The organism is Gordonia sp. ABSL11-1 (genome assembly GCF_030315685.1).
Classification (GTDB): Bacteria; Actinomycetota; Actinomycetes; order Mycobacteriales; family Mycobacteriaceae; genus Gordonia.
This window is the reverse complement of sequence record NZ_JASXSI010000018.1, coordinates 1-55,095: the sequence shown is the minus strand read 5'-3', so window position 1 is coordinate 55,095 and position 55,095 is coordinate 1. Positions and strand designations below refer to the sequence as shown.

62 protein-coding genes, 4 pseudogenes and 1 riboswitch (1 of these 67 only partly in view) are annotated in these 55,095 nt (G+C 67.0%); of the genes and pseudogenes, 34 read left to right on the top strand and 32 right to left on the bottom strand.

All coding sequences use genetic code 11. The annotated features are described in order from the left end of the window. Together QSJ19_RS18960 and ychF are read left to right on the top strand one after the other, a co-directional pair. Positions 1-280: the final stretch of an AI-2E family transporter gene (locus QSJ19_RS18960; protein WP_286322595.1), read on the top strand. 905 nt of this gene lie to the left of the window's left edge; the window shows 280 of its 1,185 coding nt (coding positions 906-1,185); its start codon lies beyond the left edge, outside the window; its stop codon occupies positions 278-280. Positions 281-390: 110 nt separating this feature from the next. Then, positions 391-1,470, top strand: coding sequence for a redox-regulated ATPase YchF (ychF, locus tag QSJ19_RS18955; RefSeq protein WP_286322545.1), 1,080 nt, complete (start codon positions 391-393; stop codon positions 1,468-1,470). Here ychF and QSJ19_RS18950 read toward each other — a convergent pair. Next, complete coding sequence (locus QSJ19_RS18950) at positions 1,460-1,645, bottom strand: GNAT family N-acetyltransferase (protein WP_286322544.1); 186 nt, start codon at positions 1,643-1,645, stop codon at positions 1,460-1,462. The two genes, ychF and QSJ19_RS18950, sit on opposite strands and share 11 nt — an antisense overlap. 44 nt (positions 1,646-1,689) lie before the next feature. Continuing rightward, a pseudogene (locus tag QSJ19_RS26835) lies at positions 1,690-2,166 on the bottom strand (GNAT family N-acetyltransferase); the annotation flags it as partial. Here QSJ19_RS26835 and QSJ19_RS18945 point away from each other — a divergent pair. From QSJ19_RS18945 to QSJ19_RS18900, 10 genes are all read left to right on the top strand, one after another. After that, positions 2,101-2,298, top strand: coding sequence for a type II toxin-antitoxin system VapB family antitoxin (locus QSJ19_RS18945; protein ID WP_286322543.1), 198 nt, complete (start codon positions 2,101-2,103; stop codon positions 2,296-2,298). The pseudogene QSJ19_RS26835 and the gene QSJ19_RS18945 sit on opposite strands and share 66 nt — an antisense overlap. Further along, positions 2,295-2,663 carry a type II toxin-antitoxin system VapC family toxin gene (locus QSJ19_RS18940; protein ID WP_286322542.1) on the top strand — a complete coding sequence of 123 codons (369 nt, stop codon included), beginning with the start codon at positions 2,295-2,297 and terminating at the stop codon, positions 2,661-2,663. Before QSJ19_RS18945 ends, QSJ19_RS18940 begins: the two co-directional genes overlap by 4 nt. 22 nt (positions 2,664-2,685) lie before the next feature. Further along, positions 2,686-3,225, top strand: coding sequence for an acetyltransferase (locus QSJ19_RS18935; RefSeq protein WP_502876249.1), 540 nt, complete (start codon positions 2,686-2,688; stop codon positions 3,223-3,225). Positions 3,226-3,325: 100 nt separating this feature from the next. Beyond that, positions 3,326-3,565 carry an AbrB/MazE/SpoVT family DNA-binding domain-containing protein gene (locus QSJ19_RS18930; protein ID WP_286322541.1) on the top strand — a complete coding sequence of 80 codons (240 nt, stop codon included), beginning with the start codon at positions 3,326-3,328 and terminating at the stop codon, positions 3,563-3,565. Then, entirely contained in the window at positions 3,562-3,984 is a 423-nt protein-coding gene (locus QSJ19_RS18925) for a type II toxin-antitoxin system VapC family toxin (protein WP_286322540.1), read from the top strand. The genes QSJ19_RS18930 and QSJ19_RS18925 overlap by 4 nt, the downstream gene beginning before the upstream one ends. A gap of 384 nt (positions 3,985-4,368) precedes the next feature. Further along, positions 4,369-4,905: a putative immunity protein gene (locus QSJ19_RS18920; RefSeq protein WP_286322539.1), complete on the top strand. Its 537-nt coding sequence runs from the start codon at positions 4,369-4,371 to the stop codon at positions 4,903-4,905. Positions 4,906-4,945: 40 nt separating this feature from the next. Then, a complete protein-coding gene (locus QSJ19_RS18915; protein WP_502876256.1) occupies positions 4,946-5,938 on the top strand; it encodes a glycoside hydrolase family protein in 993 nt (330 codons plus the stop codon). Positions 5,939-6,073: 135 nt separating this feature from the next. Further along, positions 6,074-6,439, top strand: coding sequence for a hypothetical protein (locus tag QSJ19_RS18910; RefSeq protein ID WP_286322537.1), 366 nt, complete (start codon positions 6,074-6,076; stop codon positions 6,437-6,439). Positions 6,440-6,584: 145 nt separating this feature from the next. After that, entirely contained in the window at positions 6,585-7,469 is an 885-nt protein-coding gene (locus QSJ19_RS18905; protein ID WP_286322536.1) for an AraC family transcriptional regulator, read from the top strand. 109 nt (positions 7,470-7,578) lie between these two features. Next, the gene (locus tag QSJ19_RS18900; protein ID WP_286322535.1) at positions 7,579-7,920 is read left to right on the top strand and encodes a DUF1801 domain-containing protein; all 342 of its coding nucleotides are present in this window, start codon (positions 7,579-7,581) and stop codon (positions 7,918-7,920) included. Here QSJ19_RS18900 and QSJ19_RS27040 read toward each other — a convergent pair. From QSJ19_RS27040 to QSJ19_RS18880, 4 genes and pseudogenes are all read right to left on the bottom strand, one after another. Further along, positions 7,907-8,131: pseudogene (locus tag QSJ19_RS27040) on the bottom strand (class I SAM-dependent methyltransferase); the annotation flags it as partial. The gene QSJ19_RS18900 and the pseudogene QSJ19_RS27040 sit on opposite strands and share 14 nt — an antisense overlap. A 61-nt stretch (positions 8,132-8,192) precedes the next feature. Beyond that, positions 8,193-8,375 (bottom strand): hypothetical protein, encoded by a 183-nt coding sequence (locus QSJ19_RS18890; protein ID WP_286322534.1) that lies wholly within the window; start codon positions 8,373-8,375, stop codon positions 8,193-8,195. Continuing rightward, complete coding sequence (locus tag QSJ19_RS18885; protein ID WP_286322533.1) at positions 8,369-8,560, bottom strand: hypothetical protein; 192 nt, start codon at positions 8,558-8,560, stop codon at positions 8,369-8,371. Before QSJ19_RS18885 ends, QSJ19_RS18890 begins: the two co-directional genes overlap by 7 nt. A 25-nt stretch (positions 8,561-8,585) precedes the next feature. After that, positions 8,586-9,053: a PNPOx family protein gene (locus QSJ19_RS18880; protein WP_286322532.1), complete on the bottom strand. Its 468-nt coding sequence runs from the start codon at positions 9,051-9,053 to the stop codon at positions 8,586-8,588. Positions 9,054-9,182: 129 nt separating this feature from the next. On the opposite strand from QSJ19_RS18880, the gene cynS reads away from it, so the two are divergent. Together cynS and QSJ19_RS18870 are read left to right on the top strand one after the other, a co-directional pair. Continuing rightward, positions 9,183-9,635: a cyanase gene (cynS, locus tag QSJ19_RS18875; protein WP_286322531.1), complete on the top strand. Its 453-nt coding sequence runs from the start codon at positions 9,183-9,185 to the stop codon at positions 9,633-9,635. A 172-nt stretch (positions 9,636-9,807) separates the two neighbouring features. Beyond that, positions 9,808-11,235 (top strand): amino acid permease, encoded by a 1,428-nt coding sequence (locus tag QSJ19_RS18870; RefSeq protein ID WP_286322530.1) that lies wholly within the window; start codon positions 9,808-9,810, stop codon positions 11,233-11,235. Positions 11,236-11,240: 5 nt separating this feature from the next. Here the strand turns inward: QSJ19_RS18870 and QSJ19_RS18865 are convergent, their stop codons facing one another. Next, positions 11,241-11,420, bottom strand: a complete 180-nt coding sequence (locus QSJ19_RS18865) for a hypothetical protein (protein ID WP_286322529.1) — start codon at positions 11,418-11,420, stop codon at positions 11,241-11,243. Continuing rightward, positions 11,417-11,935 carry a saccharopine dehydrogenase family protein gene (locus QSJ19_RS18860; protein WP_286322528.1) on the bottom strand — a complete coding sequence of 173 codons (519 nt, stop codon included), beginning with the start codon at positions 11,933-11,935 and terminating at the stop codon, positions 11,417-11,419. Before QSJ19_RS18860 ends, QSJ19_RS18865 begins: the two co-directional genes overlap by 4 nt. Positions 11,936-12,083: 148 nt before the next feature. Between QSJ19_RS18860 and QSJ19_RS18855 the strand changes: the two genes are divergently transcribed. Beyond that, positions 12,084-13,499 (top strand): purine-cytosine permease family protein, encoded by a 1,416-nt coding sequence (locus tag QSJ19_RS18855; protein ID WP_286322527.1) that lies wholly within the window; start codon positions 12,084-12,086, stop codon positions 13,497-13,499. On the opposite strand, the gene QSJ19_RS18850 is transcribed toward QSJ19_RS18855, so the two are convergent. After that, the gene (locus QSJ19_RS18850) at positions 13,445-15,067 is read right to left on the bottom strand and encodes a PucR family transcriptional regulator (protein ID WP_286322526.1); all 1,623 of its coding nucleotides are present in this window, start codon (positions 15,065-15,067) and stop codon (positions 13,445-13,447) included. The genes QSJ19_RS18855 and QSJ19_RS18850 overlap by 55 nt on opposite strands. 88 nt (positions 15,068-15,155) lie before the next feature. Between QSJ19_RS18850 and QSJ19_RS18845 the strand changes: the two genes are divergently transcribed. Together QSJ19_RS18845 and QSJ19_RS18840 are read left to right on the top strand one after the other, a co-directional pair. After that, on the top strand, positions 15,156-15,671 hold the full coding sequence (locus tag QSJ19_RS18845; RefSeq protein WP_286322525.1) for a nucleoside deaminase: 516 nt from the start codon (positions 15,156-15,158) through the stop codon (positions 15,669-15,671). After that, entirely contained in the window at positions 15,668-16,639 is a 972-nt protein-coding gene (locus tag QSJ19_RS18840) for an isopenicillin N synthase family dioxygenase (protein WP_286322524.1), read from the top strand. The genes QSJ19_RS18845 and QSJ19_RS18840 overlap by 4 nt, the downstream gene beginning before the upstream one ends. Before the next feature lie 115 nt (positions 16,640-16,754). Here QSJ19_RS18840 and QSJ19_RS18835 read toward each other — a convergent pair whose 3' ends face one another. Next, complete coding sequence (locus QSJ19_RS18835) at positions 16,755-18,077, bottom strand: S1C family serine protease (protein WP_286322523.1); 1,323 nt, start codon at positions 18,075-18,077, stop codon at positions 16,755-16,757. Between the two features lie 166 nt (positions 18,078-18,243). Next, a complete protein-coding gene (locus tag QSJ19_RS18830) occupies positions 18,244-18,960 on the bottom strand; it encodes a guanylate cyclase (protein ID WP_286322522.1) in 717 nt (238 codons plus the stop codon). 35 nt (positions 18,961-18,995) lie between these two features. Between QSJ19_RS18830 and QSJ19_RS18825 the strand changes: the two genes are divergently transcribed. Further along, a complete protein-coding gene (locus QSJ19_RS18825) occupies positions 18,996-19,181 on the top strand; it encodes a hypothetical protein (protein ID WP_286322521.1) in 186 nt (61 codons plus the stop codon). Beyond that, complete coding sequence (locus QSJ19_RS18820) at positions 19,178-20,233, top strand: PHP domain-containing protein (RefSeq protein WP_286322520.1); 1,056 nt, start codon at positions 19,178-19,180, stop codon at positions 20,231-20,233. Before QSJ19_RS18825 ends, QSJ19_RS18820 begins: the two co-directional genes overlap by 4 nt. A 125-nt stretch (positions 20,234-20,358) precedes the next feature. On the opposite strand, the gene QSJ19_RS18815 is transcribed toward QSJ19_RS18820, so the two are convergent. Together QSJ19_RS18815 and QSJ19_RS18810 are read right to left on the bottom strand one after the other, a co-directional pair. Continuing rightward, positions 20,359-21,195, bottom strand: coding sequence for an ABC transporter permease (locus tag QSJ19_RS18815; RefSeq protein ID WP_286322519.1), 837 nt, complete (start codon positions 21,193-21,195; stop codon positions 20,359-20,361). Continuing rightward, positions 21,192-22,115: an ABC transporter ATP-binding protein gene (locus QSJ19_RS18810; protein ID WP_286322518.1), complete on the bottom strand. Its 924-nt coding sequence runs from the start codon at positions 22,113-22,115 to the stop codon at positions 21,192-21,194. The genes QSJ19_RS18815 and QSJ19_RS18810 overlap by 4 nt, the downstream gene beginning before the upstream one ends. 123 nt (positions 22,116-22,238) lie before the next feature. Here QSJ19_RS18810 and QSJ19_RS18805 point away from each other — a divergent pair, with 123 nt between their 5' ends. The 4 genes from QSJ19_RS18805 (at position 22,239) to QSJ19_RS18790 (ending at position 24,968) form a co-directional block, all read left to right on the top strand. After that, positions 22,239-23,402, top strand: coding sequence for a sensor histidine kinase (locus QSJ19_RS18805; protein WP_286322517.1), 1,164 nt, complete (start codon positions 22,239-22,241; stop codon positions 23,400-23,402). Then, positions 23,399-24,058, top strand: coding sequence for a response regulator (locus QSJ19_RS18800; protein ID WP_286322516.1), 660 nt, complete (start codon positions 23,399-23,401; stop codon positions 24,056-24,058). Before QSJ19_RS18805 ends, QSJ19_RS18800 begins: the two co-directional genes overlap by 4 nt. Before the next feature lie 114 nt (positions 24,059-24,172). After that, on the top strand, positions 24,173-24,553 hold the full coding sequence (locus tag QSJ19_RS18795; RefSeq protein WP_286322515.1) for an Rv0313 family protein: 381 nt from the start codon (positions 24,173-24,175) through the stop codon (positions 24,551-24,553). A 23-nt stretch (positions 24,554-24,576) separates the two neighbouring features. Beyond that, positions 24,577-24,640, top strand: a riboswitch (guanidine-III (ykkC-III) riboswitch). Positions 24,641-24,653: 13 nt separating this feature from the next. Next, positions 24,654-24,968 (top strand): DMT family transporter, encoded by a 315-nt coding sequence (locus tag QSJ19_RS18790; protein WP_286322514.1) that lies wholly within the window; start codon positions 24,654-24,656, stop codon positions 24,966-24,968. 64 nt (positions 24,969-25,032) lie between these two features. Here the strand turns inward: QSJ19_RS18790 and QSJ19_RS18785 are convergent, their stop codons facing one another. After that, positions 25,033-25,458, bottom strand: coding sequence for an acyl-CoA thioesterase (locus QSJ19_RS18785; protein ID WP_286322593.1), 426 nt, complete (start codon positions 25,456-25,458; stop codon positions 25,033-25,035). A gap of 173 nt (positions 25,459-25,631) precedes the next feature. Then, entirely contained in the window at positions 25,632-26,378 is a 747-nt protein-coding gene (locus QSJ19_RS18780) for a hypothetical protein (RefSeq protein WP_286322513.1), read from the bottom strand. Between the two features lie 250 nt (positions 26,379-26,628). On the opposite strand from QSJ19_RS18780, the pseudogene QSJ19_RS18775 reads away from it, so the two are divergent. After that, positions 26,629-26,883: pseudogene (locus QSJ19_RS18775) on the top strand (cation:proton antiporter); the annotation flags it as partial. 89 nt (positions 26,884-26,972) lie between these two features. Here the strand turns inward: QSJ19_RS18775 and QSJ19_RS18770 are convergent. The 4 genes from QSJ19_RS18770 to QSJ19_RS18755 form a co-directional block, all read right to left on the bottom strand. Beyond that, on the bottom strand, positions 26,973-27,296 hold the full coding sequence (locus tag QSJ19_RS18770) for a transglycosylase family protein (RefSeq protein ID WP_286322512.1): 324 nt from the start codon (positions 27,294-27,296) through the stop codon (positions 26,973-26,975). Between the two features lie 275 nt (positions 27,297-27,571). Further along, entirely contained in the window at positions 27,572-28,210 is a 639-nt protein-coding gene (locus QSJ19_RS18765) for an HhH-GDP family DNA glycosylase (RefSeq protein WP_286322511.1), read from the bottom strand. 82 nt (positions 28,211-28,292) lie between these two features. Continuing rightward, entirely contained in the window at positions 28,293-28,487 is a 195-nt protein-coding gene (locus QSJ19_RS18760) for a YbdD/YjiX family protein (protein WP_286322510.1), read from the bottom strand. After that, positions 28,484-30,802, bottom strand: a complete 2,319-nt coding sequence (locus QSJ19_RS18755) for a carbon starvation CstA family protein (RefSeq protein ID WP_286322509.1) — start codon at positions 30,800-30,802, stop codon at positions 28,484-28,486. Before QSJ19_RS18755 ends, QSJ19_RS18760 begins: the two co-directional genes overlap by 4 nt. Before the next feature lie 110 nt (positions 30,803-30,912). On the opposite strand from QSJ19_RS18755, the gene QSJ19_RS18750 reads away from it, so the two are divergent. Further along, positions 30,913-33,216, top strand: coding sequence for a glycoside hydrolase family 3 C-terminal domain-containing protein (locus tag QSJ19_RS18750; protein ID WP_286322508.1), 2,304 nt, complete (start codon positions 30,913-30,915; stop codon positions 33,214-33,216). 12 nt (positions 33,217-33,228) lie between these two features. On the opposite strand, the gene QSJ19_RS18745 is transcribed toward QSJ19_RS18750, so the two are convergent. Beyond that, the gene (locus QSJ19_RS18745; RefSeq protein WP_286322507.1) at positions 33,229-34,596 is read right to left on the bottom strand and encodes a cytochrome P450; all 1,368 of its coding nucleotides are present in this window, start codon (positions 34,594-34,596) and stop codon (positions 33,229-33,231) included. A gap of 107 nt (positions 34,597-34,703) precedes the next feature. Between QSJ19_RS18745 and QSJ19_RS18740 the strand changes: the two genes are divergently transcribed. From QSJ19_RS18740 to QSJ19_RS18725, 4 genes are all read left to right on the top strand, one after another. After that, a complete protein-coding gene (locus tag QSJ19_RS18740; protein ID WP_286322506.1) occupies positions 34,704-35,351 on the top strand; it encodes a TetR/AcrR family transcriptional regulator in 648 nt (215 codons plus the stop codon). 15 nt (positions 35,352-35,366) lie between these two features. Next, the gene (locus tag QSJ19_RS18735) at positions 35,367-36,200 is read left to right on the top strand and encodes an enoyl-CoA hydratase (RefSeq protein WP_286322505.1); all 834 of its coding nucleotides are present in this window, start codon (positions 35,367-35,369) and stop codon (positions 36,198-36,200) included. Between the two features lie 455 nt (positions 36,201-36,655). Further along, a complete protein-coding gene (locus QSJ19_RS18730; RefSeq protein ID WP_286322504.1) occupies positions 36,656-36,892 on the top strand; it encodes a hypothetical protein in 237 nt (78 codons plus the stop codon). A gap of 540 nt (positions 36,893-37,432) precedes the next feature. Beyond that, a complete protein-coding gene (locus tag QSJ19_RS18725) occupies positions 37,433-37,558 on the top strand; it encodes a hypothetical protein (protein WP_286322502.1) in 126 nt (41 codons plus the stop codon). A 487-nt stretch (positions 37,559-38,045) separates the two neighbouring features. Here the strand turns inward: QSJ19_RS18725 and QSJ19_RS18720 are convergent. Further along, positions 38,046-38,261 (bottom strand): annotated as a pseudogene (locus tag QSJ19_RS18720) (BTAD domain-containing putative transcriptional regulator); the annotation flags it as partial. Between the two features lie 420 nt (positions 38,262-38,681). On the opposite strand from QSJ19_RS18720, the gene QSJ19_RS18715 reads away from it, so the two are divergent. Continuing rightward, entirely contained in the window at positions 38,682-39,080 is a 399-nt protein-coding gene (locus tag QSJ19_RS18715) for a hypothetical protein (RefSeq protein ID WP_286322501.1), read from the top strand. On the opposite strand, the gene QSJ19_RS18710 is transcribed toward QSJ19_RS18715, so the two are convergent. The 5 genes from QSJ19_RS18710 to QSJ19_RS18690 form a co-directional block, all read right to left on the bottom strand. Further along, positions 39,056-40,201, bottom strand: coding sequence for an acyl-CoA dehydrogenase family protein (locus QSJ19_RS18710; protein WP_286322500.1), 1,146 nt, complete (start codon positions 40,199-40,201; stop codon positions 39,056-39,058). The genes QSJ19_RS18715 and QSJ19_RS18710 overlap by 25 nt on opposite strands. Before the next feature lie 78 nt (positions 40,202-40,279). Next, positions 40,280-41,515: an acyl-CoA dehydrogenase family protein gene (locus QSJ19_RS18705; RefSeq protein WP_286322499.1), complete on the bottom strand. Its 1,236-nt coding sequence runs from the start codon at positions 41,513-41,515 to the stop codon at positions 40,280-40,282. 202 nt (positions 41,516-41,717) lie between these two features. Beyond that, positions 41,718-42,014 carry a YiaA/YiaB family inner membrane protein gene (locus QSJ19_RS18700; RefSeq protein WP_286322498.1) on the bottom strand — a complete coding sequence of 99 codons (297 nt, stop codon included), beginning with the start codon at positions 42,012-42,014 and terminating at the stop codon, positions 41,718-41,720. Between the two features lie 48 nt (positions 42,015-42,062). Continuing rightward, positions 42,063-43,379: an AI-2E family transporter gene (locus tag QSJ19_RS18695; RefSeq protein WP_502876245.1), complete on the bottom strand. Its 1,317-nt coding sequence runs from the start codon at positions 43,377-43,379 to the stop codon at positions 42,063-42,065. A gap of 147 nt (positions 43,380-43,526) precedes the next feature. Beyond that, positions 43,527-45,914 (bottom strand): acetyl-CoA acetyltransferase, encoded by a 2,388-nt coding sequence (locus QSJ19_RS18690; RefSeq protein ID WP_286322496.1) that lies wholly within the window; start codon positions 45,912-45,914, stop codon positions 43,527-43,529. A 185-nt stretch (positions 45,915-46,099) separates the two neighbouring features. Here QSJ19_RS18690 and abmR point away from each other — a divergent pair, with 185 nt between their 5' ends. Beyond that, positions 46,100-46,615 (top strand): ATP-binding transcription factor AbmR, encoded by a 516-nt coding sequence (abmR, locus tag QSJ19_RS18685; RefSeq protein ID WP_286322495.1) that lies wholly within the window; start codon positions 46,100-46,102, stop codon positions 46,613-46,615. Positions 46,616-46,793: 178 nt separating this feature from the next. On the opposite strand, the gene QSJ19_RS18680 is transcribed toward abmR, so the two are convergent. The 6 genes from QSJ19_RS18680 to QSJ19_RS18660 form a co-directional block, all read right to left on the bottom strand. Beyond that, positions 46,794-48,053: an HNH endonuclease gene (locus tag QSJ19_RS18680; protein WP_353507157.1), complete on the bottom strand. Its 1,260-nt coding sequence runs from the start codon at positions 48,051-48,053 to the stop codon at positions 46,794-46,796. A 192-nt stretch (positions 48,054-48,245) separates the two neighbouring features. Next, the gene (locus QSJ19_RS18675) at positions 48,246-48,620 is read right to left on the bottom strand and encodes a DUF6262 family protein (RefSeq protein WP_286322494.1); all 375 of its coding nucleotides are present in this window, start codon (positions 48,618-48,620) and stop codon (positions 48,246-48,248) included. Between the two features lie 5 nt (positions 48,621-48,625). Continuing rightward, the gene (locus QSJ19_RS18670) at positions 48,626-50,638 is read right to left on the bottom strand and encodes a tyrosine-type recombinase/integrase (protein WP_286322493.1); all 2,013 of its coding nucleotides are present in this window, start codon (positions 50,636-50,638) and stop codon (positions 48,626-48,628) included. Continuing rightward, the gene (locus QSJ19_RS27035) at positions 50,635-50,934 is read right to left on the bottom strand and encodes a tyrosine-type recombinase/integrase (protein WP_502876244.1); all 300 of its coding nucleotides are present in this window, start codon (positions 50,932-50,934) and stop codon (positions 50,635-50,637) included. Before QSJ19_RS27035 ends, QSJ19_RS18670 begins: the two co-directional genes overlap by 4 nt. Continuing rightward, positions 50,856-51,731: a tyrosine-type recombinase/integrase gene (locus tag QSJ19_RS18665; RefSeq protein WP_502876243.1), complete on the bottom strand. Its 876-nt coding sequence runs from the start codon at positions 51,729-51,731 to the stop codon at positions 50,856-50,858. Before QSJ19_RS18665 ends, QSJ19_RS27035 begins: the two co-directional genes overlap by 79 nt. Before the next feature lie 122 nt (positions 51,732-51,853). Further along, a complete protein-coding gene (locus QSJ19_RS18660; protein WP_286322491.1) occupies positions 51,854-52,897 on the bottom strand; it encodes a glycoside hydrolase family 25 domain-containing protein in 1,044 nt (347 codons plus the stop codon). Between the two features lie 112 nt (positions 52,898-53,009). Between QSJ19_RS18660 and QSJ19_RS18655 the strand changes: the two genes are divergently transcribed. The 3 genes from QSJ19_RS18655 to QSJ19_RS18645 all read left to right on the top strand — a co-directional run bounded on the left by QSJ19_RS18655 (position 53,010) and on the right by QSJ19_RS18645 (position 54,912). Then, positions 53,010-53,726, top strand: coding sequence for an LGFP repeat-containing protein (locus tag QSJ19_RS18655; RefSeq protein ID WP_286322490.1), 717 nt, complete (start codon positions 53,010-53,012; stop codon positions 53,724-53,726). Positions 53,727-53,837: 111 nt separating this feature from the next. Next, positions 53,838-54,548 (top strand): hypothetical protein, encoded by a 711-nt coding sequence (locus QSJ19_RS18650; RefSeq protein WP_286322489.1) that lies wholly within the window; start codon positions 53,838-53,840, stop codon positions 54,546-54,548. Positions 54,549-54,555: 7 nt separating this feature from the next. Further along, complete coding sequence (locus QSJ19_RS18645) at positions 54,556-54,912, top strand: hypothetical protein (protein WP_286322488.1); 357 nt, start codon at positions 54,556-54,558, stop codon at positions 54,910-54,912. Positions 54,913-55,095 lie beyond the last annotated feature (183 nt).

Genomic DNA, 55,095 nt, shown 5'->3' with positions numbered 1-55,095 from the left:
GTTGCAGTCGAAGTCGATGGATCTGCATGCGGTGATCGTGCTGCTGGCCGTCACGCTCGGCGGCACCCTGTTCGGCATCACGGGCGCGTTTCTCGCCGTGCCCGCGGCGGCTGCGCTGGCGGTGATACTGCGGTATCTCAACGAACAGATCGCCGAACGCGCCGGTGAGACGCTGCCGCCGACGAACACGCCGGTCAGCGCACACGCTGGTGAGGTGCGGGACGACGATCCGCCCGACGATGCGCCGGCGCAGGACCCGGGCACGTCGACGGCGACGTGATCGCCGGCCCGAGCGTCCGGCCGCGGACCCCCTGGCACTGACGCCCCGTCCACTGCGCCCGACGACTGCGCCCGCCGTCCCCGCGTGCGCGGCCGATAGACTGGGCGCCCGTGAGTCTCACCCTCGGAATCGTCGGACTGCCCAACGTCGGCAAGTCGACCCTGTTCAATGCTCTGACCCGCAACGACGTGCTCGCGGCGAACTACCCGTTCGCCACCATCGAGCCGAACATCGGCGTCGTCGAGCTCCCGGACAAGCGCCTCGATCGGCTGGCGGAAATCTTCTCCAGCGAGCGCATCCTCCCAGCCACCGTGTCCTTCGTCGACATAGCGGGCATCGTCAAGGGCGCTTCCGAGGGGGAGGGGATGGGCAACCAGTTCCTCGCGAACATCCGTGAGGCCGATGCCATCTGCCAGGTGGTCCGTGTCTTCGCCGACGACGACGTCGTGCACGTCGACGGCCGCGTGGACCCGCTATCCGACATCGGCGTGATCGAGACCGAGCTGATCCTCGCCGACCTGCAGACCATCGAGAAATCGCTGCCGCGGTTGGAGAAGGACTCCCGCAAGAACAAGGACCTCGTCGAGACGGTCGCCGCCGCGCAGAAGGCCCAAGAGATCCTCAACTCGGGCAAAACGCTGTTCTCACAAAAGGATTCGTTCGATCTGACCGCGGTTCGCGAGCTGCATCTGATGACCGCGAAGCCGTTCCTCTACGTTTTCAACGCCGACGAGGGCGTGCTGACCGACGACGCCCGTAAGGACGAACTGCGGGCCGCGATCGCGCCGGCCGACGCGGTCTTCCTCGACGCGAAGGTCGAGAGCGAACTGCTCGAACTCGACGAGGCCGACGCGCAGGAACTACTCGACTCGATCGGTCAGGACGAGCCCGGGCTGCGCTCTCTCGCCCGCGCCGGATTCCACACGCTCGGCCTGCAGACCTACCTGACAGCCGGCCCCAAGGAATCGCGGGCCTGGACGATCCACCGCGGCGACACCGCGCCGAAGGCCGCCGGCGTCATCCACACGGACTTCGAGAAGGGCTTCATCAAGGCCGAGATCGTGTCCTTCGACGACCTGGACGCCGCGGGCACGATGGCCGCCGCCAAGGCCGCGGGCAAGGTGCGCATGGAGGGCAAGGACTACGTGATGGCCGACGGTGACGTGGTGGAGTTCCGGTTCAACGTGTAATTGATTCCAATTCAACATCTTCCGCCTTGCGCTGGGCGATTCGAGTGTAGACGAACACGTCACGGCGCTCGGCCCCGATCCGCAGCCAACCGCGCAACAATTCCCCGCGCACGAATCCGCAGGTCTCGGCAGTGCGCCGCGATGCCTCGTTCCGCGGCTCCACGTGCAACTCCATGCGCGCAACTTCAGGAAAGCTGAAGGCCCATCGGCGAGCGTCGTCAGCGCGGCCCGGGCAAACCCATGCCCGCGATTGGCTGTGGTGATCCAGTAGCCCGTTGACACGCGCCCTTCAGAAATATCTCGTGTCCACAGTCCGATCTGTCCGACCGCAATGTCGTCGTTCGTCGTGGCAACTGCGAACGAGTATCCGACTCCGGCGGGAAGCCGATCGTGTTGACGCTGAATGAAAGCTAGTGCGTCGTCGGTCGAGCTGTCACTGCGTACTGAGATCAAAGGGTTCAGGGGTCGTGCGACGCCGCTGCCACAAGCGGGGCGTCGTCGTCGGTGAATGGGCGAAGCCGCACTCCTGTGCCGTGAGTTACGGGAACTGTGAGCGGCATGGGCATGTGGCGAGAATAGCTGCTCGATGGCATCATTGCTGGCATATTCTGATGCGATCGGAGATGCGGTATGCGCACCACAGTGACCCTCGACGACGAGCTCTTGGCGAAAGCGGCCGAGCTGACCGGCGTTCATGAGAGGGCGGCGCTCATTCGTAATGGGCTGGAGGCGTTGATTCGCACCGAGAGTGCGCGTCGGCTGGCTGCCCTCGGTGGCACCGATCCGGCCGCGGCGGCCGCTCCGCGTCGTCGGTCGTCGGTCGGATGATCCTTGTTGACACGTCGGTCTGGATCGACCATCTGCACACCAAGAACGAGCTTCTGACGACGTTGCTTGCCGACGATGAGATCGGCTGTCACCCACTGGTTGTAGAAGAACTCGCAATGGGATCGATCGCGAACCGGGACGTCGTGATCGATCTGCTGGGCAATCTTGCCCGGTTTCCCGTTCTCACCCATGGGGAGTTGCTGCACCTCGTCGAGACTCGACGACTCTGGGGTCGCGGGTTGAGCCCGGTCGATGCTGGGCTACTGGGTTCTGCACTTCTCGTCGACGGCGCCACGCTGTGGACAAGGGACAAGCGGCTGAGAGCGGTATGCGTCGAGGTCGGGGTGAATTCTGTCATCGGGTGACGTTTATCGACGCCGTCACGCGGTGGAGTTCCGGTTCAACGTCCAGCGACCGCCGCGTAGCCTGTCAACGGTGAGTGATGATCTCCTGATCAGAGACTCGTTCGGCGAGGCCGAGTATGCCGATCTCGTCGGCGTATGGCGCAGTGCCGTCGACGCCACGCATGACTTTCTCGCTGAGGCCGACCGTGACGAGATCGAGTCGCGGCTGGCGTCGGACTACTTGCCGCAGGTCGATCTGCACGTTGCCGATCGCGGCGGGCTCCCAGTCGGGTTCGCAGGAGTCTCAGGGGAGAGCCTCGAGATGCTCTTTGTCGACGCGCGCCAGCGCGGCCATGGGATCGGTACCGTCCTTCTGTCGTTCGTCATCGCCGAGCGTGGCGTGACAACCGTAGACGTCAACGAGCAGAATACGCAGGCGGTCGAGTTCTACCGTCGCCGCGGTTTCGTCCGTGTCGGCAGGAGCGAGCTGGACGACCAGGGTCGCCACTACCCGATTCTTCACATGGCATCTCGTGGCGAGGGTACAGATTCCGAAGCGGCCGAGTTCCGCGTCAACGTCTAGCGACGCGACCGGTGGTCGTGCCATGAGCAAAGATGCAGAGGTCGCCGACGGATCCCTATCGACGCTGCCGACGATGGGATTGCGCTGGTAGTCTGGCCCCATGGAAGCCACGATTGATTCGGGCGGGCGTTTGCTCTTGCCGAAGGCCCTTCGGGAACTGTTGGGGATAACGCCGGGCTCGACCGTGGACATCTCGCTGTACGGCGGGGGTCTGCAGGTGACTCCGGGCGGACGAACGGCACGGTTGGTGAAGGGTGCAGACGGGCACCTGGTCACCGAGTCTGACACGACGGTGACCGACGAGGTCATGTTCGCGTTGATCGATTCCACCAGACGGTGACCACGAGTCGGCGATTCGCCGTCGATACCAGTGTCGCGGTGCCCCTACTCGTGGCGTCTCACGCCGCTCACGATGTGGTTCGATCCCACGTTGACGGCCGGTCGCTTGCGCTCAGCGGACATGCCCTGACGGAGACGTATTCAGTGCTGACTCGTCTGCCGGGGGACGCCCGAGTGGCTCCGTCTGACGCCGTACTCCTGATCGACGACAACTTCGTCGAGGCGCTGGTTCTCCCCACTGGTGTTGTGGCCGAGGCTCATCGGCTTCTTGCCCGTATGGGAGTGGCAGGTGGGGCGACGTACGACGGTGTGGTCGCACTCGCCGCCAGAGAGAACGATGCCGTCCTGCTCACAAGAGATGCACGGGCGCGGCCCACATATGACGCGGTGGGCGTTCGGGTAGAAGAAATCGTTGGATGACGTGAATCGTGTGGCGCAGCGCCGTCGACGCCGTGCATGACTTCCTCGAGTCGCAGCACCGGGACGAGGTCGAGCCGACGCTCGCCACGTATTACCGCCGAACATCCGCCCCTTGGTCGCTGGGGGAGCCGCGGTTTCGCGGGACCACAGTCGGGAAGGTCGAATGCACCCACCCGCACGCTGTCGTCGAGCGCCGACGACGACGTTCCGTCGAACGCCACGCGCACAGGAGCACTCACCGCGTTCCGCGGAACGTCCGGGCCGCTACCTCGGCGACACCCTCGCCACCGGAGAACATCGAGTCGTGCAGTGCGACGGTGGCGGCAACAGCCAAGGGGCGCCCACTTCCCGCTCGGCCCTGACCGGCCGTGGCACCATCGGCCCATGACCTCGGATCAGACCCTCAGCGACGCGGAACGACGCATCCTCGCCGGCTGGGCCGCCGACTGCGCAGGCCGGGTCGTGCAGTTGTTCGAGGCGGACCCACCCGCCGACGAGCAGATCCGCGATGCGCTGGACCGCGCCCGAGCGTACGGCGACGGGGGCGGCACGGCTGCGGAGGAGATCCGCAAGAGGATGATCGCCGTGAAGGCGGCGAGTGCCGCGACCACACCGGCGGGTGCCGCAGCTGCACGATCCGTGGGACAGGCTGCGGCAGTGGCGCACATGGGCGCCCACGCACTGGGCGCCGCGGCCTACGCCGTCAAGGCGGTGTCGCTGGCGAACCCACAACGGCCGGATGCAGTCGACGACGAGGTGTCGTGGCAGGTGGCACATCTGAGCGACGATGCACGGGCGGTCCTGCAACTACTGCCTGTCATCGGCGAGGGCTCCGGCGGTCCGCTCGGTCCCGGGCTCCTGTCGCGCGGCGTACTGGGATCGGTCATCCGGGACATCCAGACGCGGATTCGCGTCGACTGAGGCGATGATCTATCGCCAAAGCCGCGCGTCGGCCGAGCGCGTGGTCGATACTGCATCCGTGATCCGTACACAGCAAAGCCTGATCTGCGCCGTGTCGATGGTGGTGCTTGCCGTCGCGGGCCTGGTGGTGGCGGCCCCGGCGAACGCGGCACCGTCCGGATGGCGGTACACCATGGTGGCGTTCAGCAATGCCAGCGACCGCGACATGGACGTGTATCAATCGGGCGACGGCACACGGTTCCAGGTGCTCCGGCAGTCCGCGTATCGGCCACCGGCCGGGCGAGTGCGCGACGCCAGCATCTTCCGCAACTCAGATGGCCTGTACTACATCACCTACACGACGGCGGCCGGCGCGAACATCGGCTTCGCCCGTAGCGCCGATCGCGTGCACTGGACCCCGATCGGGAACTACCCCGTCCCGCTCTGCTGCGCACTCCTGCCCGGCACCGGCGACGGCAAAGGGCTGTTGGGTTCGTCCAGCGGGCCGGGCTCCTCGGGGTCTGCCGGGTCGAGCGACGGTCCGTCGTTGTCGCCCTTCACCACCAAGGCGTGGGCGCCGGAGTGGTTCGTCGAAGGCGGCCGGGTCAATGTCATCCTGTCGATGTCGACCGGCGGTGGTTTCGTGCCCTACCTGATGACCGCCCTCGAACCGGGGTTGCGCCTCTGGACGCCTCCGGTTCCGCTCATCGGGATCGGTGCCGATCACATCGACACCACGGTGGTGAAGGTCGGCGGGACATACCACGCGTTCACCAAGAACGAGACGAGAAAGGTCATCCAGCACGCGGTCTCGTCGTCGCTGATCGGTCCCTACCGATTCGTCGCACCCGGTAACTGGGGCACGTATGTGGAGGGGCCGGCGGTGGTCCAGCTGCCGAGCGGCGCCTGGCGCATGTACCTCGACGCCTACCGTCGCGGACGGCACCTCTACTCCGACAGCCGGGACGGTCTGCGCACCTGGACTCCGGTCAAGGAACTCCCCGGGCTGTCCGGGATCGCGCGGCACGTGGGTGTGATGCGCGAACCCGCATAGCTGCGCCGCCCGGACCCGACGACCCGGTGAGATCGCCGAACCCGGGAGAACAGGGGTTGTAATCACTATGCTCGGCGGAGGATGTCCGGACCGGTGACGTGCTGCGCCCAGCCGTCGTCGTAATGCTTGACGACCATGGGCATCGCGACTGCCGGCGTCGCTGACTCCGCGCCGGCACAGGCACGTCTCGACGCGCTGCGCGGCAAGAAGCTGTACCTCTACCTCTACTCGGGGGCGGGGCAGCTCGGACCCGCCGACATGAACCGGGACGTCACACCTGAGGAAGGCCTGTACCGGGTCGTTCTTGCCGCGTCGGGTGCGTTCGAAATCGCCACGAGTCAGTGTTCACACCGGTTCTCCGGCCAGTTGCGCGCGGCCGGCCTGCCGTACACCGACGCCCTGCAACCCGTCGGAACCCATCATTGGTACTACTGGGCTCATTGGTACTACTGGGCGAAGGAACTGCCCCGCATGTGGCAGGCGATATCGCCGGCTCTGTGATCGGCCCCCGTTGACGTGACCGGCCCCGTTGACCGGCCTGAGCGCACTGACACGGACTGATGGATTCAGGCTGACCGATTCGGACCCGGATTGTCGGGCCGGCGGCGCGTTTCGTAAGCAGCATCGTAGGGGAAAGGAGGGCCCCATGATCGCCACGCTCAACGGTCTCGTCGACCTCGTCGACGCACACATCGGCACCGACATCGACGTCGCGGGTTTCGCTCGTGCGCATGCGACCACCGAGTATCACCTGCGCCGGATGTTCGCCGCGCTGGCATCGATGCCGCTGTCGGAATATGTGCGTCGCCGTCGGATGACGCTTGCCGCAACCGAATTGATCGCAACCGACGACACTCTGCTCGATGTCGCCGTGCGTCACGGATACGGTTCGGTCGAGGCATTCGGCCGCGCGTTCCGAGCCGTGCACCGCGTGAGTCCGTCGGATGTGCGCACGCATGGAGGCCCGCTCAGGACACAACCGGTGCTCAGGTTTCGCCTGAGTGTCGAAGGGAGCACACCGATGCACGTCACGATCACCGACCACCCCGCCATCGTGCTCGTCGGTCACGCCGCGCGGATCCCGCTCATCTATCGGGGCGTGAACCCGCACATCCGAGACCACATCGCGTCGATACCCGCCGACGAGCATGCGCGACTGAAAGCCCTGGGGGACACCGATCCTGCTGGCATTCTGGCGGTCACCTGGGGGAAGGAGCCGGACGCGCCCGAGGGGTCGCCCATCACCTATCTGCACGGCGTCGCCCTCCGCCCGGTTTCCGCCGTGCCGGCCGACCTCGATGCGATGACCGTCGACGCCGGGACCTGGGCGACATTCCATTCGAGCGGACCGTTTCCCGATGCCCTGCAGGAGACGTGGGCGGCGACCGCCACGGAGTGGTTCCCGTCGAATCCCTGGCGGCTGCGCCCGGGCCCGACGATCTTGCGGTACCTCGAACTGACGGAAACGCATGCGACCAGCGAGATCTGGATGCCCGTCGAGCGGGAGCGATCGATGCGCCCATCGGACTGATCGACTGAGTGCCAGACGATGGCGTCGTGCAGCGCATCACTTGATGCGCGACGTCGTGCGGCGAGACGAATCAACAAGTCTCCTGGACGTCCTCCACTATCGTGAGTCCATGAGCAACGACTGGCGGGAGACCAGGGTCGCCGACGTCCGGACACTCATCATGCGCGCCGATCCCGGCATAGTCGAGGAGATCAAGTGGCGCAAGCCGTCCAACCCCGACGGGGTGCCGACGTTCTCGTTCGACGGTCTGATCTGCACCCTCGAGACCTACAAGGACAAGATCAAGGTGACGTTCGGCAAGGGCGCCTCGCTGCCCGACCCGGCGCCGCTGTTCAACGCCAGTCTCGGCGCAGGGGTTCGCCGGGCGATCGACATCGGAGAGGACGACACCCTCGACGCTGACGCTTTCGTCGCCCTCGTGCAGGCCGCGGTCGCCCTCAACCGCGAGTAGTCGACGCGGCCGACCATGGACGTGCGGAGAGGGATCGCGACACACAGATGACGGTGAACGTAACGCCGAGCGTTACGTTCACCGTCATCTGATGCCAGACACGCGCCACCTCCTCGCCGACGAGGTCGACGACCTGCGCCCAGTTCTTCTCGAAGGTCTCGTACCAGACGTCGACGGTGCGGACGTAGTGCTCCCGCATCGCCTCGGTGTCGCGGACCTCGAGTCCGGCGTCCTCGAGGAGCTCGACGGTCTGACCGAAAGCCCGTAGCGTCTCACGCGGGACGTCCCGATCGAGACCGAGGTCGAGAGCCCATCAGCGCCACTGCCGCACCCAGCCGGATCACCACGGTCTCGGTTCCGGTGAGCGCGTTCGCCAGCGACGTCGCGACGACAACGAATCCGAACACGACGGCGATCATCCCGCCGATCCGCCGGCGACCCGGTTCGGTCACCATCCACACGCCCCGGCGCCTGCGAGAGCCACACCCGCGAGGCCGATCACGATGCGGAAACCGCTGTGGATCAGGAAGAGCAGGATCAGCGCGGCGCACCATGCGATCGCCACCAGTGCGATGATCGCACTCAGTCGTCGTCCGGGGGTGGGACGGATGTCGGACCGGGCGCGGGCGTTCCGCGACACCGGGATCCCGGGATCCCGCGATTCGTCACCGCGGCCGGAGCAGGAACGAGCGGGCACCCGCCTGCCATGCGCGATGGAGGTCCTCGGCATCCGGGGTGCCGTCCGCGCCGATGCCGATGTTGTTGAATCTCGCGAACTGCGCGTTGCGACGGCAGATCTCGGCGTAGTGGGCGACCACGGTCTCCTCGTCGCAGAAGGCCTCGACCTCCGCGGTGCGTCGGGACCCGCGGAGCCGGATGTCGACCGGCGTCCTGGTCTGTAGGTTCTTTCCCCACCCGAAGGGCGTTCCGACGAGAAGTGCGTCGCCGTGATGAGTGTAGGCGACCGGTACGCTGAACCTCCGGCCCGATGTCCTGCCGACGACGTAGATCGTGATCAGACGCGCTCCGATCCCCCTGCCGGCCACCGGAGTGGCGAGCAGGCCCCGGACGACGCGGTTGGCGAGTCCCTGCAGCCTCATCGTCTGTGGCTGCGCCGGTGTGGATTCGGTCACAGTCTGCAGATTACCCGACCTGACGTGGAACAACGCCTCGGAAACGAATCCGATGCCACCGGTCGCGTGGCGCCCTGATGCGCGGCGGACGAAGGTGGATTGATCTGTCACCCGCTGAGAGGAATTGCCATGAACGCGCCCATCATGCCGAAGGCCGACGCCGCTGAACTGATCGTCGCGGCCCGGATACGACAGGGCCTCTCCTGGGCCGACGTCGCCGAGCGGATCGAGGCGCCGCTCGTCTGGACCGTCGCGGCATTGCTCGGTCAGCATCCAGTGCCCATCGAGAAGGCCACGCTGGTGTGTGAGCTCCTCGGGCTCGGCGAGGGCGTCGTCGAGAGCCTGACGCGTCAGCCGACCCGGGTCGCCGACGACGCCGCCGCATCGGATCCGACGATCTATCGGTTCCACGAGGCACTCGCGGTGTACGGACCGGCGCTCAAGGAGCTCATCCACGAGGAGTTCGGTGACGGGATCATGAGCGCCATCAACTTCAAGGTCGACATCGCTCGCCGTGCCGACCCGGACGGAGACCGGGTCGTGGTGACCTTCGACGGGAAATTCCTGGACTACCGCTGGTGAACCGAGAGTGAACCGCGCGGATCGGCGAAACCGCCATCGGCGCCGATCGGGCGGTCGTAGAGTCTGTCGTCGGCCACACCCGGCCGGCATCCGGCGCCGTCGATCACGGCTCTAACTCGGACAATACGCGCGATCGACGCACATCGGTCGCGCAGAGGGGACCGATCTCACGATGACGAATTTCCAGCCACGCCAGGGCACGTTCGCCTCGGGCGACGCGCCTCCGGGGCAACTGGGCTCGGGTCTCAAACCCCGCCACATCACCATGATCTCCATCGCCGGCGTCATCGGCGCCGGACTCTTCGTCGGTTCGGCGAACGCGATCGAGAAGGCCGGCCCCGCGGTCCTGATCTCCTACGCCCTCGCCGGTTCCCTGGTGGTGCTGGTGATGCGCATGCTGGGGGAGATGGCGACGTCGAGTCCCGACACCGGTTCGTTCTCGGTGTACGCCGACCGCGCCCTCGGCCGCTGGGCCGGATTCTCGGTCGGCTGGCTGTACTGGTGGTTCTGGGTGCTGGTGATCCCCGTGGAGGCGACTGCCGCCGCGGCGATCCTCACCGATCTCGTGGGTGGCGCCCAGTGGATCTGGGCGCTGGCCGTCACCGTCGCGCTGACCGTCACGAACCTGATCAGCGTGGGTAACTACGGAGAGTTCGAGTTCTGGTTCGCGCTCATCAAGGTGGTCGCGATCGTCGCGTTCATCGCGATCGGTGTCCTGGCCATTCTCGGTCTCATCCCGAGCTCGGAGGTGAGCGGTATCCACCACCTGTGGGAGCCGGATGGATTCATGCCCAACGGTTTCGGTGCGGTCATCGCCGGAATGCTCGTCACGATGTTCTCCTTCATGGGCACCGAGATCGTGACGATCGCGGCCGCCGAATCGCCGAACCCGGAACGGGGTATCACCAAGGCGGTCAACTCGGTCATCTGGCGGATCTCGTTGTTCTACATCGGGTCGATCTTCGTGGTCGTCGCATTGATGCCCTACGACCAACTCGATGACGGGTCCTATCAGTCGGTCCTCGAGGCGATCGGTATCCCCGGGTCCGCCTTGATCATGGACATCGTGATCCTCACGGCCGTGGCGTCGTGCCTGAACTCCGCGCTCTACACCGCGTCGCGGATGCTCTACTCACTCGGCAGTCGCCACGACGCGCCGCAGGCTGTCAAGAGGCTGACGTCCGCCGGGGTGCCCTGGGTTGCGGTCCTCGCGTCGATGGTCGTCGGCTTCGTCGCCGTCATCGGCAATTATGCGTTGCCGGACAAGATCTTCGGCTATCTGCTGGCGACGAGCGGCGCGGTCGCGCTGTTCGTCTACCTCAGCGTGGCGGCCAGCCAGCTCGTGCTCGGGCGAACCATCCGCGCCGACGGTCATCGGCCGGCGGTGAGGATGTGGCTCTTCCCGTACCTCACGATCGTGGTCATGGTGTTCATCGTCGGCGTGCTCGTCCTCATGGTGTTCGACGACGACCAGCGCCAGGCGATCGGTTTCTCGGTGCTGTCCCTGGCGATCATCGTGATCCTCGGAGTCGTGGTGCAGCGGCGTCATGCGGGACAGGACAGGGACGTCGAGGTGAGGGCCGGCGGCCGGCGGACCTGAGCGCCTCAGCGCACCTCGACCCGGATGCCCGGCACCGATCGCAGGCCGTCGGCGCCCAGCACCTCGGCCATCGTGACCGGACCGAGGGACACCGATGCCTGCGCGGCGACCGCCGCGCGCGCGACCAGCGCTCCGGTTGTCGCCGACTGACCGCGACCATGGGCCGAGACCTGTTGTCCGGTCAACCGATTGACGACCAGTACACTGCAGTCGTCGTCGCCGAGATGAGAGGCACGATCGAGCAGAGGACGAAGCAGTGGCAGCCGTCCGACGATACCCAGACCGATGGTGGAGAGACGATCGCCACGTCGACCTCGTCACCCGCGCGGGTGACGAGCGCGGCGATCAGCGCGATGGTCAGGCCGGGCGCGAGTCCTGCACCGAGGACCGTCGTCGTCGGGACTGCCACGGCGGCGAGGCGGTCCAGGTACGCGCCGGACGCGGACATGTCGACGAACGGAGTCGCCGCGCACGCCTGCCGAACGGCGACATCCTCGACGCCGGAGGCGTTGACGACGACGTCGTGATCCGTTGCGGCGGCGGTCAGCGCACCGACACCTTGCGGCGTCCGGAGGTCGATCCGCAGGCCGTCGGGTCCGGCGGACCGGCCCGTCGGGACGGCCTCATGCCCGAGGGCACCGAGTTCCACGGCGACGACGCTCCCGACTGCGCCATGACCTCCGAGGACGAGAGCTCTCATTCCGGTCACCGTACCGGCACTGCTCGACCGCTCTTCGACCATCGATGTGTGCGGCAGGCGACGTGCGGTCGATCTGTCTACCGCGACGCCCCCCGCGCCGGACATTCCGTCGGTTGCCGGACGGTTGCCGGGGCAGCAGAGTTGCGCCATGACCATCGGCGCACCCATTCACGATCCCGACGCGGCGGCTCCGCAGGCCGGCTACGGCGACAAGGTGCTCGCCGTCGAACCGGGAGGAAACGAGCCCATCCCGCTCGACGCGCGGCACGGCTCGCCGCGGGGGCTGTTCTGGACCTGGACCGCGCCCAATCTCGAGTTCGCGACGATCTTCGTCGGCGTGATCTCGATCCTCTACTTCGGTCTGTCGTTCTGGCAGGCCGTCGTCGCGATGGCACTGGGCAACCTGCTCGGTGCCGTCGCGCACTTCCTGCTGTCGGCGGAGGGCCCGCTGCACGGCGTCCCGCAGATGGTTCTCGGCCGGTTGTCGTTCGGATACCGCGGCAACGTGCTCCCGGCGACGTTCATGGCGATCATGTGCGGGGTCGGGTGGTTCGCGACGAACAGTGTCAGCGGGGCGTTCGCCCTGTCGACACTGTTCGGGATGACCCCGCTGCTCGGACTCGTCGTGATCGTGGTGGCGCAGACGGCATTCGCATTTTTCGGCCACAATCTCGTGCAGCGTTTCGAACGGCTGGCCGCACCGGTTCTGGCCCTCGTGTTCGTGATCGCCGCCGTCATCATCTTCAGCAAGTCGCATGTGTCGGCACCGGCCGCCGACGGCGGGTTCTCGACGGGCGGCTTCCTGCTGACTGTGGGCGCAGCCTTCGGCTACACGGCCGGCTGGACCCCCTACGCCGCCGACTACACCCGCTACCTCCCGCCGACGGTGTCGAAGGTGCAGACCGGCCTGTTCGCGTCGGCGGGGCTCTTCCTCTCCTGCACCTTCCTGATGGTGGTCGGTGCCGCCTCTGTGACCATCGGTGATCCGGCCTCGGACAACCCGACCGAGGCCTTCACCGCCAATCTCCCCACGGCGGTCGCCGATCTCACCCTGCTCGCGATCGCGGTCGGCGCCGTCGCCGCGAACGCGATCAACGTCTACTCGGGGGCGATGGCATTCGTCACCATGGGCTTTCGGCTCCCGGTTGGGCTGCAGCGAGCGCTCGTGAGCGTGTTCTTCGGAGTGGTCGGATTCCTCGTCGCGTGGTGGGCCCTGGCCGATGCCGCGGCATCGTATGAGGCATTCCTGCTGCTGGTCGCCTACTGGATCGGACCGTGGCTCGGCGTGGTGTTCGCCGACCGCCTGCTGCGCAGGGAGCCCCCGTCGTTGACGATGCTGTATGACACCCGATACACCAACTGGGGCGGCGTGGCCGCCTTCGTGATCGCGCTCGCCGCATCGGTCCTGCTGTTCTGCAATCAGGAACGATTCGTCGGCTTCGTCGTTCGTGCGGTCCCGGAGCTGGGTGACGTGGGTGCGTTCGTCGGGTTCGCCCTCGCGTTCGTCGGCTACATCGTGCTGGCCCGCCGCACGGTCGTCCGCTCGGAGACCACGTACGGCTGACCGTCCGTTGTCTGGTCCGACGTACGAAAGGCGCTGACCGCCAGCATCATCGACGGGTACATCGCCGCCGCGGTCGGATCGAAGCCGAGGAGTCCGCGGATACGCTCGAGGCGTTGGTACAGACTCTGTCGGCCGATGTGCAGGGCCTCAGCCGAACGGGTCGCGCTGCATCCGTGCCGGAGATGCGTCTCCAGGGTGGCCACCAGATGGGTTGACTGGGTGGCGTCATGAGCGATGAGCGGTGCCACCATCTCCCGCAGTTCCTGTCGGACAGCGGAGCCGGTCGTGCGGATCGCGGCGTCGGCCGCCAGCTCACGGCTGGTGAACACCTTCCGGCCACCGCGGGTCAACAGCGATGCCGCATCGAGTCGTTCGGCGCAGCGAAGCAGTGATCGGCTGATGGCGGCGGACAGCTCCGGGCCCGGCTGGACGTCACCGAGGCGATGTCCGTCGCCGACGATCGCCGTGATCCGCGCGCCCGGGTCGACGGCGGTGGCGATGGCCGCGGCGACTCGCTCGACCGGGTCGTCGCCGCCGGTGGGGGAGTCCGTGACAGGGACGAGTGCGTACACCGTGGCGTCGACGGTGGCGATCACCGCTGCGGACGGTATCGCGACACGTGACAGGATCGCCTCCGCCATCCGCGGGTCGGGCGCCTCGGCGGCGACGGTGACCAGAACGACGGAATCCGAAACCGACACACCGGAACCTGCCAGCCGCGCGAACAGATCGGCGCGACGGACGGGGCGTCCGGCGACGATCTCGGACACGAGCTGAGCACCGAGCGCGGATCCGCGTGTGCCCGAACGCGTCAGCGCAGAGGCCAGGGGACCGGTGGCCACCGACAGGAGCGAGGCGACCTGGTCGTCGGGCACACGCGGTCGGTCGGCTGCGTCGAGGCCCGCGACGAGCCGTGCGATCTCGCGGCCACGCACCGCGACCGGCACCGACGCCACCGCGGAATCCACGATGCGCCACGCCGACCGATCGTCGTCGACCCCGTGGGCCGCGATGAGCGCACCCCCGGAGCCGATCAGCACGACGGACCGGCCGGTCACCGCGGCGACATGGGAGAGCATGCTGGCCACGCCGCCGCTGCCCATCAGGTCGTGGTGCAACGCGTCGTCGAGTTCCGATCGCAGTCGCAGGCCGGCGAGCTCGCCGGAGACGATGGCCGTGTTGGCTTCGCGGCACACCTCGATGAACGGGAGCACGCGTCGCAGTTCGATGATCGGCAAGCGTGCCGAGGAACCTTCGCGCAGCATCTCGTCGGGAACGGCGTCGAAGGTCCGGCCGATCTCGAACGCGAGGCCCGCGACCCCGCGTTCGGCGAGGTCGCGGACGTAATGTCTGCGGGTTCCGGCGTCGAGCCCGCCCAGTCCGAGGCCGGTGGTCAGGAGCAGCTCGCCACCCGCCAGCAGGGGACCGATCTCGAAGATCTCGCTCGAATGGACCCAGCCGACGGGCACGTCGAGGCGGTCGTGGGCGGTCAGCACACGGGGATCGGCTCGTCGGAGATGCCGGTCGATGACCTGCCGGAGGGTGGGGACCGCGGGTGATGACGTCATGGCGTCCGACGATATGCACGTTCGAGGTCCACCGCAGGGCGACGGACTGTCAGTTGTCGCGGCGCGCGGTGGCAGGCACGCTCGGACCATGAGCATCCGCACCGACGCGTTGTCGGGACTCGATCCGGCCGTCCTGCTCGACACCGCCTATCGGCAGGCCCGCCTCGGCCTCGACGAGGGTGGCATCCCGATCGGCGCCGCCCTCGTCGCCGCCGACGGCACAGTGCTGGGGGAAGGCCGCAATCGTCGTGTGCAGCACGCCGACCCGTCTGTCCACGGTGAGACAGACGCGTTCCGGGCCGCGGGGCGGCAACGTGACTATTCGACGACGATCATGGTGACGACCCTGGCGCCGTGCTGGTACTGCAGCGGACTCATCCGACAGTTCGGTATCGGTGCCGTCGTCGTCGGCGAGAACCGCACCTTCAACGGGGGTGAACAGTGGCTACTCGATCTCGGCATCCCCGTCACGCTTGTCGACGACGAGCGGTGCGTCGCGATGATGACCGACTTCATCGGGTCCCACCCCGAGCTGTGGAACGAGGACATCGGGGTGCCCGACGCCGATGGCGACCCCACCGACGCGGCAGGAGGCCTCCTATGACGCACAGTCCGATCCTCACCGTCGACCTCTCGCAGTGGCGCGCAGGCGGACCGGCCGCCGATCAGGTGTGCGCGGCCGTCGACGAGTCGTTGCAGAAAGCCGGTTTCCTCCTGGTCACCGGGCATGGCATCGACCCGGGGCTGCCGACTGCGTTACGCAGCGCAGCACGCGAATTCTTCGCGTTCCCACCGGAGATCAAGGCGCAGTACGCGGTCGGTGTCGGTGGTCGGGGGTGGATCGGGCCGGGCATGGAGGCCAACGGATACTCCGAGGGCACCGACACACCACCCGACCTCAAGGAGACCTACAACTCGGGAGCCCAGACGCCGGTCGGAATCCCGGCCGTGGACGACTACTGGTTCGCCCCGGACGTGTGGCCTGCGGAGGCGCCCGGGTTGCGTGAGTTGTTCACGACCTGGACGGCTCAGATGAAGGCGCTGTCGGACGATCTGCTGGCGTTGATGTCCGCGTCGCTGGGGTTCCCGGGACCCGACAATCCGTTTCGCGGACTGGCCGGGAACGCGACGTGGACCTCGAACATCAATCACTATCCGCCGATGGCGGTGGTGGGTGAACCCGAACCCGGGCAGTTCCGGATCGGGCCGCACACCGACTTCGGGACGGTGACGGTCCTCGACCGGGAACCGGGTGCCGGCGGTCTGCAGGTCTACAGCGACGAGGGTGGCTGGGCGGACGCGCCCTACGATCCGGCGGCGCTGACGATCAACATCGGCGATCTGCTCGAGTACTGGTCCGGCGGCCGGTGGCCTGCGGGCCGGCACCGCGTCCTGCCGCCCCAGGCCGATGCACCCGAGGAAGATCTCGTGTCGCTGATCTTCTTCTACGAACTGGACCACGACGCCGTCGTCACGCCCATCGAACCGCCGATCGGTCAGCGGGCCGGTCTGCCGCCGGTGGTCTCGGGGGACTTCATCAAGGAGCGCCTCGACGCGATCACCGTCGGCTGACCCGGAGATCGCCGCGGGCCGCGGGCCCCGCCGGATCGGGTGTCAACCCGGCCGGCGCCGACAAACGGTTCCGTCGATCCGATGACCGACGGAGCCGCCCCGCTCCCCGGGTCTGTCAGGGCACCAGCCCGAAGGGGCTGCCGCCTCCGAACGGCGATTGACCTCGGCCGGACCGGCCGCCGTCGTCGCCGGATTCGGGAATGGTGGTCTGTTCCTTGTCCACCGTGCTGCCCAGCTTCACCTGGACGGTCCGCGCGCCGTCGCCGGAGCCGATGGTCACCGGCACCGTCTCGCCCGGCGAGTGGGTCAGCACCTGCGCCATCAGGTCCGCGTAGTTGCTGATGGGGGTGTTGCCGATCTTGGTGATCACGTCGCCCGAGGAGATGCCTGCGTCCGCCGCCGCGCCGTCGGCCTGGACGGACGTGATCTGGGCGCCGGTGGTCTTGCTCTCCGATGCGAGCGAACCCGACACGCCGAGAACGGGTTTGGTGGCCTTCCCGTCCTCGAGCAACTCGTTGGCGACCCGTTTCGCCGCATTGACCGGGATCGCGAAGCCCAGGCCATAGGCCTGCGGACCGCCATTCGCGGCCTGCCCGGTGTCGACGGCGGAGTTCACGCCGACGACCTGGCCCTGCAGGTTGACCAGCGGCCCACCGGAATTGCCGGGATTGATCGGGGTGTCTGTCTGCAGTCCGTTGTAGACGGTCAGACCGGACCCACTCTCGTCGCCGGCGGTCACCGTCCGCGACAGCGCGCTGACGATGCCCGACGTGACCGTGTTGGAGAGGTTCTCGGGGCTGCCGACAGCCACCACCTGCTCGCCGACCTGTAGGCTGCTCGAGTCACCGAGCGCGGCCGGGGTGAGTCCCGACGCGCCGTCGAGCTTGATCACGGCGAGGTCGTACGACGGGGAGGAACCGGTGACCTTTGCACTGTGGGTCGCGCCGTCGCTGGTCGTCACCTGGATGGTGCTGCCCTGCCCGGCGGCGGCCACGACGTGATGATTGGTCAGCACGTAGCCGTCGGGGGAGAGCACGATCCCACTGCCGACCGCGGTGCCCTGGGGGGTCTCGACCTTGATGTCGGCTGCCGACTTCGAGGCGACCTGCGCCGCGTAGGTCACCGACCCGGGTTTCACGTCGGCCGCATTGGCCGCATCAGCCGGCTGTGAGTTCAGCACCGGCACAGACGGTGTCGAGTCACGGTCGAGGAGGGCGCTGCCGCCGACGCCGACGGCTCCACCGATCAGGCCGGCGAGGAGGGCGGTGGCGATGATCGGCTTCGTCATGCCGCCGCGCTGACGAGCGGGTGCCGGCGGCGGGTAAGCCGCCCCCGCGTGGTTGTCCCACGGCTGGTAGGGCGGGAGATGGGGACCCTGCTGGTGGAGGGGTTCGGTGACCGGGCTCGGGTGGCCGTCGGTCGGCTGGGATTCGTTCACGACACCACGATGCCGGGCGGCTATGAGAGAAGAGCAAGAGAGAAGGTGGCGATTTCCTGTCAATTCGCTGGTCGGGTTCTCAGGCAAATCCCATCCACGGCAGACGTAGCCGGAATCGTCGCCCGGCGGCGATATCGGCTACGTCTGACCCAGGGCCGCGTCTGACTCAGCGGCCGCGACGGACGGCGATCTCGTTGCCGAGCCGGTATCCCGCGACGAGCGGCAGGGCGTCGCCGCTCCAGAATCGTCCGGGATCGAACCAGTTCGAGTCCTTCGCCGCGTCCAGCAGGCCGATCTCGGCATAGGTGATCGCGACGACCTCCGCGCAATAGGCGGCCTGCAGCGACGCTGTCTGCGCACGGCGCCGGGCGCGTCGTTCGCGGGCACGGCGATCGAGGATCGGGATGCCGCGCACGAGGTCGACATTGTTCGGGACCCGGCCCCGGAACCACCGTCCGGCGAGTCGTGCGGTCGCCGGGAACGGCGTGCCGTCGAGTCGTGCGATCACCTTCAGCAGGGCGTCCTCCTGCGCCGTGGTGACGTCGGGGGTCAGCTGCCGCAGCCAGCAGTCCTGACCGTAGCGGTCCATCCACTGCAGAACCGCCTCGCGTCCGTCGTGGAGCTGGACACCTCGATGGTGGTCTCCGGTCCACACGTCGGTCAGCTTGTCGCCGAGCTCGGCATGCCACAGCAGCGGCGGCAGGTCGTCGATGGCCACGGTCATGGCCACATGGTTGACCGGAGCGTTGGTCAGCGCCTGGATGGCCCGGTCGGGAGCCGACCGGCCGCGGAACAGCCAGACGTCGCCGGTGCGGGTCGCCTCGAGCGCCTCCCCGAGGCCGATCCCTGCTCGTCCGCCGGTGAACTCCTGTCCTGTACGCACGTGGGCAGCGTAGAACAGCAACTATCCTCGGGCACATGCGTAGGGCATGGAAATGGTTGGGACTGGCCGGTGCAGTCGGGGTCGCCGCCGGCGGCGTGCTCGTCGCCCGCGACCAACGGCAACGCAACTCCTACAGCGCCGACGATGTCCGGGAGCGACTGCATCGTCGTCACGCCGAGGCGGGTGTACGCGACGCCGCCGACGGCGACGAGGATCCGTGAATCCGCTTGCGCCACTCGAGGCGCCGGTGGATCCCGTCGTCGCGCTGACGCGGATCGCCTGGCTGCTCGAGAGGGATCGGCAGAGCACCTATCGCGTGGAGGCATTTCGGAAGGCGGCGGCCGCTGCTCGAGGCGCCGGTCGCGACGAACTCGGCCGGCGGACGTCGGCGCGGACCCTGACCGACATCCCCGGGGTCGGCAAGACCACCGCCGAGGTCATCGCCGAGGCGGTGGGCGGACAGCTGCCCCGCTATCTGGCCGACCTGCAGGACGCGGCGCCGGCCTCCCTCGCCGATGGTGGCGACGACCTGTATCGCGCGATTCGCGGCGACCTGCACGCCCACACCGAATGGAGCGACGGTGGCGCACCGCTCGAGGAGATGGCCGCCGCGGCAACTGCTCTCGGCCACGAATGGATCGCCATCACCGACCACTCGCCGCGTCTGACGGTCGCGAACGGATTGAGTACCGAACGTCTCGACCGGCAGGTACGGCAGATCGAGGAGCTCAACCACGAACGCTCCGACACCGACGAGTGGTGCCGCGTCCTGACGGGGATCGAGGTGGACATCCTCGACGACGGCGCGCTCGACCAGACGGACGAGATGCTCGATCGACTCGACATCGTCACGGCGTCGGTGCACTCGAAACTGAGAATGGACGCCGCGCCGATGACCCGACGGATGGTCGCCGCGGCGTCCGATCCGCGGGTGAACGTGCTCGGGCACTGCACCGGTCGTCGCGTCGGTACCGGCCGCGGCGCCCGGCCACAGTCGGTGTTCGACGCCCGTGCGGTGTTCACCGCCTGCCTCGACAACCGGACGGCGGTGGAGATCAATTCGCGCCCTGAGCGCGTCGACCCACCCGACGAGCTCATCGAACTCGCCCGTGAGCTCGGCTGTCTGTTCGCGATCGACTCCGATGCCCACGCGCCGGGGCAACTCGACTTCAAGGCCCTCGGTGCCGAGCGCGCCGAACGTCTCGGCATCGACGCCGACCGGGTCGTCACCACGTGGCCGCTGGATCGACTGCTGGAGTGGGTGTCCCGGTAGGTCGCGCCCGATCGTCGCGGGCGTCGACGGAGACGCGAAAAAGACGTCGACCGGCGGGCCTTCGGGGGCAGGCTCACCGGTCGACGTCGTGCGCACGGCGGTCGTGGAGTCCGGACGTGTCGGGACTACTTGACCTCCGAGCGCAGTATGCGGATCACCCCCAGCGTCAATGGGATAGCGATCCACACGACTGTGGACACGACCAGGCGCGCCCATTCGCCGCCCGTCGCCCAGTCGCCGGACTGGAGGGGGGCATGGGTGGCGCTGGTGTCGACCCACTGGCCGAGGTTGTCCTTGAACCACGGCACGAGTTCACTCACCAGGGTGAGCGCGGTCGGCATCGCGAAATAGGCGACGATCGCTCCGGGCGTGTTGAGAATCAGTGCGGCGAAACCGAATCCGAGAAGCAGCCCGAAGATCTGCAGGATGGCCGAGTTCACCAGTCCGGCCGCGGTGAACGACCAGGACCCGGCCGGGTCGATGTAGACGATGCCTGCGATCACGTTGCCGACGGCCCCGAGTACCAGCGACAGGGCGACGGCCCCGACTCCGGCGATGAGTGCCGCGAGGAGTTTGGCGGTGACGACACGTTCGCGGCGTGGCTCCATGGTGAACGTGGTGAGCGCGGTGCGCTGACTCCATTCCCCCGTCACCAGGAGGATGGCGAGGATCGGCAGGATCACGCCGGTGGGGATGTTCATCATCCCGAAGAACTGTCCGTACGTGAGGTTTTCGGGAGTGTTGCGGTTCGCGATGAGCATCGCGACGACGACCACCACCGAGATCACCCCGATCGACGCGGTGAGCCAGAACCCGGCGCGCGTGTCCACCAGTTTGCGGAGTTCGACGGCGGTCAGGCGTGTCAGCGGAATCGGGGAGCTGCGCCGGTCGGGTCGGGTGTCGGCGGCGGTGTCGCGGACAGGTGCGTTGTGGACAGGTGAGTTGTGGACGTGGGCGGTCATGACGGAGCTCCCTGGAGGACGGGTTGTTCACGCTGGGTCTGTGCGGTGAGTTGTAGGAACATCTCTTCGAGCTGTGCGCCGTCGCCGGGACGTAGTTCCACCAACACGATGCCGGTCGCGGCGGCCACCCGGCCGACGTCTTCCGGCGAGGCGGCGGTGGTGAATCCGCCATCGTCGGAGGGGGTGACGTCGATCCCGGCCGACCCGAGCGCGGTGGCGAGAGCCGAGTCGTCCAGCGACCGGACGCGGGTGCCGCCGGCGGCGAGCAGCTCGGACTTGGTGCCCTGCGCGACGATCCGGCCCTGGCCGATGACCAGGATCTCGTCGGCGATGATCTCGATCTCGTGCAGCAGATGTGAGGAGAGCAGCACGGTGCCACCGCGATTCGCGTAATCACGGAGCAGGGTGCGCATCCAGTGGATACCGGCCGGGTCGAGGCCGTTCGCCGGCTCGTCGAGGATCAGGATGTGCGGATCGCCGAGCAGCGCGTTGGCGATACCGAGCCGCTGCCGCATGCCCAACGAGTAGTTGCGCACCCGGCGGTCCGCCTCGGTGGGGGTGAGACTCACCATCTCCAGCATCTCGTCGACACGCGAGCGGGGGACCCCCAGCGTCATCGCGCTCAGTCGCAGGATCTCGGCCCCGGTCCGGCCGGCGTGCTGGGCCGACGCGTCGAGCAGCACACCCACCTGCGTTGCCGGATTGGGGATCTCCCGATACGACTTCCCGCCGACGGTGGCCGAACCGGAGGTGGGTGGGGTCAGCCCGGCGATGATGCGCATGGTCGTCGACTTCCCGGCACCGTTGGGGCCGAGGAAGCCGGTGACCTGTCCGGGTGCACAGGTGAAGGAGACATCGTCGACGGCCGTGTGGTCGCCATATCTCTTGGTGAGGTTCTCGACGGTGATCATGTCGTCCATCGTCGTCCGGCAGCGTGTCGCGCACATCGGGCGGCAGGCCACGATGACCCCCTACCGAAGTCGGAGGCGGATGTGGCCGTCGGTATGAGGTGACCCCGAGGAACCGCCGATTACGGTGGGGGTGTGCGCCCCGAGGACTATCAGCCGACATTGACGTGGTGGAGCCACATCTGGCGGTTGATCCTGATGCTCGTGATCTCCGGCATCGTCTGGGGCACACGCCTCGGATATCAATGGGAGCACGCACTCTGGTGGTTCGCGCTGGATCTGGGCGTCGGTGTGCTCACCTACCTCGCGGTCTGGTGGCGTCGATCCCACCCGGTCGCGGTCGCCACGGTGGGGAACCTCGCGAGCATGGTGTCCACCAGTTCGGCCGGCGCCGGTGCACTCGCGATGGTCTCGCTGTCGACCCGACGTCACTGGCACGAGATCGTCCCGCAGGTCGGTCTGGCCCTCGTGTGCGGCGTGGTCGCCGAGGAGTTCTTCAACGTCCCCGACGTCGAGGAGCCCCTGGTCCTGCGCTACGGGATCATGGTGGCGGTCATCGCGACGATGGTGGCCTGGGGCATGTACATCGGGTCGCGGCGCGAACTGCTCGCGAGTTGGCGTGCGCGGGCGATGCTGGCCGAGGCCGAACGGGACGCGGAGGTCCGGCAGGCCAGATCGGTCGAGCGGGCGCGGATCGCCCGGGAGATGCATGACGTCCTGGCACACCGGATCTCGACGATAAGCATGTACGCGGGGGCGCTGTCCTACCGCGACGACCTCGATCGCGGACAGATCCGGGAGACGGCGCAGACCATTCGTGAGACGTCGCATCGGGCGCTGACCGAGCTCCGCGAGGTGCTCGGTGTCCTCCGGGAAGGTCCAGGTGATGCCGATCCGGAACAGCCGCAAGCACTCCCGGAGGATCTCGAGGTTCTCGTCGACGAGAACCGTGCCAGCGGGATGCGGATCGAGTATCACTGTTCCGCCGATCTGACCGGGATGTCCCCGGCCCGGTTCCGCACCCTGTACCGGTGCCTGCAGGAGGCCCTGACCAACGCCCGCAAGCATGCACCGGCGTCGACCGTCACCGTCCGGATCAAGGGTGACGAGGAATCGGGGGTCGATCTGCTCGTCGACAACCCGCTGTTGCTGCGTGCCGACGACCAGACGCTGCCGAGGTCGGGACTCGGTCTCGTCGGCGTCGCCGAACGCGTGGCGCTCAGCGGCGGCCGGCAGTCGGCGCTGCGCACCGACGACCGTCACTTCGTCCTACACGTCTGGCTACCGTGGCAATCATGACCGCGCGCATCATGATCGTCGACGACGACCCGCTCGTCCGTTCCGGACTGCGCCTGCTCCTGGGCGGCGACTCCGATCTCGACGTCGTCGCCGAGGCCGCGAACGGTCAGGACGCGGTGGACCGGCATGCCACGGACCCGGTCGACATGCTGCTGATGGACCTACGGATGCCGGTGTTGGACGGGATCGCCGCGACGACCGCGCTCAAGGCGCTCGACGATCCGCCCGCGGTCATCGTGCTGACGACCTTCGACGCCGACGACCACGTCGTCCGGGCGCTCGCCGTCGGCGCGGACGGATTCCTGCTCAAGGACACCCCGCCGCACGACATCGTCGCCGCGATCAAGAACGTGCTCCGTGGGCAGCCCGCGCTGAGTCCGTCGGTGACGGCGGCGCTGATCAAACAGGTGGTCGCCGGCGATGCCGGTGCGGCCGGTCGCACGACCGACGCCCACGCTGCGCTGTCCGTGCTGACCGAGCGGGAACGGGACGTCGCGATCTGCCTGGCCACGGGTGCGTCGAACGCGGAGATCGCCGCGCAGCTGTACATGAGCGTGGCGACCGTGAAGGCCCACATCTCGCACATCTTCACCAAACTCGGCACCTCGAACCGGGTGCAGGTGGCGATCCTGCTACATGATGCGGGCCTGGCCTGACGGGCGTCGTCCGGGCAGGATACGACCGGTGGCGGGCGTGTCCGATTCTGTGGACACTGGAGTCCACACGGCGACAGGTCACATGACGCCGGCCCGCTACCCCAGGAGGACATGATGGCGGAGAACAACGGACCATTCGGGATGAGCCCGGAGGACTTCGACAGGTTCGCTCGCGAGGCCTCCGACGGCGTCCGCGACATCGTCGGCAAGTTCCTGTCCAACCCCGGCGGCCAGGCCACATGGTCGACGCTGTTCTCCGAGACCGGGCGCAGTGCCCGTCCCGAGCCGGAGACCACCGGCGAGACCGGCACCGGCGTCTGGGCGGTCTTCGTGGTCAGCGACGACGGTGGGGCACGCGTCGAACAGGTCTACGCCACGGAGCTCGATGCGTTGCGCGCCAACAAACACAACACCGATCCGCGCCGTAAGGTTCGCTTCCTGCCCTACGGCATCACGGTGAGTGCGCTCGACGAGGACGATTCGCCGGAGGCCTGATCCCCGCCGACGTTGCTACCGTGGGTGGGTCGACGATGACAATCCGGACGAGCCCGCCGTACCCGGCCCGCGACAAGACGGTGGCGTGGAGGTCAGTGCCATGTCGTGGCTCGTTCTCGTCATTTCTGGTGTGCTCGAAGCGGTTTGGGCGACCGCGATGGGCAAGTCCGAGGGTTTCACCAAGCTGGCGCCGAGTGTCGTCTTCGCCGCCGCGCTCGTCGCGAGCATGGGCGGTCTCGCCTATGCGATGCGCGATCTACCGACCGGAACGGCGTATGCGGTCTGGGTCGGCATCGGCGCGACGCTGACCGTCGTCTACGCGATGATGACCGGCGAGGAATCGATCAGTGTGATCAAGAGGCTCTGCATCGTCGCGATCGTCGGCGGTGTCATCGGACTCAGGATGGCCGGCTGAGCACTCACCGATCACGACCCGAGCCGGTGTGGACATCGATCCGGCTCAGATCACTGCGCGGATCTCACTGCGCCGATCTCAGCGCCGCGCGCCGGTCCTGCGCCTCGCGGAATCGGCGGTGCTGGAGGTCGGTGACCGGGACGAGTTGGGGGACCGGGTGCGGCCGACCGTCGTCGTCGGTGGCCACCATCGTGAAATAGCAACTGTTCGTGTGCCGACGTTCACCGGTGAGCACATTCTCCGTGTCCACCCGGATGCCGACCTCCATCGAGGTCCGCCCGGTGTAGTTGACGGACGCCGACAACGTGAGCACCTCACCCACCCGGATCGGTTCGCGGAAGATCACCCGGTCCACCGACAACGTGACGGCGTAACGCCGCGAGTATCTGCTCGCGCAGGCATATGCCACCTGATCGAGCAGTTTCAGCAGCGTCCCACCGTGCACGTTGCCGGCGAAGTTGGCCATGTCGGGTGTCATCAACAACGACATCGACAGGCTGATCCGGTCGTTGCCGGTGCCGCCCCCGGTATCGGCCGGGAACTCGCCACCGGCTGCCTCGGTGATCTCCATCTGTTGCTCCCGTCCGCGTGAGTGAGGTGATCGCACATCACCTTCTCAGCTACCGGCGGGTTGTGCTGGGGAGTCGGGGAGAGGAACACCCGTCAGCGAGTGGGGGGCTCCGCGAGTCCCTGGGCGAGTCCGACGCCGGCGCCGACCCCCGCACCGATGGCGGTGAAGGGCGCCGCGGTCACGGCGGCGCCGGTGGCGGCTCCGGCGACCGGACCGGCGACGAGGCCGGCGGGCAGGAACGGGACGCCTGCGACGAGACCGGCGACGCCGCCGACCACGCCGCCGACCACGCCGGCGGCGGCCGCCAGCGGTGCGCCGACGGTGCCCGTGGCGACCGCGGCCCCCGTCGCTGCACCGGCGACGGTCGCCGCGGCCACGCGATCCGATCGTGCCGGGTCGAGCCCGACTGAGTCGCCGAAGGTCGCGATCTGCGCCTCGGCACCGGCGGCGGCGTCGTTGACCTGATCGGTCTGTTCTGCGGGCAACCACTGGGGTGTCGGCGCCTGCACGTCGCCGATGCGAACGGTGTCGGCCGGTGGTGTGATCGACCGGACAGGTGCAGCCGGGGTCGGTCCATGTAGCGCGCCGAAGTCGACCGGCTGCAGGGAGCGACCCCGGGGCAGCGGACGTGTCCCCGGGCCGACGCGCTTCGCGTCGGCGTCGGCGTGGTCGGCGACGGGCCGCGCCGCGTCGTACGAATGTCCGGTGTCCGACGCCGCGGAGGCGATGTCGGCTCCGGCGAACGTAAGGACGGCTGGTGCCGACCCGGCGGCCACCCAGGTCACCATCCGCGATCGCCGGTGCGGCGCGCGATGACGACCATGCGTGCGTGTGCTCACGAATACCTCCGTCGTCTGAACGTGTTGCTCTGGCACACGGGGTTCGCGTGGGGGAGACCGCCGGATGGGTCGTCGGGGGCCGCTGATGTGTCGTCGGAGCCCTCCGCCCGGGGGTGGGTGAAGATGTCCGAATGCTGCTGCTCGCCGAGGCCACGACGGCGCCGGACACGGCGATCATCTCGCTCTTCTGGGTGACTCTCGCAGTGGCGCTCTCGCCGATCCTGGCCAAGGCACTGCGCGGCCATATGCACCGGTGTGGCTCAGTGAGCGGTTCGTCCCGCACGGGGCGAACCTGCCGGCGGAGCCCGAGCGCGTCCAGCTGGCGCTCTACGCCGCCACCGGCCTCCCCATCATCGGGGCGGTGACGCAGTTCGCGACCGAGGCCGGACTGATGTCGACCGACCTGGCGTTGACGCTGGTCGCGGCCGGCGCGACGACGGTACTGCTGTTCCCGATGATCGCATGCCTGATCGGTTCGCGGTCCGGGTCTGTCCGCGCCCCCTGATGAGAGTGACCTGTGAGCGACGGCGAACGCCGGACCGACGCGTCATGGATGACGCGAGGGCCCGGCGTTCGAGGTGTCGGTCAGCCGACTCAGAGGTTGGAACCGCAGACCGGCCACGCGCCCGGCCCCTGGGTAGCGAGCACGTTCTCGGCGACGCGGATCTGCTCGTCACGCGATGCGTCGGCAGGGTTGCCGCTGCCACCGTTGGCCTCCCAGGTGCTCTGCGTGAACTGCAGACCGCCGTAGAAACCGTTGCCGGTGTTGGTGGACCAGTTGCCACCGCTCTCGCACTGTGCAACAGCGTCCCAGTTGCCGGCCGCCGATGCGGTTCCGGCGAACGCTGCGAGCGGGGCCAGGGTCATCGCGCCGACGAGTCCGGCGCGCACTGCGAGCTTCTTCATGCTGATGGTCATCGTTCCTCCTATCGCCGCCCCGTAGCGGGCTGGGCAGCTGATCTTCGGACCGGTGGCGACCGTACAAGCCGATAACGGAAAGGTCACGTCGCATCGGTGACCTGCAGGATTATTATCACGTCTGGATAACAGCGATATCATTACAGTGAATTGCCTGCGCATCGCGGAATTCCGCTGAGGATGTCGCGCTTGTCGAATTCCCATGTCCGGTGACGAGGAACACACAATTCTTGTGCGGTGGATCACTCCGCGGAACCGGCTGACGGAGGAGCGGCTCAGGCCAGTTCTGCGCGGAGTCCGTCGTCGAGGGATGCGCGCACGAGGGCCGCGGCCAGGACTGCCGGCCGGCCGTCGGCGAGCGTGGCCAACGCCTCTGGATCGTCGGGCAGACCGAGGTCGGACGCCGCCGACAGCGCGCGCTTGTCGAAGTACGGTGACACCCACGTCCAGACGTCCTGGACCTCGCGCAGGAAGACGTCCGCCCCGACCGGGCCGATACCGGTGAACTCCTGCAGCAGGTCTGCCGCCCGGTCGGTGTCGTGCCCGGCCCGCTCCGCCAGTTCACGCAGGTCGCCGTGGTAGTCGTCGAGCACCCGGCGCGCCGCGTCGCCGAGTCGGGTGGCGGTGCTCTCGTCGTAGCGCACGTAATGCCCCCGTCCGAGGGCGTCCACGAGATCCTGCCACGACGCGTCGGCCATCTTCTGTGGCGTCCGGTGGTCGGAGGCGAAGAGTTCGCACGCTGCCGCTACCGCGATGTCCGCGGAGATGCGCGCGCTGAGCAGCAGCGAGAGCACCAGCAGCTCGAACAGCGGCGCCGGCGTGTCCTTGAGGGTGATCCCGGCATCGTCGGCATAGGTGCGCCCGGCGCGCTCGATGAGTGCCGTGGCGGTGGTGCGCTGAGCTCGGGTTGTCACCGGGTGATCCCTTCGTCGTCGGAGACCCCGGGGTACCCGGCGCGGTGAGGATCAATCCCGGTGCCACGGATCGCGGCGATCGTCAGCAGCAGCGTGCCCCCGGGTTGCGGTCCTGTTCCGCGTACCGGTTGCGCCAGTATTCGCGCTCGGACAGCACCGGCTCGCCCGGATGCGTCCGTTCCCGGTGCTCGACGTACCGCGCGTAATCGCGATCGCCCATCACACTGCCCACGTACCAGGACAACGCGGCGGCACCGCGGCGCAAACCGTCGATCATGGTGACCTCGTGCCGGATTCGGCTCCCGAACCGCCGCCGTCGCCCGTGCCCGGCGTCGACGACGATGTGGCGAGGGCCGGTCTGTACTCGTCCCACGCGCGCTGGACCTGCTTCTCCACCGGTGTTGGGAGCAGCCCCTTCGGCCCGAAGATGTGCGACGGGACCGGCTCGTCCTCGGTCGTCGGCAGACCGCGCTTGCGGACCGCCTGCACGCAGATGTACGCGCCGACGACGGCGACGATCAGCACCAGGACGGCGAAGACGATCGACAGGGTGCCCTGGATGAAGGTGTTGCGGATGACGGCGTCGATCTCGTCGGCGGTCTTGGCCGTCTTGAACGTGGTCAGTCCCTGATCCCGCGCGTCGACGAACGCCCGGTGCTGCGCCCAGTAGCCGATGGACGGATTGCTGGAGAAGATCTTCTGCCACGAGGCCGACATCGTGACGATCAGATCCCACACGAGCGGCACGCCCGGGACCCACGCCCACCTGAACTGTCCGCGTTTCATCAGCACGACCGTCACCACGGTGAGCGCGACTGCGGCGAGGAGTTGGTTGGCGATGCCGAAGAGCGGGAACAACGTGTTGATGCCGCCGAGCGGATCGGTCACACCCATCAGCAGGATCGACCCCCAGCCGGCACAGACGATCAGCGTGCACAGCCAGGCGCCCGGACGCCAGGACGGATCCTTGAAGCGCTTGGCGCCGGGCAGGTTTCCGATCCCGTCCGACAACATGAATCGCGCGACGCGGGTGCCGGCGTCGACGGTGGTCAGGATGAACAGCGCCTCGAACATGATCGCGAAGTGATACCAGAACGATCGCAGCGATTCGCCGCCGATCGCGTCCTGCAGGGTATCGGCCATGCCCATCGCGAGTGTGGGCGCGCCGCCCGTCTTCGAGACGACCGACGCCTCCTCGACACCATCGGCCGCCTGCTGGAAATACTCGCCGGACACCGGTGGACCCGACAGCCCCAGACCGTTGACGTAGTCGGCGGCGCCGTCCGGGGTGCCGCCGGTGACCGCCTTCGGTGCGTTCATACCGAAGTAGAGGTGCTGATCGAGGATGCACGCCGTGATGAGCGCCATGATCGCGACGAACGACTCGGTGAGCATGCCGCCGTAACCGATGATCCGGGCCTGGCCCTCCTTCGCGAGCATCTTCGGGGTCGTTCCCGAGGCGATGAGGGAGTGGAAGCCGGACAGCGCACCGCAGGCGATGGTGATGAACAGGAACGGGAACAGCTCACCGGCGAAGGCCGGCCCCTGTCCGTTCCATGCGAAGTCGCTGACCGCGGGTGCTTGCATGACCGGACGGACCAGCAGGATGCCGAGCGCGAGCAGCGCGATCGTGCCGACCTTCATGAAGGTCGACAGATAGTCGCGCGGAGCGAGCAACAACCACACCGGCAGCACGGCGGCGGCGATGCCGTAGATGATGATCGCCCAGCTGAGGATGACCGGCGACAGGCTGAACCAATCGTGGCCCCAGGACGATTCACCGACATACCGTCCCGCGACGATCGCGGCGAGCAGCAGGACGACACCGATGGCGGACACCTCGGAGACGCGGCCGGGACGCAGGTATCGCAGGTAGACCCCCATGAACAGTGCGATGGGGATGGTCATCGCGATGGAGAAGACGCCCCACGGGCTCTCGGCGAGCGCGTTGACGACGACGAGTGCCAGCACGGCGATCAGGATGATCATGATGACGAACACCGCGACGATCGCGGCCGTCCCGCCGACCGCGCCGAGTTCGTCGCGCGCCATCTGGCCCAGGCTGCGCCCGCGACGCCGCGTCGAGATCGACAGCACCAGATAGTCCTGCACACAGCCGGCGAGAACGGCACCGACGATGATCCAGATGGTGCCCGGCAGATACCCCATCTGGGCGGCCAGCACCGGACCGACCAGCGGTCCGGCACCGGCGATCGCCGCGAAATGGTGGCCGAACAGCACGCGGCGATCGGTCGGCATGTAGTCACGCGAGTTGTCGAGGACCTCGGCCGGTGTCGCGTGATCGTCGCGCGGCTTCACGACTTTCATCTCGATCAGCCGGGCGTAGAACCGGTAGGCGATGACGTAGGTGCACACGGCGGCGAGGACGAACCAGACCGCGTTCACCGTCTCCCCGCGGACGAAGGCGACGATCGCCCACGAGATGGCACCGATCAGACCGATCACCGCGAACAGGATCTTCTTCGGCGTGGTCATCGGGGAGCGGTCGATGATCGCCACGGGTGGTGCGTCCGGGTCGGTTCTGACGAACTCGATGTTCGGGTCGTCCGCGCGTTCGTCGGTAATCGTCATCAGCGCAACCTTCCTCGGGCGAGTGTGGCCCGCGTCACTATACATCTCGCTGCACGTCCCACCCGTGGGGGACATTGAAACGAGACGAACCCTCCGGCAGTGTGGGCGGTATGTCGAGCACTGCGCCCTCGGGTGGTCCGGACGAACCTCATCAGAGCGGGCAGGACGCGTTCACCCGACCGACCGTTTATCGTCAGCGGGCGCAGGAGATCGTGGCCGGCTGCACCGTCGCGCAGAAGGCCTCTCTGACGTCGGGGGCCTCGTTCTGGCACACGCTCGGGCTACCCGATGCCGAGGTCGCGCCGGTGATGTTGACCGACGGCCCGCATGGAATCCGCAAGCAGAGTGGTGACGCGGATGCCCTCGGACTCAACGATTCTGTTGCGGCCGTGTGCTTTCCGCCTGCAGTGGCGATGGCCTCGTCCTTCGACCCGGATCTGGTCGAGCTCGTCGGTGACGCGATCGGGACCGAGTGTGTCGCGCAGGGCGTCGGAGTGATCCTGGGTCCGGGGATCAACATCAAGCGGTCACCGCTGGGCGGCCGGAACTTCGAGTATCTTTCCGAGGACCCGTTTCTGACCGGGCGGATCGGGGCGGCCCTGGTGCGGGGGGTGCAGCGCCACGGTATCGGCACGTCGGTCAAGCATTTCGCCGTCAACAATCAGGAGCACGAACGGCTCCGGGTCAGTGCCGACGTCGACGACCGGCCGCTGCACGAGATCTATCTCCGCGCGTTCGAACACATCGTCCGGACCGAACAGCCGTGGACGATCATGGCGTCCTACAACAAGATCAACGGCGTGTACGCGACCCAGAACGCGTGGCTGTTGACCGAGACCTTGCGCGGGCGATGGGGTTTCGACGGGTTGGTGGTGTCCGACTGGATGGCCGTCGACGACCGGGTCGCGGCACTCGCGGCGGGTCTGGATCTCGAGATGCCCTCGAGCGGAGACATCGGGCCCGGTGCGGTGCGCGATGCCGTCGCCGACGGACGCATCCCCGGCGACGTGCTCGACGAGTCGGCGACCCGCGTCGTCGAACTCGCGCTGGCCGCCGCCGAGACGGCCGATGCCGATGCCTCCTACGATCGCGACGCCCACCACCGGTTGGCCCGCGACGTCGCACGGCGGTGTCCGGTGTTGCTGCGCAACGACGACGTCGACACGGCAGGCGCGCTCCTGCCGCTGTCACCGTCGACGTCGGTGGCCGTCATCGGGGAGTTCGCGTGGACGCCGCGCATCCAGGGCGGCGGCAGTTCGCGGATCAATCCGTTCCGGGTCGACGTCGCGCTCGACGAGATGCGAGCGATCGCCGATCCGGACGCTGTCGATTTCGCACCCGGATTCGTCATCGGCGCAACGGAATCCGATCCAGATCTCGTAGACGATGCCGTCGCCGCCGCGCGGTGGGCCGACGTGGCGGTGGTGTTCGTCGGACTCGGCGACGACGATGAGTCCGAGGGTTTCGATCGGGACGACTGGGCTCTGCCGGCCCCGCAGATCGACCTGGTGGTCCGGGTTCTCGAGGCCAATCCACGGACGGTCGTGGTGGTGTCCAACGGTGGTGTCGTCGACCTCGCCGAGGTGGATGCGGCGCCGGCGATCCTGGAGGCGTGGCTGCTCGGTCAGGCCGGTGGCGGCGCGATCGCCGACATTCTCTACGGTCTGGCCGATCCGTCGGGTCGCCTCGCCGAGACGATCCCGATGCGCCTCGAGGACAGTCCCGCATTCCTGGACTTCGGCGACGAGCACCTCCACGTGCGGTACGGGGAGGGTGTGTTCGTCGGCTACCGCTGGTACGACGCCCGTGGGCTCACTGTTCGATACCCGTTCGGGCACGGTCTGTCCTACACCACCTTCGACTTCACCGATCTCCGGGTGGACACCGCCGACGACGGTCTGCGGGTCGAGGTGACCGTCCGCAACACCGGCGATCGGCCGGGCCGGGCGGTAGCGCAGGTCTACCTCGCGCATCTCTCGTCGGCGGTGGCGCGCGCACCGCGTGCGTTGGCGGGAGTCGGGATCGCCGACCTGGAGCCCGCAGAGAGCAGGCGAATCGCGATCGACGTGCCGAGAAGTGAACTCGCATACTGGGATCGGTCGGTCGATGCCTGGGTCGTCGAAGGTGGTGACCATCGCGTGGAGATCGGGGCGTCGAGTCGCGACATCCGGCTGACGACGACGGTGCGGATCGCCGGCGACGCGCTCGACGAACCGCTCGGCCCGTCGTCGACGCTGGGCGAGATCCTCGATCACCCCACCGCGGGACCGCGACTGCGTGCACGGATGGCCGCGACGATGGGAGTCGACGACCTGGATCCGACGATCCTGATGATGGTGTCGTCGTTCCCGATCGGCCGTGTCGCGCCGATGCTGGGACTCGACGCCGACGACGTCCTCGCCGAACAGGCGTGACGCCGCTCGGGATCAGGCCGTCCGCCGCCGCACCGTGACCATCCCACCACGCCGTGGAGCGTAGGCGACCCCGCGCGAGTGCCACGCCTCGCCGCGTGCGGTGGTCGGCTGGATAGTGAAGTCGCGCATGAGTGTTCGGAGTACGATGTCCATCTCCATCTGGGCGAACGCGGCCCCGATGCAGCGCCGGGTCCCTCCGCCGAACGGTAGCCACGCCGCCGACGGTGGCGTCCCGAGGAATCGGTTCGGATCGAACCGTTCCGGATCGCGGAACTGTGCACTGTCGTCGTGGAGCAACGAGATCGCGACGAAGATGTTGCAGCCCTTCGGGATTCGGTAAGGTCCCAGATCGACGTGGTCGGCGACGACGTGACGTCCGGCGAGGTCGATCACCGGTCGGCTCCGCTGGACCTCCATGATCGTGGCGAGGCGGAACTCACCGCCGCCGGCATCGACCTCCGCGGTCAGCTCGGCCAACACGTCCGGGTTGCGCTGCAGGCGTTCGACCGCCCACGCGAGGGTGGTGGCCGTCGTCTCGTGCCCGGCGACGAGGAGCGTCAGCAACTCGTCGGCGATCTCCGAGTCGGTCATCACCGTGCCGTCGTCGTAGTGGCTCTGCAGCATCAACGCCAGGATGTCACCGCGATCGTCGAGGGAGTCGTCGGCGCGCGCCTCTGCGATCAATCGGGCGATCGCTGCGTCGTAGGTCGCGCGCTGGGCGATGAACTGACGTCGCGGATCGACGCGGCCGAGCGAGAGGCCGATGTCCGGGATGGTGGCGAGACGTGAACCGACGGTGACCATCGGCGGGATGATCTCCCGTAGGGTGTCGAGCGCGCCGCCCTCTGCGCCGAACACGGTTCGCAGGATCACATTGAGCGTGACGCGATTCATCGATTCCAGCGTCGCGAACGGTGTTCCCGATGGCCAGGTCCTCGATTCGTTCTCGAACTCCTCCTCGACGATCGCCTCGTACGCGGCGATCCTCTTGCCGTGCAGGGGTGGCGTCAGGAGCTTGCGTCGTCGGCGGTGGTCGGTGCCCTCGAGCGCGAACACCGATCCGTCACCCAGGATGCGGCCCAGATTCGGGCGGACATTGTTCACCTGATCGGTCGGCGTGGTGAACAGCTGCCGGGCCATCGTCGGATCGGCGATCAGGACGACGCGGCCGAAGAGTGGGACACCGATGGTGAAGGCGTTGCCGTACCGGGCGCGCAGCGCGGCGATCGTCTGGCGTCTGCGCGCCACGAAGGCCACTCCCTGGAGGAGTGCCGGCAGTCGGGGGCCGGGCGGGAGGTGCGTGTCGTGGTCTCTGGCGTCCGATCTCGCGTCGTCGGTGCGGTCGTCATCAGTGGTGTCGATCGGCTGTGCGGTGCTCATCCCCGCACCCCCTTCCCGGGCCGGATCGGTGGTACAGCTTCGTACCGCACCGACGGTACGCCTGCGTACCAGGGATCGGCAAGGTTCTCGCGTCGTATCGTGGTGGAATGCCCGATGCAGCCGTGTCCGACGCCGGAGTCTCCACCGGGGAGCGCGCGGGGTCGTCGGCGGCCCCGCCCGCCGGGGGAGTGCGCGAGCGTCTCCTCGACGCGATGGCCACCTGCCTGATGCAACGCGGATATCGCGAGACCACCGTCGCCGATGTCGTACGCGTCGCCCGGACATCGCGGAGATCGTTCTATCAGGAGTTCACCGACAAACAGTCGTGCTTCGTCGAGCTGTTGCGTTCGGCCAACGACTCGATGATCGCCGCCATCGCGGACGGAGTGGACCGTGAGGCTGCGTGGACGGAGCAGATCCGCCAGGCGGTCGAGGCCTACGTCGGGGTCAGCGAGCGACATCCGGAGATCACCTGGAGTTGGATCCGCGAGCTGCCCGCGTTGGGGCACTCGGCACGTCAGGTCCAGGTCGACGCCATGGAATCGCTCATCGAGGTGCTCGTGCCGCTGACCGACTCACCGGCCATGCGGGCTGCCGGGATCAGCCCGATGAGCCATGCGACCGCGGTCATGATCTGGGGTGGCATACGTGAACTGGCCGCGTCCGCGGTCGAGGAGAAGCGATCGCTGTACACGATCGTCGAGCCCGCGGTGGCGGCGTGTGTGGCCCTCATCGGCGCGAACATCCAGAGTTGACCGGAGGTCCACACCATGTCGCAACACGTGTCACAGCGTCCGGATGTGCGACCCGCGGGTAACCCCGATGCGCAGGCCGAGGAGTGGGTGGAAGTGGCGATAGACCACCCGCTGGGGATCATCACCCTCACGGCCGCCCGGCGTCGGAATCCGTTGTCGACCACCACGATGCGTGCCATCGCGGACGGGTTGTGCCGGCTTGACGCCGACCCGGACGTGCGTGTGGTGATCATCCGTGCGGTGGGCCCGGCGTTCTCTGCCGGCCACGATCTCGGCGAATTGGTCGATCGCACTGTGGACGACGAGCGGGCCGTGTTCGCCGCCTGCACCGACCTCATGGCCGCCGTCCACGCGGTCGCGGTGCCGGTGATCGCCGAGGTCGCGGGAATCGCGTTCGCGGCCGGATGCCAACTGGTCGCCACCTGTGACCTCGCGGTCGCCGGTCGATCGGCCCGATTCAGTACCCCGGGCGTCCGGATCGGGCTGTTCTGTTCGACTCCGATGGTGGCGCTGACCCGGGCGATCGGGCGGAAGCGGGCGATGGCGATGCTCCTCACCGGGGACCCCATCGATGCCGCGACCGCCGCCGACTGGGGACTGATCAACGACGTCGTCGACGACGACGATCTCACCGATGTCGTCCGCGATCTCGCCTGCCGCATCGCGGCATCGAGTGCGTCGACGCTGGCCATCGGCAAGCGGGCTTTCTACGAGCAGGTCGATCTCGGCGAACGCGACGCATATCAGTTGATGCAGGAGACGATGTCGCAGAACGCGATCACCTGCGATGCCCAGGAGGGTATGAGCGCGTTCCTGCAGAAGCGGCCGCCGGTCTGGACCGACTCATGACCCGCGGCGTGGTCTCCCGCCCGACGGTCTGGACTCCGTGCCCGACGGCGTGATCGCGGCCAGTCGCCTTTCGGCGCGTCGCTGATACGGCAGCGCCCGACGTCTCGGGCGAGCCGCATCGCCTCACGCAGATCGTCTTTTCCGGGGTCACCGAGGATCCGCCGTGCGGTGCCGCGATACAGCACCGCCGGACCCCGGCACACCAGGCCGGGCCACTGGACGATCAGACCCGACGACCATGAGGCGACGAGATGCTCGATCCGCGAACAGATCTCGGCTGTCCCCGCCGCGGTGTACGGGTCGAGGGACACGGCGTGGAGTGCACCGATGCCTCGGCGAGGAGTCGGGCGCGGTCCGACAGCGCGCCGACCGTCGTGGCGAACCGATCCATCAACGTGGCGCTCGTCTCATAATCACCGCGCAGCAACGCGAGCATCACCTGCCACCACACCTGCATGGTGTCGAGGTCGCCTCACGGCCGTCGCGCGACGATGCGCGAGGTCGGCGGATGTTCGTCGCGCCATGCGCGGATCGCCCGCCTCGAGAGTGCAGACACGCTGCAGATGGAGCGCGGTGGCCTGCCGGTCGTTGTCGCCTGCCCACCTGTCGACCAACTCGCCGGCGACCTTCCGGCGGTCCTCGACCAACGCGGGTTCGCATCTGACGAGGAAGTCGGCCAGAGGATCTCGTAGTCCTCGGACCCGCCGGCGGAGGCGATTCTCGCTGCACCCAGATGATCGTCGGCGCCCGGCGCCCGGCGCCCGGCGCCCGGCGCGCGGTGAGTCGTGCGGCCTCGCCGGCATGGCGGCGCGCCACAGTCGGGGGCGTCACCGCGTCGCTGTGCGAGAGAGCTCCCCGGACGAGACCGATATGCGCGGAGGACACCACCCCGAATCCCGACCAGTACCCGGCGACCCCGTGCGGCGCCGACAGCAACGCGGTCGCCGCCAGTTCCTGCCAGTCCGCGTCACGCCGGCTGATCCGGCCCGCGGCGTCGAACGACTGTGTGGCCGAGTCGAAGTCGACGATGCGTGTCGCGGTTGTGCCCGCAACCCGGTGCAGGTCGACGGTGATCGTGTCGTCGTGGTGTGCGACGGACAGGCCACGATAGGCCAGCTCGAGCGCACGATGGTCGGACGATCCGTCCAGCGCCTCCGCCGCGGCCTCGAGGCATGTACCCGCCGTCTGCATCGACGTCGGTTCTCGACGGCGCTCGCGGTGAGGTGGACGGCATGAGACTCGAGATCGCGTGGGCGCACCGTCGCGTAGGCGTCGGCCAGCCGGGCGTGGATGGCGAGGCGGTCTGCCCTCGACGACTCGGCGAGCACGAGGTCCTGCACGATCTGATGCACGAGTAGGACGTCGTCGTCGACCCGCTGGGGCGTTCCCGCGATCCGTAACTCCTCGACGATCGTCCGAGCCGACGGACCGATCACCTCGTCGAGTACATCGGCCGGCAACCCTCCACCGGCCGCTGCCAAGAGCTCGAGCGCATCACGCGCGCCGGTGGACAGCCTGTCCACCTCCGCCCGGATCGGTGCGTGTGCCGACACCGCGTCGGGCGGTCGGCCGAGTCGCGAGGTGTCGCACAAGGTCACCGCGAGAAGGGGATTGCCGAGGGACGGCTCGGCGATCGACACCGCGTCGACCGAGGGTGGGGCGCCGATCGCGCGAAGCCGGCCTGCCGATGAAGCGACGCGGCGGAAGGTCGTACCGGACCGCGAACCGCTCGATGAGTGTGGTCTTCCCGATGCCATGCCGGGCCGACGAGCACGGCACAGGCCGGGCGGGCCGCGCCGGTCACCCACACCCGTTCGAGCAGTGCGATCTCATCAGACCGCCCGATCAGACTGCCGCCGAGCGGTTTCGGCGACGTGGTGCTCGGCGCGGACCGGGCGGAACCGAGGAGTTCGGGCTCCAGCGTGACCGTGTCGTCCCCGGGTCGAGCCCGAGTTCGTCGGACGGGGACTGCCGAAGTCGACGGAGAACGGCCAGCGCATCCGCGGTGCGACCTTCCTCGTACAACGCGCGGGCCGAGAACCCGGATCGAGAGATGCGCGTCGGGTGATCCCCACGTGTACCGTCCGATTCACTCCGCGGGTTCGCCGATGTGGGTCACGAACCATCCTGACCTGGTCCGATGGCGGCCACGAAGTGGGCACCAGTCGCGCACAAGGCCAACACCAGCGCGGCCGACGAGCGTGTGGGACATGACAAGAACAACTCGATCACCCGAACCGCATCGGCACCCCGTTGCCGTCGACTCCACTACCGTCGACCCCTCTACCGCCGCCGAACCGACTGCGACCGTCACCACCGATGGTCCCGGACCGTTCCGGACACCGACGTGGGATTCGCTCCGCCGCCTCGGTGGCGCCGCGCTGACGATCGGCAGGCTCGCCTGCATCGTCGGCGGCACGTTGCATCCGATCGTCGACAGTGACGCCCCTCGGTCCAGGCGCTGCATGGTGCGGGAGCGCCGTGGGCGCAGATCCTGCTCGCCGTCGCCAGACGGTGCTCCTGCTGGGTCTGCCCGTCATGTACGCATGGCTCGCACCGCGAATCGGGATCGTCGGCCTCGTGGGTGTGATCGCCTACACCGTCGGCAACCTCGTCACCGCAACCGGGCAGCTCACCGTCGAACTGTTCGTCGCGTATCCCTTGGCCCACCTTCCGGCGGCCCACCTTCCGGCGACGGCTGGGCTCATCGCCGATGACGACACCATGCTGAGCACCACGGCGTTCGCGATGCTCAACACCGAGGGCGGACTGGTGATGCTCGGAGGGCCGGGCCTCCTGGGTGCGAGCCTGATCCGCCATCGGCACAGTGGCGCACACCGTGGAGCCGAGGGGCCTCAGCCCCGGGTCGTCGCCGCGTAGCGGGCGAGATGAGCATCGGCAGAACCGAACTCGTACTCGATGGCGGTGAGTCGTCGGAAGAAGTGGCCGATCGCGAGTTCTTCGGTCATCCCCATACCGCCGTGCAGTTGCACCGCGTTCTGTCCGATGAACCGCGCCGCCCGGCTTACCGTCGCCTTCGCGGCGGACACCGCGGCCGCCCGCTCGGTCGGTGCGGCGTCGAGGGTGAGCACCGCGAAATACTGTGCGGCGACGGCCTGCTCGAGCTCGATGTACATGTCGACCATGCGATGCTGCAGGGCCTGGAAGCTACCGATCGCCTGGCCGAACTGCTGACGCTGCTTGGCATACTCGACGGTGTCGGTGAAGACCTTGCGCATCGCGCCGACCGCCTCGGACACCACCGCGGCGGTCGCCTCGTCCCAGGCCTGCTCGAGCAGCGGCAGGGCGTCGCCCTCCGGACCGATGAGGGCGTCGGCGTCGAGTCGCAGATCGGTGAACTCGAGATCTGCGGCGCGACGGTCGTCGATGGTGCGGACCGCGTGCATCGTCAGGCCGTCCGGGCCCGCATCACCGAGGTCGACGAGGAACAGCGACACGCCGTCGCGGTCGCGGACGTCTCCCGACGTGCGGGCGCTGATGAGGAGATGATCGGCGATCGGTGCGGTCGTCACGACTGCCTTGGTGCCGTTCAGGATCCACCCGTTTCCATCGCGCTCGGCGCGCGTCCCGACATGGTTCAGCAGGCCTCCCGAGCCGTCCTCGACGGTGGCGAGGGCGGACAGAGCGGCGCCCTCGGCGATCTTCTCGGCGACGGCCAGTGCGCGTTCGTGTTTCGTGCGTTCGAGCAGACGGGCGCCGAGGACGACCGAGTCGACGAACGGTTCGACGACCAATGCGTATCCGAGGGCCTCGGTCACGACCATCAGCTCCTCGGGCCCGCCGTCTGCGCCGCCGACCGATTCCGGCAGGCAAGCGCCGATGACACCGAGATCCTCGGCGAAGGCGCGCCAGATCTCCGGTTGCCATCCGGCGCCGACCTTCGCTGCCTCGCGGCTGGTGTTGAGGTCGTACCGGGCGCCCAGGAATTTGGTCAGGCCGTCGCGGAGGAGTTGCTGTTCAGGGGTGAGGGTGAAGTCCATGTGGGTTCTTCCGATGTCTCAGGTGAGATGTCTCAGGTGGCCGGGAGGTCGGTCGCTGCGCGTGGCGGGGCGAGTGCCTCAGCCGAGGCCCAGTGCCGCCTTTGCCAGGATGTTGCGCTGGATCTCGTTGCTGCCCGCGTAGATCGAGCCGGCGCGGTCGTTCATGTAGTGCAGCGGGGCGACGGCCTGCCAGGCCTCGCCGCTGACATAGCCGTCGGCGGGCGGCTCGTACTGCGCGATCGGACCGCCGGGAGCCGCAGCGTGCGGCTGATAGACGCGGCCGTGGACGCCGGCCGCCTCGAGATCGAGTTCGGTGATCTTCTGACTCAGCTCGGTGCCCAGGATCTTGAGCATCGACGCGATCGACCCGGCCTCCGAGGCGGAACCGAGCGCGGCGAGCGCCCGGTACTCGAGTACCTCGAGGATCTTGGCCCGCACACGAGCGTCGGCCAGTTTGGCCGCGAAGGCCGGCTCGTCGATCAGCGGAACGCCCGACGGACCGGTCACCGTCGCGGCGCGCTCGGCGATGCTCTCGCACATGACCTGCAGTGCGGGTGCGGCGGCGCCGCCACCACGCTCGAAGATCAGCAGGTACTTCGCGACCGTCCAACCCTCGTCGATGGTGCCGAGCACGTTGGCTTTCGGGACGCGAACGCCGTCGAAGAAGACCTGCGCCTGGATCTGTTCGCCCGAGGCCATCACCAGATTCTGGATCTCGATGCCCGGCGAGCGCATGTCGATCAACAGGAAGGTGATGCCCTGCTGTTTGCGCTCCTGGCGAGAGGTGCGCACCAAGCAGAACATCCAGTTCGCCTCGTCCGCATGGGTGGTCCAGATCTTGCTGCCGGTGACCACGAAGTCGTCGCCGTCGCTGACGGCCGCCATCGACAATGACGCGAGGTCCGAACCCGCCTCGGGCTCGGAGTAGCCCTGGCAGAAGAACACGCTGCCGTCGAGGATGCCGGGCAGGAAGTAGTCCTTCTGCTCCTGGGTGCCGAACGCCATGATCGCGTGCGACACCATCCGGATTCCCATCGGGGACAGTGCGGGTGCGCCCGCAAGGATCGACTCACGGCTGAAGATGTAGTGCTGGGCCTGAGACCAGTCGCAACCGCCGTGGTCGACGGGCCACGCGGGCGCCGCCCATCCGCGCTCGTGCAGGATGGCCTGCCACTTCATCGACGCCTCGTGATCGGCGTAGACGCTGGTGCGCAGGCGCCCGGCCGCCTTGAGGTCGGGGGTCAGGTTCGCCTCGAGGAACTCGCGCACTTCGTCGCGGAATGCGATGTCTGCGTCCGACCAGGTCATGTCCATCGAGCTGTTACCCCTGTCTGCGTCACGATCCGGCCCCGACGACGGTCGCGTATCAAATATATGTTCGCGCTGAAAATGTACTTCAGGTCACCCCGTGGAGAAAAGTCGGATGCCCGGATCGTCTGGACCCGCATGTGTTGATGGGAGGACGATCCAGGCAGTGCCTGCTGGTCAGGGCAGTTCTCGAGCACTGACTCCCGGCTCACGCGACGCGGTTGAACGGATCGTGCTCGGCCATGATCTTGTCCATGCGCGCCTCGTCGAGCCTTGCTCGGACGGAGGTCTGTTCCTGGCGATCGCGGACGACCTTGGCGAGCGTGAAGGTGCTCGAGGTCAGGAACAGCAGCGTGATGCCGAGGAATCCACGCTGCCACGGGTCGATCGGCAGATACAGGATGCCGACGACGGCGGTGGCGAGGCTGATCGCGAAGGCGATCGAGGCCTGGAGGAAGAATGCAGCGGTGGTCGGGGTCTGGGGCATGTCGTTGGATGCGGTCATGCCGACCACGCTGCCAGCACGCATCCGTCCGTGGATGCGTGCGACTACTCAGGTGTTCTGAGTGGACCCGCCGGAATCCTCGGTCGGCGGGTTCTCTCCGGGCTCCGACGGCGTCGGGTCGGACCTTGTCGGTGCGGAGCCCGGCGGCTCGACGTCGCCGGAGGCCGCTGTCGGTGCAGACGCTCCGGCGGCCGCCTCGGGGACGGGTTCCTTCGGGCCGGTCGCCATTGACGCCTGGTCCTTGGGTGCCGACGATGCGAGGAGCACGTCGGCCCAGCGGGTGGCGGGATCGATGTCGATCAGCAGGGCCTTCGACATGAGGGTCAGTGGCACCGCGAGGATCGCACCCAAAGGTCCGATCACCCACGCCCAGAACACGAGTGACAGGAAGGTGAGGGTCGTCGACAGTCCGACGGCATCGCCGACGAACTTCGGCTGGATCACCGATTGGATGATCACGTTGATGACGCTGTAGACGACGATGACCAGCAGCATCTGGCCGGCGCCACCGTCGAGGAGCGCCAGGATCGCCGGGGGGATCAGGCCGATCACGAAGCCGATGTTGGGGATGTAATTGGTGATGAACGACAGCAGACCCCACAGCACGGGCAGCGGTACGCCGATCAGCCAGAGGAAGCCGGTGTCGAAGAGGGCCACGATCAGGCCGAAGACCGTGGAGACCAGCAGGTAGCTGCGGGTGCCGCGCGCGAAGTTGCTGAATGCCGCTGCAATGTCGGGACGTTGGTCGCGCAGCACACCGATGCGCTTGTCGAAGGAGATGGCATCGGCCGACATGAACAACAGCACGGTCAGGACGAGGATCAGTGCCGACGCGACCGACAGTGTGCTCTCCAGCACCTCGGACACGTAGCCGATGGCCTTGCTGGGGTCCATGTGGGAGATCGCCTGGTGCACCTGATCCTGGCTGACCCCGTGGTCGGTGAGGAATTTCTGGAAGCTGTCGATCATCGACTGGAACTTGTCCGAGTACTCCGGCAGGATCGTTGCGAGCCGCGCAACGGAGAATGCCAGGGATCCGAACAGGCCCAACAGGATTCCATAGACGGCGAGCAGGGTTGCGACGAAGGCGAGCCAACTCGGGAGACCCTTGCGGCGCAGCCACGCGGGGATCGGTTGCACGGCGACCGTGAGCATCAGCCCGAGGAACACCGGACCGACGAGACCGGACACCGCCTTCATCCCACCGACGGTGACGATCAGACCGGCGATCGTGAGCAACACGATCGTTCCGCGGGGAATCGCCCAGCCGGGCTGCGGGGTGGGTCCTGCCTGAGCGGATCCTGTCTGCCCAGACGCTGTCGTATCGGGCGCTGTCGTATCGGGCGCCGTGTGCTCGACCGCCATTCGGACTGCCTCTCGTCTGCACCGTGACGTCGTCGACGATCAGGTCGCTGCCCGCTGACGACGGTCCGCCGTCAGGTCGCGCTGATCGTACCGCCGACGGCCGGTCGGCGGGCTCATCCAGATCGGGTGGGGTGGTGGGTCGAGCCGTCAGCGTCCCGTCCAGCGCGGCGTGCGCTTCGACACGAACGCGGTGATGCCTTCGATGGTGTCCTGGCTGACGAGGAGTGAGTCGAGGGCGCCGAACGTCTCCTCGATGGCATCGATCTCGTCGGGGATCGTCGCGGCGGCGTCCATGGCGCGCAGCGATTCCCGGACTGACGTCGGCGAACCGGCGAGGATGTCGTCGGCGACCGCACGCGCCAGTGCCATCACCTCCCCGGCCGGTGCTACCCGGCCGACGAGCCCGGCGGCCTTCGCCTCGGTGGCGTCGATGCGGCGTCCGGTCAGAATCATGTCGCGCGCGAGAGCACCGCCCACCGCGGCGGGGAGTCGCACGAGGCCACCGGCCACCGCCGCGAGTCCTACGCGGACCTCGGGCAGGCCGAACGTCGCACGCTCGTCGGCGACGACGATGTGGCACGCCATCGCGATCTCGCAGCCGCCCCCGAGTGCGTAACCGTTCACTGCGGCGATCACCGGCTTCGGCTTGTGTCGACGGGAGGTGAGGCCGGCGAACCCGTTCTTCGGGATCTCCAGGCCCGCGCCCGCCGTCTGTGCAAGGTCGTTGCCCGCCGAGAAGGCCTTGTCCCCGGCGCCGGTGAGGATCGCGACCCACAGGTCGGGGTCGGCGAAGTATGCATCGAAGATGTCGTCCAACTCGGTATTTGCCGCTGGGTGCAACGCATTTCGTGCGTCCGGACGGTTGATCGTCACCTCCAGTACGTGGTTGTCGCGGCGGATGACGACATGCTCGTAGCGATCACGGAACCCGGGTCGGGCCGGGGGGTGCCGACGCATCATCGCCGCGCGACTCGTATACACCCGGTTGCCGCGGGACGACGACTGGACGTAGATGTCGGAGCCGATCGGATCGTCGGTCGCCAAGAGATCGAACATCGCGTCGTCGTCACTGCCGACGGTGGCGACGAATCGACTGTCGTCGCGCAGTCGCCCGATGACGATCGCGCGTCGAGCTCCGTCCTTGCCGGGGAGGACGGTGAACGTCTCGAGCGTGGCCGGTCCGTCGGCGTAGTCGCTTGTCTGAACCGCCGGCGCGGTGTCGAGTTCCTCCTGGATGCCCGCGGAGTCGCCGTCGCTCCAGGGCGCAGGCAGCGAACTGTAGATCCCGACCGAGGTCTTGCTGAGGATTCCGCCGTTGGCCACGACCAGCGCGTACGAATCGGTCGAGGCGCGGGTGCGGTCGACGGCTTCGGCGATCGCATGCATCGAGTAGTTGTTCCCCGGACCACCGAAGAACGGGAGTCCGCCAGTCAGGGTGAGTCCGCGGGTGTCGTCGGGTGCGACACCGAGTGGATCGATGACGTTGGAGACGGCGATGGGGAAGCAGCTGTAGATGTCGATGAACGCGATCTCGTCGAGCGTGACGTCGGCGACGTCGAGTGCATGCCGAACGGCGGCGGCGGCCCCGGGCCCGCGACTGAGATCAGGACGCTTCATCAGTGTCTGCTCACGCGTGTCGGCATGTCCGTGCAGGAACACCCACCGAGACGCGTCGATGCCCAGTTCACGGGCGCGGCCGACGGACATGATGACGACGGCGGCCGCTTGATTGACCTGATCGCGGGCGACGAGCAGGCGCGTGAACGGGTCGGCGACGACCCGGTTCTCCTGATTCGTGGTGATCAGCTCGTCGATGCTGCGCGCGGTGGGTGCAGCCGCATGAGGATTGTCGGCGGCGACAGCAGACAGGGGTGCGAAGAGTTCGCCCATCGTCCGGGCATACTCGTCGCGACCGAGCCCAAGCCGGTGGCGGCGCGCGTTCTCGAGCACCGCGTACTGCGCCAGTGGGGCGATGAGCCCATGTCGCGCCTCGTGATGAGACGTCAGCCCTCCGATCGCGAAGCCTCGATCCTCCAGCTGGCCACCGACCTGCTCGGAATGGTCTGGACGCTTGTCAGCGTCCACGGTCGACATGAGGTGTCGGACCGTCGACATCACCTCGGCGCCGAAGAGGACGGCTCCGTTGCTGCGACCCGCATGGATCTCGCCAGCGAACTCGGTCAGCAGGCTCTGCGGGCTCTGCCCCCCGGTGACACCCAGCACGGCCCGGTTTGGGCTCAGGCCGATCTGTTTCGCAACCGCGCGGGGCATGTTGTCCGGTCGGCCCAGCGGTGACGTGGACAACGGGCTCGATTCCTCGAACGTCCGCACACCGACGATCGTGTCGATCTCGGCCGCGATGGCGGGCAGCGTCACGCCGCTGTCGCCCAGGGCGGTCTCGACCGCGATCGCGGCCAGGTCGACTTCCGGCATCGCGCGGTAATCCGGATCGCTCAATCGTTCGGATGCCTGGCCCACGCCGACGACGACGGGGGTGTTCGCAGGCAGCTGGGACAGCGGGACGGTTCTCGGCATGGTGGACCTTTCCGGGAGCAGTCGGACGAGGTGCGATCTGACCATTCGTCGATGGCATCGTGCTGGCTCCATTAAGTCATCCGGTGCCACTGCGACGTACACCGGCCCCGAACATGTTGCAGTTCGCTCACACCGATGAGCTTGCGTGGTAAGAATGATTACAAGTAATCAGATTGGAGATTCCGATGAGCGAGTTCGAGACAGTGGCGGGATGGCTGGCAGGTCGGCTGCCCGACGGCCTGTTCACCGCATCGCCTGAGGTGCGGGTGGACAGGGAGGAGATCACGATCATCGGAACGATCTCGCCGCCGGATCTCGACGACGACGCCGATGAGACGACTCGACGACAGGCGGAGGCCGGCCGGATCGCCCGATTCCGGGAGACGACCCGCGATCAGAGGATCGAGGTCGCGCGAGAAGCCGAGCACCGATTTGACCGAAAAGTGGCCTGGGGCATCCGATGTGGCGAGTCCTCTCAGTTGTTCACTCATCTCGCGGTGCCCGTCATGACCCGTCTGCGTCAACCGCAGCGGCAGGTCCTCGACACGCTCGTCGCTGCGGGCGTGGCCCGTAGTCGCGCCGATGCTCTTTCCTGGTGCGTGAAACTCGTCGGGCAGCATACGGATTCGTGGCTGTCGGAGCTCCGGGATGCGATGGGAAAGGTCGATCAGGTCCGGGATGCCGGTCCTGTCGTCGACTGACCACACACGCTGCGTGTGGATATCCGGTCCACCGGCCGAACGCGGAAGTGTTTGCTTGGTTCCGCGTTCGGCCGGCAGAGGCACGCGCGTATCACACTGTTGAGTTGTCAAGGTACGGATGCGGTCCCGGCGTGGCCGGGTGCAGGGTGAGATGGTCTGTCTGTCGGATCGGGTCGGGTCAGGCGGCGGTGGGCAGGTTGTCGAGGGTCAGGGTGCGTCGGTTGTAGCTGGGTATGGGTCGTCGGTGTGGGTCGACGGTTGTCGGTGGTGTCAGCCAGGCGTGTTTGTCGGCGCCGATGAATACGTCCCATCCGTTGTGGTGGATGTCGGCGTGACAGGACGGGCACAGTAGGCAGCCGTTTTCGAGGCAGGTGTCGCCGCCCTCGCTCCGGTGGGCGATGTGGTGGGCCTGGGTGCGGCTGGCGGGGGCTCCGCATTTGATGCAGCACTTATCCCGGATCAGGAGCGCTTTGCGGTGGGCGGGTGTGAACAGTCGTTTCTCTCTGCCGACGTCGAGCGGGACGGTTTCGCCGTCGACGATGATGGTGGTGATCGCAGGGTCACAGGCGAGGGCTTTCATGGTGGCAGGGGTGACTGATCCCATGAACGGCAGCTCTGCCAGTGTCGGTGTGTCGGCGGGAATGGTCAGCAACACCTGTGTTCTCGGGGCCAAAGCCCGCTCGGGATCGCCGCTGCGGGCGGCGATGTCGAGCACAGCTTCGAGGGCGTCGGCGAAGCGGCGTTCGGTCGATCGGGCATCGGGGGAGCCGTCGGGTTCAGGTCGGGGCGCACCGTAGTGTTCCATGTCGACGTGGAACTTCTCCCCGACTTCGGTGTCGAGGTCGGCCTCGACGTGCAGGCGCCCGTCAGTGGTCTTGCTTTTCGTGAGCGTGTTGATGGAGCGGTCTTCAGCGGCCGGCAACCCGCCGTCGGTGTCGTCGGCGAGGACGTTGCCCAGGGTGCGGGCACGGTCGACGATCTCGGCGGGGGTGGCGCCGGAGAAGTGTTGTCCGAGAAGATCTGTCACATAGTTTAGACGCATCGCATCGTCGATCGGTTCCGGTGATCTTTTCCCGATGTGCTCGACCCCGCGGACGACGGCGTCAGCATGCTCACCGGACAGAACGCCGTCAGCCGCATGGGCGGCCAACGTGGGCAGGGTGGTGAGCGATCCGGCAACACGGATGAGTCGCTGCGCGGCGGCGGGCGCGAACCCCATGACAATCAACAACTCTCGGGTGCTACGTCCGTGATCCTTCGCCACCCGCAACCGTTCGAGCGCAGCGGTCAGCACCGCGGCGTGATGGTCGATCAGGTTACGCAGTGTAAGGAGTGCCCGCATGGCGTCGAACGCCTGCGGCCCGGTCAAATTCTCGTCGTCGACGGAGAGATCGTGCACGGCGTCAGAGATGTCCGAGATGTTGTCGATGATGCTCACAGCAGTCCCCCAAGAGTCGACGGATCAGGTCAGCAGGAGACTCATCGGATTCTTGGGGCCACACCCCGGGGGTGTGGCGGTAACGCACATCAATTCGAACCTGCTGACACCAATCTATCGAACATACATTCCCCTGAGTTCGCGTGTGTCTATGTCGATGATGATCTGTGCTTTCGTAGTGAAGACATGTGTCTATGACGGGGTGGCGTGTGTGCGGAGTTGTCCGTGGGCGCGGGCGAGTTGCTCACGCAGTTGGCGGTTCTCGGCTTGGAGTTCGGTGATGCGGCGGTGAGCAAGGTCGTGTCGGTTTTTCCAGGATTGCTCGCTGGCTGCGGTGGGTGAGGATCGTGGCGGGCGTGTATTCCGGGCCGTTGTGACGCGCTGGAGGATGTCGGGCTGGGTGTAGATCCAGGACCGGGACACACCTGCGGCGCGCGCGAGTCCGGCGATGGTGATTGGCTGCTGGCGCTCGACGAGGTCGTCGAGGGCGTGCTGGGCGCGACGGCGGGTGGTGTCGTGGCGGTCCTGAGCGGCTGCAGCGAGATGTTGACTGTTGTCGGAATGCACGAGGATCACTCGCTTGGTTCGTCTGTAGGACAGAGGTTTTCGAGGCTGTCGATGATGGCGGTGAGGTTGTCCGCGGTTTGTGTGTTCATCTCGATCAGGCGTAGCTGTCCGCGTTGTTCGGCGCGTTTGATGATGCCTTGGGTGAGGGCAAGTTGTTCTTTGTGTTGGGGCAGGAACTCGTCGGTGGTGATGAACACTGGGCAGGTCAGACATGCGTTGGCGTGCGGGCAGGACTGCTGAAGTGGCAGACCGCAGTACCCGTTGGGCAGCGCTTGGGTGGCGGTGGCCAGGTGGTGTTTCATCCAGGCGGCATCAGCGAGGTGATCGTCGGGTGTATCGATGGACTCGCCGTGAATGTTGACCTTGCGGGCCCGTTCCCAGTGCTGGCGCACGGTGTCGTCGTGCAATCGCGCGTAGTGCGCGGTCATCTCGGCCGATGAGTGATCCAGAATTTTGCGGACGACCTCTTGTGGGACGACGTGGTTGATCAGCCGGGTGCCCAGGGTGTGGCGGAACTGGTGCAGGGTGATGTGGGCGGGAATGCCGAACTCGTCGACGATGCGGCAGGCGGTGATCCATTCGTCGAGGATTCGGCGCGCCGTCCCCGGGACTGCGGGAATCGTTCCTGTTGGGTTGGCCTGGGTACGGGGAAATAACATCACCGGTCCGGGTGGGTAGGTGTCGAGCAGCCGCTGGGCGTGGTCGGTGATTGCGGCGGCCATGGAGGTTGAGATCGGCACGAGGGCTTCGCGTTTCATCTTTCGGTTGGTGTAACGCAGATACGGCGCCCCATGGTGGTCGCGGACGACGCAATCGTGGGCGGGAATGTTGAGGGCATCATTGATGCGAAGTCCGGTATCGATGAGCATCGGGAACAATAACGCCCAACGAGGGTCGTCGAGCTGAGCCAGATTGTCGGGATGTTCGAGTTGGGCCATGATCATGTCCGGCAGCGCTCGAGGTAGCAGCGCCGTCTTGGGTGGGATGTCTTCGGAGTAGACGGCGGTTTGGGTGGGTAGGTCGGGAATCCAGTCGTGTTGTCGACAGGCAGCCAAGAACGCTCGCACAGTGGAGAGTCGTTGTCCGCGGCCGTTGGCGCTGTAGCCATCGGCGGCCATGCGAGTGAGCGTCTTGCTGATGACGGTGCGGTCGAAGTCTGTGGGTGTGGCGTCTGGACCGGCGTGGGCCAGGAGCACTTCGGCGATCGTGGTGAGCACGGTGCAGTCGCGATGAATGCCGCTTTGACTGTGCCCGGTGTCGATGCGCCAGCGCAGGAACCGCTTGACTGCTCCACGCAGCCAGGGTGTTTCGATTCTGGTGAGGTCGATCATCATGCCGCCACGGTTGGTCGGGAATCCGAGGCGTCGTAGTCGCCACACGTCGCGGCGGTATTCATCTTCGCGGGTCGCTCCGCGCGCAAGGTCGATTTGATCGATGCAGAACAGCAGGAACGGCGTCTGCAATCGCACAAGCTCGTCGATAGGGGTGGCGTGGCGCTGACGACTTGGCGAGGCCTGGCGACTGTGTAAGGTCGCGGTGGCCGGCCATGCCGATTCGGGGTGTTGCAACAGCGAGGTGATGGCGCTGTGTTTGAGGCGGCTGACGAGGCGGTTCAGCGTGTGCAGCGAGATCGCAGTGTCGGTGCCGTGTTGTCGGGCTTGGAGAATGCCGTAGGCCAGTTCCGACCGCAACGGTGGCGGCAGGGCATGCAGGGACAGATAGTCCGGCCCCGGCGGAGGTCCGGGGTCCCAGTCACCGTCTGGCGGGCTGCCGGCGCCGCGCCAGCGCTGGTAGTGGATAAAGCATCGCGCGCAGGTCCGTGCAATGCGTGGGCAACCAGAGACCGAGCAGTGGGGTCCGCCGCCGACTGGATCGCCCGGATGCATCAGCACGCGGTGCCGTGTATCGAGGAGCGGAGCCGCAGCCTGCTCCATGAGGTCGTGTACATGGACTGGCAACGTCGGCACCGACGCCTGCGTGCGGGATATACGATGGGCGCGGCTGGTGCGGTCACTCATCGAGCACCCGGTGTCGGGGTGTCGAGGATGCCGGAATCGACCAGGACGCGGCGCAGGTCCTCGACGGTGAGGTGGGCGTAAGTGTCGGTGGTAGTGGTGATCGAGGCGTGACCGAGCAGCTTCTGCACGACCTCGGCGGGTACGCCGCGGCGCAGCAGACGGGTGGCGTAGGTGTGGCGGAACATGTGCGAGGTGAAACGGATGCCGGTCTGCCGATTCAGGCGACCGACGAGATCGGTAACGTTCCAATAGCGCCAGGCAACACCACGGTGACCGCCCCACAGGTTGACGAACACATAGTCGCAGTCAGATCTCGATACTCGGTGAGCAGGTAGTCGCTGTACAGCCGGACCAGGGGACCCGAGATCGGTACTTGGCGTTGGCCTCCCTTGACCCGGGCGCCGTTGGCGTTGGTGCGCGAGACGACGGTGACCAGCGATCGGGCCGGGTCGATGTCCTCGTGACGCAATCCCAAAGCTTCTCCTGAACGTAGACCGCTGCCGGCGAGTAGCTCGATGAAGAACCGGTCGCGCAGCCGGAGGCAGGCGCGGCTGATCGTGGCGATCTCGGTGTCAGACAGCGTGGTCGGTAGCGTTCGGGGTGTCGCGAGTTTGAGGGTTCGGCGGCGCTGGTCGGTCCCCAGGTGTGCTAGGAACGGCCGCCAGGAGCCGCGGTTGCCGCCCGGAGATAGCGTGGTCAGCAACTGGACGCAGTCGACTCCGTGGCGGTGATGGAATCGATAGAACGAGCCGAGTGCGGCAAGTTTGCGGTTGATCGTCGCCGCGCCGCATCCCCCCTCGACCGTGGCGATCCCGACGACGTCGCGTGTGCGCTTCTCGCGCGGTACCCGCAGCCACCCGACGAACCAGGACAGCTGCTCGAGCTGCACATTGGCCCAGTCCAGCTCCCGGGCACTGAGGAACTCGAAGAAGTCACGCAGATCGAACGCATAGGAACGCACGGTGCCCGGCGAGCGGCCGACCCCTGATAGATACGCCAAGAATTGCTCAGCCGGCTTGATCACATCGCCCTGTTCGTCGAGCACCGTCCACGACTGCGCCCCGTCCGGCATCTCTACCCGCTGCACCCGCATCCGGCCCACCTCCACCCATCACTCGTAATCGAACATATGGGCGAAGACTAGGCCGTTGGTGTGACAGCCCGCCCCCACCCCGACTCGCCATCTGCGATGCGGGCCGGGGCGGAGGCGGCGAGTCAGGATGACGCAGCGGGCGCCGGTACGTCGATGCCGGTCGCTACGCGGAGTTGGTCGGCGTTGTACCCGTTGGCAGCGTTCATGTCACAGCGCACAGCTCCGTAGCCTTCGGGTAGCCCGTTGCCGTGCCCTTGGCCGTCGGTGTACTGGTGGGCGATCATCTGCGCACCAAGGTCTTCGGTGCCGGGCGGGAACGCCGGCGGCGATCCGTAGGACGGGATGACGAACCCGATCGGCGGACGCACCGTCCAGATAGCGGCATCGTTGGGGTTCAGGTAGCCAACTACCCGACGCGGCCGGCGGTGCAGGTGTGGGCCGCGCCAATCGCTGATGGTCCAGACCAGCTGGTTGATCGCATCACTGTGATCACCGCTGATCTGCCCGCCCCACGACTCCACATCGACCATCGACACCACATCCGGCCGATTCTCGCCCTGCATCTGGACATGCACGTCGGCCACCTCACGCCAGTTCGGCCGGTACACGCAGTACACGATCAACCCACGCAGCCGACCCGCATCCAACCATTTCCGAGCAATATCCCAGTTCGTAGAAAAGTTGTGATCACGATAGGTTCCATCATTCGAACGGATCGACAACCACTCATACGGATACGACTCATCGACCACCGGTTGATGCTCCGAAATATCGGCAAACAACGTATCAGACATGACATTATCCCTTTGCTTACTGGCGATTGGTTTGTTTCCAAACAAAGCGCATGAATCGCCGCCATTCGCATTGTTCGACGCAGAGAGCACCGACGCTGACTGACCGTGCACCACCACCACACACCCGGCGGTCACGGATTCGATCGCACGTCCAAAGGCGCTGTTGCTCAGCGTATCAATGGTGTACAGGCATCCTCCGACACGTTCGACCACCAAGCCATCGACCGCCGCCGTTACCGCGTGTCTGATAGCAGTAAATATCGGATTATCTGCATTCTTGTGTCGAGGACACTGTCCACGACGTGCCCCTGCCTTGTCCGCGCGGATCGGCCACTCGATACGAACCACCAACTTCTTCTGATCCGAAACCATCGCCTTCCTGCACATTTCCAAGTTTGTCGGTGCCAGGTGCCAATCTGTGGTCAGCTCGTGACTTCGAGCCACAATTCGTCGCCACGGCGACACCCCAACAAGGAGAATCATCATGCAAGAGCAGAACACCCCCGGCGCCGCCACCGCGGCCACGGACACGGCGACCGATCCGGCGACCGGCGACGCTGCCGTCCAGGCCACTGGTGCGGCGGCTGTCGGGACCCTGGCGGTCCAGGCCCAAGCCGCGGCCGGCTGCCAGATCTACCCGCCCACCTCGTTCCAGGTGTGCGGAGCGATCCGCGACAAGTACAACCAGATGGGCGGACCGACCAGCTTTCTGCTGCTGCCCAAGTCCAACGAGCTGACCAACCCCGGCAACACCGGCAAACGCTCGGAGTTCATCGGCGGAAACATCTACTGGTCCGCAGCCACCGGCGCCCACCCCGTTGCCCACGAATTCCTATTCAAATGGGGCGACCACGGGTATGAGACTGGCTTCCTCAAGTACCCCACCACCGACGAAATCGTGCTCTCAGATGGAGTCCGGCGGCGCCAGGAATTCCAGGGAGGATCAATCTACTGGTCGCCGGCCACCGGCGCCCACAGCATCCAGGGCACCATCCGACAAAAGTGGGTAGACCTCGGCGCTGACCAGAGCTATCTCGGATTGCCCACTACCGACGAGGTGGTGACACCCGACGGAGTGGGCCGGTTCAACCGGTTCCTCAACAACGCCGTGATCTACTGGTCACCGTCGAGTGGTGCGCACCCGGTCGCCGGCCGCATCCTCGAAGTGTGGAGCGCCGCAGGTTACGAGAAGAGCCCATAGGGCTACCCCGTCGAAGATGCGATCCCGGTCAGCGGCGAGACTGGTTCCTACACCCAGAAGTTCCAGTTCGGATCGATCTATGCCAGCGCTGCCGGCGCGTTTCGCGGAGCAATGCCCGCTGATGCCGGGTTCGCGTCCTACGACACCAACGAGCATCCCGGATACCCCAACCCCGAGGTCGACCTCAGCCAGTACGGCGTAGACCCCGACCCTGATGGTTCCAAAGCGGCCGCGGTCGCAACCGGTGCAGCCGGTGTTCGTGCTGCATTTATCTACTTGGATGAACAAACAGCCCTCAACATGTGGGATCACTATTTCAGCAACCAAGGCATCCAGTACAAGGTGGAAGCGGCGACCATGGACCCATGGATGACCGCCACCGTTCAGCATTACCCGCCGGATGAGCACGGCGTAGTCCCCACACCGCCTGCAACAACCGCGGCCACCAACCGAGAAGCAGTCATCGCTGCGGCAATCGCGGAAGCAGACCGCACCAAGAAGCCGGCGAAACGCGTCTTCGGCACCCCCTGGGTGCTAACCGCCGGGGACGACGGCGACTACATCCATTCTCTCGGCCGACACCAACTGTCGTCAACCACGGCTGTGATCGCCCAGCCAGGAACCGCGGGCAACCACAAAATCGAGCTGCGCCAGCAGTTGCACATTTACGACAGCTACGACTACTCCAGGACCAGCGACCCTTCTTCAAATCCCGCCAACGATGCGGCACGGGTTGGTCACGAGGCCATGCGGATCGGTCTCGCAAAGCCCTACTTCGTTCTGGGCAGCGGCGGAGTGTCGGCGTGGTCCGGCGTGCGATGATGGCCACATGCCACCAACCACAGTGAAATCTCCGACGATCGCGTCAGGACCCGTAGCGGTCCTCGGGGCGATCGTCGGAGGTGTGGTCGGCCTTCTGGCCCCCCTACCGCTGGCGCTCTTCCTGCGCCACTGGCTAGGCCTTCCCGAGATTGACCCCACCCCGGCACCCAAAGCTCTCACGGCAACCTACTGGCTACCATGGACCCTGAGCTGGATCGCTGCGAACCTTCCAGGAGTCATCCTAATTCTGTGGCCACCCACCCGCCGTGTGGGCCGCTGGTATCTGATCGCATCGATCTCGATCAGCACACTAATCGTGTGGTTCTACTTCGGATTCGAGTACAAGGGCTTCTCACCGGACTGACTGAGGCTCTCCGCAAGATTTGAGCGGTGAACAAGTCCCCGCCGAAACTACAGCGGCCATCGCTTGCTGTGCGCACTTCGTACAGGTGAACCACCGACACCGAGCCCGGAAGTCGCCGACAAGTACTTCGGACACGAGTCCGAAATATCGCACAGCTCAGGGTAATACCGCATTGGATGGACC

Coding starts and splice junctions, on each gene's coding strand:
- QSJ19_RS18945 (WP_286322543.1), top strand. CDS start 2,101: ATGCGCACCACAGTGACCCTCGACGACGAGCTCTTGGCGAAAGCGGCC.
- QSJ19_RS18920 (WP_286322539.1), top strand. CDS start 4,369: ATGACCTCGGATCAGACCCTCAGCGACGCGGAACGACGCATCCTCGCC.
- QSJ19_RS18745 (WP_286322507.1), bottom strand. CDS start 34,596: ATGAGCACCGCACAGCCGATCGACACCACTGATGACGACCGCACCGAC.
- QSJ19_RS18785 (WP_286322593.1), bottom strand. CDS start 25,458: ATGTCGTTGTTGATGACACCCGACATGGCCAACTTCGCCGGCAACGTG.
- QSJ19_RS18660 (WP_286322491.1), bottom strand. CDS start 52,897: ATGGTTTCGGATCAGAAGAAGTTGGTGGTTCGTATCGAGTGGCCGATC.
- QSJ19_RS18760 (WP_286322510.1), bottom strand. CDS start 28,487: ATGATCGACGGTTTGCGCCGCGGTGCCGCCGCGTTGTCCTGGTACGTG.
- QSJ19_RS18870 (WP_286322530.1), top strand. CDS start 9,808: ATGACGAATTTCCAGCCACGCCAGGGCACGTTCGCCTCGGGCGACGCG.
- QSJ19_RS18700 (WP_286322498.1), bottom strand. CDS start 42,014: ATGACCGCATCCAACGACATGCCCCAGACCCCGACCACCGCTGCATTC.
- QSJ19_RS18825 (WP_286322521.1), top strand. CDS start 18,996: ATGCGTAGGGCATGGAAATGGTTGGGACTGGCCGGTGCAGTCGGGGTC.
- QSJ19_RS18810 (WP_286322518.1), bottom strand. CDS start 22,115: ATGGACGACATGATCACCGTCGAGAACCTCACCAAGAGATATGGCGAC.
- QSJ19_RS18930 (WP_286322541.1), top strand. CDS start 3,326: ATGGAAGCCACGATTGATTCGGGCGGGCGTTTGCTCTTGCCGAAGGCC.
- QSJ19_RS18900 (WP_286322535.1), top strand. CDS start 7,579: ATGAGCAACGACTGGCGGGAGACCAGGGTCGCCGACGTCCGGACACTC.
- QSJ19_RS18670 (WP_286322493.1), bottom strand. CDS start 50,638: ATGAGTGACCGCACCAGCCGCGCCCATCGTATATCCCGCACGCAGGCG.
- QSJ19_RS18755 (WP_286322509.1), bottom strand. CDS start 30,802: ATGACGATTACCGACGAACGCGCGGACGACCCGAACATCGAGTTCGTC.
- QSJ19_RS18705 (WP_286322499.1), bottom strand. CDS start 41,515: ATGGACATGACCTGGTCGGACGCAGACATCGCATTCCGCGACGAAGTG.
- QSJ19_RS18740 (WP_286322506.1), top strand. CDS start 34,704: ATGCCCGATGCAGCCGTGTCCGACGCCGGAGTCTCCACCGGGGAGCGC.
- QSJ19_RS18850 (WP_286322526.1), bottom strand. CDS start 15,067: ATGACGTCATCACCCGCGGTCCCCACCCTCCGGCAGGTCATCGACCGG.
- QSJ19_RS18800 (WP_286322516.1), top strand. CDS start 23,399: ATGACCGCGCGCATCATGATCGTCGACGACGACCCGCTCGTCCGTTCC.
- QSJ19_RS18845 (WP_286322525.1), top strand. CDS start 15,156: ATGAGCATCCGCACCGACGCGTTGTCGGGACTCGATCCGGCCGTCCTG.
- QSJ19_RS18815 (WP_286322519.1), bottom strand. CDS start 21,195: ATGACCGCCCACGTCCACAACTCACCTGTCCACAACGCACCTGTCCGC.
- cynS (WP_286322531.1), top strand. CDS start 9,183: ATGAACGCGCCCATCATGCCGAAGGCCGACGCCGCTGAACTGATCGTC.
- QSJ19_RS18860 (WP_286322528.1), bottom strand. CDS start 11,935: ATGAGAGCTCTCGTCCTCGGAGGTCATGGCGCAGTCGGGAGCGTCGTC.
- QSJ19_RS18950 (WP_286322544.1), bottom strand. CDS start 1,645: ATGGAGTTGCACGTGGAGCCGCGGAACGAGGCATCGCGGCGCACTGCC.
- QSJ19_RS18695 (WP_502876245.1), bottom strand. CDS start 43,379: ATGGCGGTCGAGCACACGGCGCCCGATACGACAGCGCCCGATACGACA.
- QSJ19_RS18730 (WP_286322504.1), top strand. CDS start 36,656: ATGGTGTCGAGGTCGCCTCACGGCCGTCGCGCGACGATGCGCGAGGTC.
- QSJ19_RS18855 (WP_286322527.1), top strand. CDS start 12,084: ATGACCATCGGCGCACCCATTCACGATCCCGACGCGGCGGCTCCGCAG.
- QSJ19_RS18795 (WP_286322515.1), top strand. CDS start 24,173: ATGGCGGAGAACAACGGACCATTCGGGATGAGCCCGGAGGACTTCGAC.
- QSJ19_RS18710 (WP_286322500.1), bottom strand. CDS start 40,201: ATGGACTTCACCCTCACCCCTGAACAGCAACTCCTCCGCGACGGCCTG.
- QSJ19_RS18690 (WP_286322496.1), bottom strand. CDS start 45,914: ATGCCGAGAACCGTCCCGCTGTCCCAGCTGCCTGCGAACACCCCCGTC.
- QSJ19_RS18905 (WP_286322536.1), top strand. CDS start 6,585: ATGATCGCCACGCTCAACGGTCTCGTCGACCTCGTCGACGCACACATC.
- QSJ19_RS18665 (WP_502876243.1), bottom strand. CDS start 51,731: ATGCGGGTGCAGCGGGTAGAGATGCCGGACGGGGCGCAGTCGTGGACG.
- QSJ19_RS18770 (WP_286322512.1), bottom strand. CDS start 27,296: ATGACCATCAGCATGAAGAAGCTCGCAGTGCGCGCCGGACTCGTCGGC.
- QSJ19_RS18735 (WP_286322505.1), top strand. CDS start 35,367: ATGTCGCAACACGTGTCACAGCGTCCGGATGTGCGACCCGCGGGTAAC.
- QSJ19_RS18890 (WP_286322534.1), bottom strand. CDS start 8,375: ATGGTGACCGAACCGGGTCGCCGGCGGATCGGCGGGATGATCGCCGTC.
- QSJ19_RS18650 (WP_286322489.1), top strand. CDS start 53,838: ATGCCCGCTGATGCCGGGTTCGCGTCCTACGACACCAACGAGCATCCC.
- QSJ19_RS18655 (WP_286322490.1), top strand. CDS start 53,010: ATGCAAGAGCAGAACACCCCCGGCGCCGCCACCGCGGCCACGGACACG.
- QSJ19_RS18840 (WP_286322524.1), top strand. CDS start 15,668: ATGACGCACAGTCCGATCCTCACCGTCGACCTCTCGCAGTGGCGCGCA.
- QSJ19_RS18750 (WP_286322508.1), top strand. CDS start 30,913: ATGTCGAGCACTGCGCCCTCGGGTGGTCCGGACGAACCTCATCAGAGC.
- QSJ19_RS18910 (WP_286322537.1), top strand. CDS start 6,074: ATGGGCATCGCGACTGCCGGCGTCGCTGACTCCGCGCCGGCACAGGCA.
- QSJ19_RS18790 (WP_286322514.1), top strand. CDS start 24,654: ATGTCGTGGCTCGTTCTCGTCATTTCTGGTGTGCTCGAAGCGGTTTGG.
- QSJ19_RS18940 (WP_286322542.1), top strand. CDS start 2,295: ATGATCCTTGTTGACACGTCGGTCTGGATCGACCATCTGCACACCAAG.
- QSJ19_RS18645 (WP_286322488.1), top strand. CDS start 54,556: ATGCCACCAACCACAGTGAAATCTCCGACGATCGCGTCAGGACCCGTA.
- QSJ19_RS18725 (WP_286322502.1), top strand. CDS start 37,433: ATGAGACTCGAGATCGCGTGGGCGCACCGTCGCGTAGGCGTCGGCCAG.
- abmR (WP_286322495.1), top strand. CDS start 46,100: ATGAGCGAGTTCGAGACAGTGGCGGGATGGCTGGCAGGTCGGCTGCCC.